A 56,706-nucleotide genomic window follows, 5' to 3' on the forward strand; every position below is an offset into this window, starting at 1 on the left:
GCGGGGGGGGGTTGGTTTTTGGGCTTGTTGGTGGTGACCCCCGCCCCAAGGGCCCCTAGGGTCCCGTAGGCCTTGTCGGGGGATCAGGCTGCCCAGCAAGATCCACCGGACAGGCCCTCACGCCTGCGTCCGTGCGTGACGGAGACGCCGGCCCGTTCGGCGGGCCGGCGTCTGTGCCGTCAGACGCCGGACGGGCTGAGCGGGGGGTGAGCCCCCACCGTTTCCTCGGGGCGCCGGGGCGCCGGGGCCGGGGCCCGGTGGGCAGGGTCCCGCACCTCGCCCACCAGCATCTCCAGCACGTCCTCCAGGGCGACCAGTCCGAGCACCCGGCCCGATGCGTCCGCGACCTGCGCCAGATGGGTGGCGGCGCGGCGCATCACGGTGAGGGCGTCGTCCAGCGGCAGCTCGGCCCGCAGCGTGGCCATGGGGCGCCAGACGTGCTGCGGTACGGCCCGGTCGCCGTCCTCCATGTCGAGGACGTCCTTGACGTGCAGATAGCCCATGAAGGGGCCGCTGCCCTCGCCGCACACCGGGAAGCGCGAGTAGCCCGTCCGTACGGTGAGCTCCTCGATCTGCCGGGCCGTCACCGACGGGGGCACGGTCACCAGGGCCGACCGGGTGATGAGGACGTCCGTCACCGGGCGGCTGCCCAGCTCCAGCGCGTCTTCGAGCAGATCCTGCTCCTCCCGCTCCAGCAGTCCCGCCTGGCCCGCGTCCTCGACCAGCTGGCCGAGCTGGTCGCTGGTGAAGACCGCCTCCACCTCGTCCTTGGGTTCGACGCGGAACAGCCTGAGCACCAGCCGGGCACAGGCGCCGAGCGACACCGTCACCGGACGGCACAGCCGGGCGAAACCGACCAGCGCGGGGCTGAGCCAGAGGGAGGTCTTCTCCGGTGCGGCCATCGCCAGGTTCTTCGGGAGCATCTCGCCGATGACGAGATGCAGGAAGACGACGACGGCGAGGGCGATGACGTAACCGAGCGGATGGATGAGGCTCTCGGGGACGTGCGCCGCGTGGAAGACCGGCTCCAGGAGATGCGCCACGGTCGGTTCCGCCACCGCGCCGAGGGTCAGCGAACAGACGGTGATGCCGAACTGCGCCGCGGCCATCATCTGCGGCAGGTTCTCCAGCCCGTGCAGCACTTGGCGGGCCCGCGAGGAGCCCGCGGCCGCGAGCGGTTCGATCTGGCTGCGGCGTACGGACACGAGCGCGAACTCCGCGCCGACGAAGAAGCCGTTGGCGAGCACGAGCAGCAACGCGAACAGCAGTTGGAGGACGCTCATCGCACGGCCTCCACGGCGGCCTGCACATCCGCGGTCCGCACGAGCCGGACCCGCTCGGCCCGGTACCGGTCCACCTGCCGTACGGAGAGCCGCCAGCCGGGCAGGTCGGCCCGGTCGCCGGGCGCCGGGATCCGGCCGAGGAGATCGGCGACCAGCCCGGCGACGGTCTCGTACGGCCCGTCGGGTACGTCGAGACCTATCCGCCGCAGGGTGAGGACGCGGCAGCTGCCGTCGGCCTCCCATGCCGGATTGCCGTCCTCGGGAGCCGCCGGGGCCAGCTCGGGCCTGCCGTCCCCTTCGGCGTCGTGCTCGTCGCGGACCTCGCCGACGAGCTCCTCGACGATGTCCTCCAGGGTGACGACGCCGGCCGTGCCGCCGTACTCGTCGACGACGACAGCTATCGGCTGTTCGCTGCGCAGCTGCTCCAGCAGCTGCCGTACGGGCAGGGTCTCGGGCACCAGCAGCGGCGGGACGGCGATGCGGCCGACCGGGGTACGCAGCCGCTGATGTGCCTGGACGGCCAGTGCGTCCTTCAGATGGACCATGCCGACGATCTCGTCGATGCGGTCCCGGTAGACGGGGAAGCGGGAGAGACCGGTGGCGCGGGTGAGGTTGAGAACGTCCGCGGCGGTCGCGTCGGACTGGAGCGCGCTCATCTTCACGCGCGGGGTCATCACATGCTGGGCGGTGAGATGACCGAGCGACAGGGTTCGTACGAACAGATCCGCCGTGTCCTGTTCGATCGCCCCGGCGCGGGCCGAGTGACGGGCGAGGGAGACCAGTTCACCGGGGGTGCGGGCGGATGCCAGCTCCTCCTTGGGCTCGACGCCGAGCGCCCGGACGAGCCGGTTGGCGACGGCGTTGAGCAGTGCGATCACGGGCCGGAAGACGGTCGAGAAGCGGTGCTGCGGGCCGGCCACGAACCGGGCGACCTGCAGCGGCCTGGAGACCGCCCAGTTCTTCGGGACGAGCTCGCCGACCACCATCTGCACGGCGGAGGCGAAGAGCATCCCGATCGCGACGGCGACGCCGGGGACGGCCGCGTCCGGTATCCCCGCCGCGGTGAGCGGTGGATCGAGCAGCTGTGCGAGCGCGGGCTCGGCGAGCATGCCGACGACGAGGGAGGTGATGGTGATGCCGAGCTGGGTGCCGGACAGCTGGAACGACAGCTCGCGCAGGGCTCGGACGACGCCCCTGGCACGACGGTCGCCCTCGGCGGCGGCACGCTCGGCGTCGGCGCGCTCCACGGTGACGAGGCCGAACTCGGCGGCCACGAAGAACCCGTTGGCGAGGATGAGAAGGAATGCCGCGCAGAGCAGCAGTAGCGGGATGATCATGCCGCCGCCTCCTGGGAGGGGGCGGCGCAGGTACTACCGGACGATCCGTCCATTGCTGGAGGGAGTCACTCCTCGGGTCGCAGTTGGCCTCACGGGCCACTGTGGCCACGCGGGTGTGAGGCGGAGGCGCACTCGGCGCCTCCGCCTCAAGAGTAATCACGAGCCTGCCCCGTGGGGCAGGGGCTCAGCCGTTGTCCGTGCCGGTTCCCCTGGATTCGGCGAGGGCGCGCAGGGCCCGTGCGTCACGGATCGCGTGCTGACGGGCGATTCCCGGCTGGATTCCGAGGACCGGGAGGCTGGTGCCGTCACTCAGATCGAGGAACACCCAGGGGTCACCCGGTCGGAGGTTGACACGGAGGATCTCCGCCCACTCCAGCCGGCGGGTGCGGGTGAGGTTGACGACGGTGACGCCCTGGTCGTCGGCGACGACCTTGGGACGGCTGAGCAGGGCCAGTACGCCGAAGAAGACCGACGCGGTGAAGACGAAGCTGATCCGCTCACCCGGGCCGAGCTTCTCCAGCGCGAGCGCGACGGCCGTGATGACGGCGAACATCACGGTGCCGACGGACAGCAGGACGGCCCGGGTACGGGTCGGCCTGAAGGTCACCGGCAGGGTGGGGAGCTCCTGTTGTTCCACAGTCATGATCCGTGCCGGTCCTCAGAGACGGCAGGCGTGGATCGCCGTGGTCAGGATCGCGCGGGCGCCCAGCTCGTAGAGGTCGTCCATGATCCGCTGCGCCTCCTTGGCGGGGACCATCGCGCGGACGGCGACCCAGCCCTCGTTGTGCAGCGGGGAGACGGTCGGCGATTCGAGGCCCGGGGTGAGGGCGACGGCCTGCTCCAGGTTCTCGACGCGGCAGTCGTAGTCCATCATCACGTAGCTGCGGGCCACGAGGACGCCCTGGAGGCGGCGCAGGAACTGCTGCACCTTGGGATCGTCCGCGTTGGCACCCGTGCGGCGGATGACGACGGCCTCGGAGGTGAGGATCGGCTCACCGATGACGCCGAGCCCGGCGTTGCGCAGGCTGGTGCCGGTCTCCACGACATCGGCGATGACCTGGGCGACGCCCAGCTCGATCGCGGTCTCGACGGCGCCGTCGAGGTGGACGACGGAGGCGTCGATGCCGTTGTCCGCGAGGTGCTTGGCGACGATGCCCTCGTACGAGGTGGCGATCGTCAGCCCGCCGAAGTCCTCGACGCCGGACGCGGTACCGGGCTTGGTGGCGTAGCGGAAGGTCGAGCGGGCGAAGCCGAGCTGGAGGATCTCCTCGGCGTTCGCGCCGGAGTCGAGGAGCAGATCGCGGCCGGTGATGCCGATGTCGAGGCGGCCCGAGCTGACATAGATCGCGATGTCGCGGGGGCGCAGATAGAAGAACTCGACCTCGTTCTCCGGGTCGACGAGCACAAGCTCCTTGGAGTCCTTGCGCTGGAGGTAGCCCGCCTCATGGAGCATCTCCCCCGCAGGTCCGGAGAGTGAACCCTTGTTGGGGACGGCGATGCGCAGCATGGGGCGGGCTTCCTTTGCTTGGAGAGTGGGAACCGTCTGAGCCATTTGCTCGGAGGAGTGCGTATCAGAGGTGGGCGTAGACGTCGTCGAGGGAAATCCCCCGGGCGACCATCATCACCTGGACGTGGTACAGCAGCTGCGAGATCTCCTCGGCTGCGGCTTCCTTGCCCTCGTACTCGGCGGCCATCCACACTTCGGCGGCCTCCTCGACGACCTTCTTGCCGATGGCATGGACACCCTTGTCCACCAGCTCGGCGGTGCGGGAGGTGGCGGGATCGCCGTTGGCGGCCTTGTGCTGGAGCTCGGCGAAGAGCTCCTCGAAAGTCTTCTTGGACATGGTGGTCCCACCCTACGCGGAAGTGCCCTCTCCTCAGCGCCAGGGTTCAGATACTGAACGCAGCGTCGCCGCGGTGGCCACGGCGGCGGTGACCGCCTCGTGTCCCTTGTCCTCGTTGGAGCCCTCCAGCCCGGCCCGGTCGAGCGCCTGCTCCTCGGTGTCGCAGGTCAGTACGCCGAAGCCGACGGGGACGCCCGTGTCGATGGAGACCTGGGTGAGGCCCTGGGTGACGCCCTGGCACACGTACTCGAAGTGGGGGGTTCCGCCACGGATCACGACACCCAGCGCGACGATCGCGTCATAGCCCCGGCCGGCCAGCACCTTGGCGACGACGGGGAGCTCGAAGCTGCCGGGGACCCGCAGCAGGGTCGGCTCGTCGATGCCCAGCTCGTGCAGGGCGCGCAGGGCGCCGTCGACGAGTCCGTCCATGATCTTCTCGTGCCACTGGGCCGCGATGACCGCCACGCGGAGGTCTCCGCAGTTGCGTACGGACAGTTCGGGTGCGCCCTTGCCGCTCACGTTTCTCCTCGTTCCGTTTCTTGCTGTCTTACTGGTTGCCGCAGGTCGACGCGGTGGCGGCGTCGAGCCAGGGCAGATCGTGTCCCATCCGGTCCCGCTTGGTCCGCAGATACCGCAGGTTGTGCTCGCCCGCCTGTACCGGCATGGCCTCGCGGCCCTCGACCTTCAGGCCGTGCCGCACCAGCGCGCTGATCTTGTCGGGGTTGTTGGTCATCAGCCGGAGGCTGCGTACGCCGAGGTCGACGAGGATCTGCGCGCCCGCGGCGTAGTCCCGGGCGTCGGCGGGCAGGCCGAGCTCCAGGTTGGCGTCCAGCGTGTCGCGGCCGCGTTCCTGCAGTTCGTAAGCCCGCAGCTTGGACAGCAGACCGATGCCGCGGCCCTCGTGGCCGCGGAGATAGACGACCACTCCGCGCCCGGCCTCGGTGATGCGCTCCATGGAGGCCTGCAGCTGGGGGCCGCAGTCGCAGCGCAGCGAGTGGAAGATGTCCCCGGTCAGGCACTCGGAGTGGACGCGGACGAGGACGTCCTCGCCGTCACCGATGTCGCCGTGGACGAGGGCGACATGCTCGACTCCGTCGACGGTGGAGCGGTAGCCGTACGCCGTGAAGGCGCCGTGCGCGGTGGGCAGACTGACCTCGGCCTCGCGGCGGACAGTCGGCTCGGAGCTGCGGCGGTAGGCGATCAGGTCTTCGATGGAGATGATCGTAAGGCCGTGCTTGCGGGCGAACGGGATCAACTCGGGCAGCCGCAGCATGACGCCGTCCTCGCCGGCGATCTCCACGATCGCTCCGGCGGGGCGCAGTCCCGCGAGCCGGGCGAGGTCGACGGCGGCCTCGGTGTGGCCGTTGCGTACGAGGACACCACCGGGCTTGGCGCGCAGCGGGAAGACATGGCCGGGGCGCACGAAGTCGGTCGGCTCGGCGGTGCCGCTCGCCAGCAGCTGCAGGGTCGTGGCCCGGTCGGCGGCGGAGATGCCGGTGGTCACGCCGTACACGGGGGCGGCGTCGACGGAGACGGTGAAGGCCGTGCTCATCGACTCGGTGTTGTGGTCGACCATCTGCGGCAGCTGAAGTCGCTCCAGCTCGTCGCTCTCCATGGGCGCGCAGATCAGCCCGCGGCACTCGCTCATCATGAAGGCGACGATCTCGGGCGTGGCCTTCTCGGCGGCGATGACGAGGTCGCCCTCGTTCTCACGGTCCTCGTCGTCGACGACCACGACGGGCCGGCCCGCGGCGATGTCACGGATGGCCTGCTCGACGGGGTCGAGGGCGAATCCCTCGGTGTCGTCGTTGTCCGTCGGGTACCAGGTGGGCAGAGCACTCATGCTGCCGCTCCTTCCAGAACGGGGGTGCGGGACCGGAGCCACCAGTCGCGCAGGCCCCACAGGACGAGCGCGCCGTAGATGACGTAGACGAAGCCGGAGAAGGCGAAGCCGTTGGCGAAGTTGAGCGGTACGCCGACCAGGTCGACGAGCAGCCAGGCGAACCAGAACTCGACCATGCCGCGCGCCTGGGCGTACATGGCGACCAGCGTGCCGACGAAGATGTACGCGTCGGGCCACGGGTCCCAGGACAGCGACGGGTACGCGGTGAACAGCCCGCCGACGGCGAGGGTGCCGAGGACGGCCGTGCCGGCCATCACCCCGCGCTCGCGCCAGGTGGCGAAGCGGACGGCGATCGAACCGTCCTGGGCCTGCTGCCGGCCGCGGGTCCACTGCCAGTAGCCCCATGCCGCGACGGCCATGACGACGACCTGCTTGCCGGCGCTGCCCGTCAGGTGGGACGTGGCGAACGCGGCGAAGAGGATGACGCCGGAGGCGAACTGGGCGGGCCAGGTCCATATCGAGCGCCGCCAGCCGAGTGCGAGCGCGGTCAGGCCGACGATGTTGCCGATCATGTCGGACCATTTGATGTGCTGGCCGAAGGCGGTGAAGGCCTCCGAGTTCAGCCAGTCCAGGGCGCTCACTTCGCGCTCTCCTTGGCGTCGGCGCCGAGCAGTCGCTCGACGTACTTGGCAATGACGTCGACCTCGAGGTTGACCGGGTCGCCGGGCTGCTTGATGCCGAGCGTGGTCAGCGCGAGGGTGGTGGGGATCAGGCTGATGGTGAAGTAGTCGGGGCCCGCGTCGACGACGGTGAGGCTCACTCCGTCGACGGTGATGGAGCCCTTCTCGACGACGTACCGCGTGAGGTCCGCGGGGAGCGAGATCTTGACGATCTCCCAGTTCTCGGACGGCTTGCGGTCGACGATGGTGCCGGTGCCGTCGACGTGTCCCTGGACGATGTGGCCGCCGAGCCGGCCGCCGACGGCCATCGGCCGCTCCAGGTTGACGCGGGAGCCGGCGGCGAGCGCACCGAGGCTGGAGCGGTTCAGTGTCTCGGCCATCACGTCGGCGGTGAACTCGCCGTCGGCGGTGTCCACGACGGTGAGGCACACGCCGTTGACGGCGATGGAGTCTCCGTGCTTCGCGCCGTCGGTGACGACAGGACCGCGCAGGCGGAAGCGGGAGGCGTCGCCGAGGTCCTCGACCGCGGTGACCTCACCCAGCTCTTCGACGATTCCGGTGAACACTCAAGCTCCCTTGGGGACGGTCGCGGTGATGCGAAGATCGGGGCCGATCCGGACGGTCTCGGTCACGTCGAGCCGCAACGCTTCGGTGATGGTGGTGATTCCGGCGTCGGCGAGGGCCGCGCGCCCCTCGCCGAGGAGTACGGGCGCGAGGTAGCCGACGACTCGATCGACGGCTCCCGCAGCGATGAAGGACCCGGCGAGGGCCGGTCCGCCTTCGAGGAGTACGGAGCGGACGCCTCGTTCGTACAGGGCGTCCAGCAGTGCGGTGACGGACAGACCACGGCCGTCCCTGGGCAGCCGCAGGACGTCCGGGAGGTCGCTCTCCGCGTCCTCGGCGACCGCGATCAGGGTCGGGGCGGCATCGTCGAGGACGCGGGCCCCGGGCTTCACGGCGGTGGCGTCGGTGTCGACGACGACGCGCAGTGGCTGTACGGCGCCGTCGACACCGCGCACGGCGAGGTGCGGGTCGTCGGCGCGGGCCGTGCCGGAGCCGACGATCACGGCATCGGCCTCGGCGCGCAGCCGGTGGACGTCGGCGCGGGACTCGGGGGAGCTGATCCAGCGGCTGGTGCCGTCCGCGGCGGCGATACGGCCGTCGAGGGTGGCGGCGTACTTCCACAGGACGTAGGGACGACCCAGGCGTACGGAGGTGAGCCAGGCGAGGTTGCCGGCTTCGGCCTCGTCGGCGAGGAGCCCGGACCCGACCTGGACGCCGGCCGCGCGCAGCGTGCCGGCACCGCCGGTGGCCTGCGGGTTCGGGTCGGCGACGGCGTACACGACCCGGACGATCCCGGCGTCGGCGAGCGCCTGCGCACAGGGGCCGGTGCGACCGGTGTGGTTGCAGGGTTCGAGGGTGACGTACGCGGTGCCGCCGCGGGCGCGCTCGCCCGCGTCACGGAGGGCGTGGATCTCGGCGTGCGGGCCGCCGGCGCGCTGGTGGAACCCCTCGCCAACGGGCTGTCCGGACGCGTCGGTGATGACGCACCCGACGACCGGGTTGGGGCTGGTGGAGCCGAGTCCGCGGGCGGCGAGCTCAATGGCTCGGCGCATCGCGTCTGCGTCGGCTGCGGTGGCCACCGGGTCCTCCTGCCTCTTCGGGCACGGACTCCGGGGCTGTCGATGACGACAGAGAAAGCGGAACAACACCTCACGGGAACGCCGGGCCCGACGGAACCGACCGTCCTCGAGGATCTCCCGCAAGGACGATCAGCCACAGACGGCCGACGGACCACGAGGGTCGCCCACCGCGCACTGCCTCCCATCCGGACTTTCACCGTCGGTCCAGGAATTTCACCTGGTCAACCGGCCGCTGGATGCGGACGGGTCGCGGACTGTAACCGCCGGTTCGGAATTACACCGACCCCGGAGTGCGCTGCTGCTGATACAGGGCCAGTGTGCCACGCCTGATTGCGGCCCATGCGAGCGAATCACTGTGTCCTGACTCACAACTGACGGCGACGAGGCCACCACTCCGGGAACTCGCCGCCCGGCAGCTCGCTCCGGACGGGCTCGGCGCCGGGGCCGTGTTCCACGTCCCGACGGTAGGCGAGGTCCCGGACGGCCCCGCCCGCCCGGAGGACGGGCAAGGCATCGCCGGGCAGAACGGGACTTCGAAGACGCGACCCGGCACCCCGCCGAGCGGTCCGGGCTCCCTCCAGGGCCGGGGCCACCCGCAGTCGATCCAAGCCTATTGACCCACTGGTCTAGTCCTTTTAGTCTCTGCGTACCTCACTGGATCCGGCCTGCCGGTGCGGGCGTTGTTGTGGCCCGACGCGGCTCAACGGGCGTCCGGTCGGCCCGTGGCGCGAAGCACCCGCAGCGGCGGAGCCGGGGCCACGGGGGACCGGGATGTCCCGGGAGGACCCCAGAGCGTGCCGGCCCGCGAGAACGCCCGGCGGCGGTTACCGGCCCTTGCCGCCGCCGGGTCCCCCGGCGGGCTGTCGGCCCGTACCGGACAGGGACCTCAGGCGCCCGGGGCGAAGAGCTCGGCCTGGGCCGCGTCGCGGGCGGCGAGGAGGGCACCTCGCAGCACCGCCTCGCCGCCCAGCGCCGCCGGACGGATCTCGGTGTGCAAGGGGGACAGCGTGGCGAGACGCGCCTCGACCCGGGTGGCGAGGGCCGCGCCGCCGGCGTGGCCGATCTCGCCGCCGAGGACCACGCACCCCGGGTCCAGTACGGCGGCCACGGCGGCGGCACCGACTGCCAGGCGGTCGGCGAGCACGTCCAGGAAGGGCGCGCCGCGCTGCTCCGGCTTCGCCGCTGCGGCGCGTACCGCCTCTTCGGCGGGGCCGTCGATGCCGTACCGGGCGGCGAGTTCACGGACCGCGACCGCCCCCGCCAGCGCGTGGAAGCCGGCGTCACAGCCAGTGGCGGACGGCAGGCCGCCGGTGCCCGGGACCGGAAGGAAACCGATCTCGCCGGCGCCGCCCGACGCCCCGCGGCGCAGCGTGCCGCCGAGGACGACCGCCGCGCCGACCCCCTGACCGAGCCAGAGCAGGACGAAGTCGTCCAGGTCGCGCGCGGCGCCGACGCGCTGTTCCGCGACGGCCGCCAGATTGGTCTCGTTCTCCACGAGCACGGTGGCGGGGAGACGCTCCTGCAGGGCGCCGACGAGCCTGCGGTGCCAGGCGGGCAGTCCGGAGGAGTCACGCAGCTCACCCGTGACGGGGTCGATCAGCCCCGGCGCACCGATGCCGACGCTGTGCAGCCGCGTCACGCCGGCCTCGCGCGCGGTGCGCTCCAGGAGTGCGACGGCCCGCTCCTCGGCCGGTTCGGTGCCGGTGTCGCTGCCGATCGGGAGGGTCGCCTCGGCAAGGGTCGTGCCGACGAGATCCGCGACGACGACCGAGACGCCCTGGGTGCGCACATCGAGCGCGGCCAGATGTGCACGGTCGGCGATGATCCCGTACAACCGGGCGTTCGGGCCGCGGCGCCGCGCACCCGCCTCACCGACGACATGGATCAGCCCCGACCCCTGCAGCCGCTCGACGAGGTCGGCGACAGTCGGCCGGGAGAGGCCGGTCAAGGTCTTCAGCTGACCTGCCGTCAACGGGCCCTCGTCCTGCAGGAGTCGCAGGGCGAGCCGGTCGTTGATGGCCCGGGCGGTACTCGGGGACGCGGGCATACCGGGTGCGGGCATACCGGGATCCTTCCAGATCGCCACCGCCCGACATGGCGGGGTCTATTTATCAGGCAGGGTTCCTGATAGTTTACGCGCCACGGCCCAGGGGAGGATGACAGGGATGTCGAGTGACGTGGTCTTCGACAAGGCGCGGCTGATCAGGGCGCGGTACGCCGTGGCGGCCGTCTTCTGTGTGCATGGCGCCGTGACCGGCAGCTTCGCCACCCGGATCCCCTGGATCCAGGACCATGCCGGGGTCGGGGCGGGCCAGCTCGGCCTGGCCCTCGCATTTCCCGCGATCGGCGCGTCCCTCGCGATGCCGCTCGCCGGGACGATCAGCCACCGCTTCGGCGCGCGCACGGCCCTGCGCGGACTGCTCGCCCTGTGGACGCTCGCCCTGATGCTGCCGGCGCTGTCCCCCAACGTGTACGCGCTGTGCGCGGCGCTCTTCGTGTTCGGCGCCACGGCCGGGATGTCCGACGTCGCCATGAACGCGCTCGGTGTCGAGGTGGAGAACCGCCTGGACCGCTCGATCATGTCCAGCCTGCACGGCATGTGGAGCGCGGGCGCCCTGATCGGCTCCGCCGGCGGCACACTCGCCGCGCATCTCGGCGGCGACGCCCGGCTCCACCACGCCCTCGCATCCGCCGTCCTCACGATCCTCGGCCTGCTGGCCTGCCACGGCGTACTGGACCTGCGCAGCACCCCGGACGAGGAGCCGCCGCCTCGGTTCGCGCTGCCGCCGCGCTCCGCGGTGATCATCGGCGCGATCGGCTTCTGCGGGGTGTTCGCGGAGGGGGCGAGCCTGGACTGGTCGGCGGTGTACCTGCGGGATGTGCTGGGTACCTCGGCGGGGCTCGCGGCCGCGTCCACCACCGCGTTCGCGCTGACCATGGCGGTCGCCCGCCTGGCGGGCGACCGGGTGGTGGACCGCTTCGGACCGGTGCGCACCGTCCGGGCCGGAGGAGTGCTGGCGACGGCCGGCGGGGTCCTGGTGGTCCTGGCGCCGCACCCCGTGGCCGCGATGGCGGGGTTCGGCTGCATCGGCCTCGGGATCGCCGTGGTCGTACCGCTGGCCTTCGCGGCGGCGGGGCGCAGCGGCACGAGCCCGAGCCAGTCGATCGCGGGCGTCGCGACGATCACGTACACCTCGGGGCTGATCGCGCCGTCGGCGATCGGCGGGATCGCGGATCTGACCTCGCTGACGGTGTCGTTCGGGCTGGTGACGGTGCTGGCGTTCGGGCTGGTGGTGGGGGCGGGGGTGCTGCGCGGCAGCGCGCGTGGGGTGGCGCCCGCCGCGTCCGGGGCGGCCACGCCGGCGCCGGCGCCGGACCTGCGGGCATGGGAGGACCCCCAGCGGGGCTCGAAATGAGCTCGTCCGGGGGCCTCGGCCCTTGATCGAGCCCTGGCGGGCGGCGCTGAGGCCGCCGACCACTGGCGCCTACACCTCTCCGGCGTTGCCAAGGCCGACTGGATCGGGCCGCCGAACTTCCATGCACCGAGCTTCGAGTGGTCGGCGATTCTGGTCGCCCTGCCCGTCGTGATCGCCCTGATCGCCGAGAACGCCGGACACGTCGAGGCCGTCGGCGAGATGACCGGCGACCCGCTGGACGACGACGACTCCGGCGGCGATGCCGGGGGCGGCGGTCAGCCGGTCGCCAAGTCGTAGGCGTAGTCGGGTGTGAAGGTGCCGGCCGCACCCCTGCAGCCGTCCGACTCCCCGGGCAGCTTGATCCACAGATAGGCATCGATCCGGGCCTCGCCGGTCTCGGTCGTCGGCGCCCTGCCGAGCGCCCGGCCCGCCGGGTCGCACCACTCTCCGGCTGCCGGGGCGCCGTTGGCGTTGCGGCTGGTGTCGATGACGGCACCCAGACGCGCTGGTCCGCCCAGCGCGGCGAGCACCTCCCGGGCGTACCGCGCCTCGTCGGCCGTGCTGTGGAAGTTGGAGACGTTGGTGAAGATCCCGTCCGACGCGGTCACGGCGCCCGCCGCGCGCAGCAGAGCCGCCTGCTGCGCGGCCGGGTGCCAGCCGGAGTGGCCCGCGTCGAAGTAGACCTTCGCCCGCGGGCCGGCGGCCTTCAGTGTGCGGCCGGCCCGGGCCAGCGCGGCGAAACGCGCGACCCGGTCACTGTCGGAAAGGCAGTCCGAGAGCGCGATCGAGTCGGGTTCGAGGACGACGATGACCGGCTCGTCGCCGAGCCCGGCCGCGAACTCCGCCATCCATCGGTCGTACGCGGCCAGATCCGGCGCCCCGCCCTGGGACGCGCCGCCGCAGTCGCGGCCGGGGATCGCATACGGCACGAGGACCGGCACGCGGCGCGCTGCCGCCGCCGACGACGTCACCGACCGCACCTCGTCCCTGATCTCACCGGGGTTGTGGGAGGTGAACCAGACCGCGGCCGGGTGGGCGGCGATCCGTGACTCGATGAGGGGGCGGCGTGGGTCGTCGCGGTTGGCCCGTATCCAGTCCAGGACCTGCGACTGCGGATGGCGGTACAGCCGGGCGCCGACGTCAGGCGTCTCCCCGCGCGGGGACGGCCGTGCCGACGGCCGGGGCGAAGGCTTCACCGACGCCTCGGGCGGTGCCGTGGACGTGGCCGGCGCGGCCGTCGACGGCCGCGCCGGCATCGTGGGGCTGGGCCGCGCGGGCAGCGGAACCGTCACGGGTGAGCTGCTCACCTCCGGCCGAGCCGTCCCCCGCTCGTCCGCATCGCCGGCCGCGGAGACCAGTCCGGTGACCGTGCCCACGGCCACCACGGCGGATGCCGCGACGGCCATGACGCCGTGGCGCGCGGCCCGGCGCCGCTCGACGCGTTCCGCCCGGCGCTGGGTACGTACGCCGCCTGACACCTCGTGTGCCCCCTCCCCCCGGCGGCCGACGTGACCGGTGCGTTCCCCCGTTCTGGGGAAGCCCCCGGCCGGGCGGCCCGTGTCCGAGCCTAGGGCTGGGACGCTGCCCCCATGGCGCAGATCGGAGAGTTCGCGGCCCGGAACGGCTCCTGCCCGCCTTCTGTCGACTCGGTGGTGGCGCGGATGCGCGCGTTCCGCTCCGCCTGGCCGGCGGCCGACGGGGTTGCGGTCTTCAACCGGGTGTATCTGGCGGTCACGGAGGAGCTCGCCGAGCGGATCGACCGTGGTGAGTTCCCCGACCGGCGGGCCGCGGCCACGCTGGACGTTCTCTTCGCCGAGCGCTATCTCTCGGCCGTCGGCTCGGTCGCCGTGGAGGGCCGCCCGCCGGCCTGCTGGCGTCCGCTGTTCCAGTACCGCCGCCATCCCGGGGTACGCCCGGTGCAGTTCGCGCTGGCCGGAATCAATGCGCACATCGGGCACGATCTCGCGCTGGCGGTCGTGGACACCTGTCGTACGCTCGACTGCGAACCACCGGACCTGGAGGGGGAGTTCGACCACGTGGGCGACATCCTCACGATGCTGGAGGAACGCATCCGCGAGGATCTGATGCCAGGGCCCGATCTGCTGGAGGTCGCCGATCCGCTCACCCATCTGCTCGGCTCATGGAGCCTGGAACGGGCCCGGGACGGCGCCTGGTCGGCGGCCCGGCTGCTGTGGCGGATCCGGGAACTTCCGGAACTCGCCGGTGAGTTCACCGAGCGGCTGGACACGGGTGTCGGGCTCGTCGGGCGCTGCCTGCTCACCCCCTGGCCCTGACGCGAAGGAGTGCACATGACGATCCGGCTCGGACTCGGTCTCCCGCAGATGAGGCAGTACGACATCGGCCGCGACATCCCCGCGGTGGCCTCGGCGGCCGAGGACATCGGCTACGAAAGCCTGTGGGCCTTCGAGCGGGTGCTCTTTCCCGAGCCCGCCACCCAGGGGCTGTACGGCGTTCCCGGCCTCCCCTGGCCCGATCAGTACCGCAGTGTCGCCGAACCGACGGTGTCGCTGACCCTGGCCGCCGCCGCGACCAGCCGGGCGAGGCTGGGCACGAGTGTGCTGATCGCGCCGCTGCACATCCCCTTCCAGCTGGCGCGTACGCTCGCCACGCTCGACGCGGCGAGCGGCGGGCGGGTCGTCGCCGGCTTCGGCACCGGCTGGTCCCTCGACGAGTACGCCGCGGCGTCCGTCGCCCCGTTCGACAAGCGCGGCGCGGTCCTCGACGAACTGCTGGACGTGTGCCAGGCGGTGTGGGGGCCGGACCCGGTCGCGTACGAGGGCGAGCTGACCACCGTGGCGCCCTCCGTCGTGGGCCCCAAACCGGCCCGGCCCATCCCCGTCCTGCTGCCCGCTTTCAGCCCGCGGGCCACGCGCCGGATGGTCGACCGGGCGGACGGCTGGATGCCGGTCGCGGCGGGCCCGCAGAAGCTTGCCGAGGACTGGCGGCGCGTTCAGGACGTCGCGGCCGAGCGCGGCCGCGAGCGCCCCCTGGAGGTCGTCGTGCGGGCCAACGCGGCGTACAGCGAGAAGCCGCTGGAAAGCGACGACCGGCAGCCGTTCCACGGCAGTGTGGACCAGATCGTCGAGGACCTGGCCGCTCATGTGGCACCCGGCCTCGGCGAGTTCCTCATCGAACTGCAGGGCACGACGCGGGACGCGGAGGAGCTGAAGGACGTCGCGGCGGCCGTGTACGAGGGCGTACGGGCCGCGGGAGTCTGAGGGACGAACGGAGCCGCCGCCGACCGGGGTCACCGGTCGGCGGCGGCTGGTGCGACCACCCGGGGCCGACCGGGTCGCGGTCGGCGGCGGGGGTTCGTTCACAGGGCCCTCAGCAGGGCACGCTCAGTCTTCCGGAAGCTCCACCGGAGCGATCTCGTCGAAGACGTCACCAGGGCCGGGGTTCGTCGAGTCGGTGGCACCGCCGAGGTGGTGCATCACGCCCCACACCGCGTTGAGCGCCGTCTGCACCGCGCCCTCGGCCCAGCCGGCCGTCCAGGAGATGTCGTCGCCCGCGAGGAAGATGCCGCGCTTGTCGGCGGGCAGCCGGTCCTGCATGAAGTGCGTGAACAGACGCCGCTGGTAGCGGTAGTGCCCCGGCAGGTTCGCCTTGAACGCGCCCATGAAGTACGGCTCGTTCTCCCAGGACACGGTCACCGGGTTGCCGATGATGTGCTTGCGGATGTCGACCTTCGGGTAGATCTCGCCGAGCGACTTGAGCATGACCTCCATGCGCTCGTTGGCGGACAGCGGCAGCCACTTGAGGCTGTCGTCGCACCACGTGTACGAGAGGCAGATGACGGCCGGCTTGTCGGGACCCTCGTCCAGGAGGTACGTGCCTCGGGTCATGCGGTCGGTGAGCGTCATCGACATGACGTCACGGCCCGTTTCTTCGTCCTTGTCCAGCCAGAACGGCCGGTCCACCGGCACGAACAGCTTGGACGACTCCATGTAGTGGGTGCGCTCCATCGCCGTCCAGTGGTCGATGGGGAACAGCGAGTCGTCGCAGGCGATCTTGGAAAGCAGCATCCAGGACTGCGCGGTGAAGATCGCGGCCTGGTAGGTACGGATGTCACCGGTGGCGTCCGTGACGGTGATGCGATTGCCGGCGGTGCGGTGCAGCCGGGTCACCGCCGGGCGCGGCTCACCCTCGTGCAGCTTCGCCAGCGACGTGCCCTGCGCCCAGTGCACGATCTTCTCGGGCTCGCGCTCCCACAGCCGCAGCGGCAGCTGCTGCGAGCCGCCCACGATGCCGCGGTGGTGGTCGTCGGCCTCGGTGTAGACGACGCGGAGGATCTCCAGGATGGAGTTGGGGAAGTCGGTGTCCCAGCCGCCGGTGCCGAAGCCGACCTGGCCGAAGATCTCGCGGTGCCGGAAGGACTTGAAGGCCTCGGAGTCGCAGAGGAAGCCGTAGAAGGTCTGGTTGTCGAGCTTCTCGACGAGCTTGGCCCAGATCTCGCGGACGCGCGGCACGTCGCGCTCACGCATGGCGCGGTTCATGTCCGAGAAGTCCGCGCCCTCCTCCAGACAGGCGTTCCACGCGTTCATCACGTCGCGGTAGACCTGCGGGAGGTCGTCGATGGTCTCCGCGTAGTGCGACTCGCCCTTGAGGTCCACGACCGTCGAAGGGGTCGACTCGGCCAGGGGGTTGGGGAACGCCTTGGTCTCCAGGCCCACCAGGTCGATGTAGTGCTGCAGCGCGGTCGACGACGGCGGGAAGCGCATGGCGCCCATCTCGGCGGTCAGCGACGCGTCGCAGCCGTCGAAGCCGACGGTGCGCAGCCGTCCGCCGATCTGGTCCGCCTCGTAGACGACCGGCTTGAGGCCCATCTTCATCAGCTCGTACGCGGCGATGATGCCCGACAGTCCGCCGCCGATCACGGCGACCTCGGTGCCGTGCCCGGTCGCGGGTATCTGGCCGAGGCCCGCCGGGTGGGCCAGGAAGTCGTCGTACGCGTACGGGAAGTCCGGCCCGAACATGGTGATGGGCGGCTGCGCGTCGGTGTGCGGGACGGCGGTGGGCACCGTGGACGTCATGGGGGGTGTTGCTCCTGGTCTGGCGGCGGGACAGCGGGACGAGAGGTCTTAGCGGGAGAGCGACGCGTACAGGCCGGGGCGGCGGTCGCGCAGATACGGATTGGCGGCGCGCGAGGCGGCCAGGAAGTCCGGGTCGGCGTCGCCGAGCACCAGCTCCTCGCCGTGTCCGGCGCGGGCCCTTGCGATGCCGTCGGGGCCGGCCAGGCAGCTGAGGCCGACGAAGTCGAACTCGCCCTCGGGGCCGGTCCGGTTGACGTACGCCACGTACATCTGGCTCTCGAAGGCACGCACCGGGACGAGCTTCTCGGCGACGAACTGGAAGGGGTGCATCTGTGCGGTCGGCACCACGAGCAGATCCGTGCCGGCGAGGGCGTGGGCGCGTACGTTCTCGGGGAACTCCACGTCGTAGCAGATCAGGATGCCGATCCGGAGACCGCCGAGCTCGGCCTGGACGACGGGCTCGTCACCCGGAGTGAACCACTCCTGCTCGAAGCAGCCGAAGAGATGGGTCTTGCGGTAGTTCGCGAGGCGGGCGCCGTCGGGGCCGATGAGCTGCGCCGCGTTGTAGACCCTGTCCTCTTCGGCGCCGGTGCCTCGCTCGGGGTAGCCGTAGAGGACGGCGACGCCATGGCGGCGGGCGATCTCGGCGACGGTCTGTGCGGAGGTGCCGTCGGCAGTCTCGGCGAGGCGGTGAATGCCGGAGCCGATCGCGTACCCGGTGAGGAACATCTCGGGGCAGACGAGGAGCCCCGCGCCCGAGGCCGCGGCGCGTGCGGCGTGGGTGTCGAGGATCTCGAGGTTCTTCGCGATGTCGCCGGGGGTCCCGGAGCTCTGGAGCAGGGCGGTACGCAGCGGCGGCATGGGCGACCTCGGAAAGGGTGGATGGGGGCGTCAGGGCGACGTCAAGAACGGTACGTTCCGGCGATCGGCCCGGACAAGGCGGGACCGTTGCGTTCCTCGTGTCGATCCATTGCGCGAATGCACCACTCTGCGGCGATTCGTTGCGTGCGCCTCCTGCCGGGGTCGCACGCCTCCCCCGCCGGACGGCGGAGGAGGGTCACGCCCGGGGCCGATGTTCCGGCGGGCGCCGGCCGGAACAGTGGTGGGTGCCAGGTCACCTGCCGAAAGGACCCATATGAATGGCCGTATGAAAGGCCGTATGAAAGGCCGTACCAGAGCCGCCGCACTCGCCGCGGCACTGCTGATCACCGCCGGTGCCACAGGCTCCGCCGTCGCCTCGGGGGATGGCGACGGAGGCGGCCCGCGCGAGGCGGCGGCGCTGACCGGAACCGCGAAGCTGTACCGGTCCGAACCGCACGACATCACCTTCACCTTCGACGCGCACCTCGCCGCCGAGGACGAGCGGGACCCGATGGCGGCCACCGGCACCTTCCGCTTCAGCCACCGGTTCCCGGACGGGAAGAGCGGCTGGGCGGAGGCGAAGGTCGACTGTCTGCTGACCGGCGGCAAGGTGGCGGTCGCCACCGGCGTGGTCACCGCGTCGGACCTGGACGACGTCGTGGGCAAGCGGGTCGGAGTGACGGTCCACGACCAGGGCAGGCACGACCGGCTGGGTTACAGCTGGGCGAGCGTGGGCACGCCCCGGGACCAGATCAAGGATCTGCCGAAGTGCGTGAGTTCCGCACCCTTCGAGAAGGTGAAGTCCGGCACCGGCGACTTCACGGTGCTGCCCTGGCAGCCGCCGCTCTAGAACGGCGAGATCCGCCGGACTGATCCGCCCGACAGGTCCTGGGTCCTGTCCGTGCCCAGGCCCTGATCAACCGGGCAGGCCCTGGGGCCTGCTACGCCGGCGAGCCCGAGGAGAACCGCCTCAGCAGCGGGGACAGCACCAGTACGGACTTGGTGCGCTCGACGTACGGCTCGCCGGCGATCCGCTCCAGCACGCGCTCGAAGTGGCGCATGTCGGAGGCGAAGACCTGGACGATCGCGTCCGCCTCGCCGGTGACGGTGGAGGCGGACGCGACTTCCGGATAGCGCTCGAGGCCGCGTTTGATGGTCTCGGGCGAGGTGTTGCTGCGTGCGTAGATCTCGATGAAGCCTTCGGTCTCCCAGCCCAGTGCGGCCGGGTCGACCCGGACCGTGAAGCCGGTGATGGCTCCCTCCGCCCGGAGCCTGTCCACGCGCCGCTTCACGGCGGGCGCGGACAGACCGACGAGCGAGCCGATGTCGGCGTAGGAACGACGAGCGTCCTCGGCGAGGGCGTGGACGATGCGTTCGTCGAGATCGTTCAGTCGCACAGGGGGTGGATCACTTCTCTGCTGTTGCCAGTCGGGAGCGGCGAAGGCCGTACAGGAAGTAGAACACGAGCCCGGCGACCATCCAGCCACCGAACCACAGCCAGGTGATGGCCGGGAGGCTCCACATCATGTACGCGCAGAAGGCGAAGCCGAGAATCGGGGTCACCGGGAAGAGCATGACCTTGAAGGTGCGGTTCATCTCGGGCCGCTTGTAGCGCAGGATCACCACGGCCACGTTCACCAGGGCGAAGGCGAAGAGCGTGCCGATGCTGGTGGCGTTGGCCAGTTCGCCCAGCGGGATGAAGGCAGCGAGGACGCCGCAGAAGAGCGAGACGATCACGGTGTTCGCGCGGGGTGCGCCGGTGCGCTCGTTCACCTTGGCGAACACCTTCGGCACGAGTCCGTCGCGGGACATCGCGAACAGGATGCGGGTCTGGCCGTACAGCACGGCGAAGACGACGCTGGCGATGGCGATGACCGCGCCCGCGGCGAGCACCACGCCCCAGAAGCTCTGGCCCGTGACGTCCTTCATGATCTGCGCGAGCGCCGCCTCGGTGCCCTCGAAGTCCTGCCACGGCATGGCGCCCACGGCGACCAGCGCGACGAGGCAGTAGAGCACGGTGACGATCAGCAGCGACAGCATGATCGCGGGCGGCAGGTCCTTCTTCGGGTTCTTGGCCTCTTCACCGGCGGTGGAGGCGGCGTCGAAGCCGATGTACGAGAAGAAGAGCGTGGCCGCGGCGGCGCTGATGCCGGTGACACCGAGCGGGGCGAGGGGGGCGTAGTTGCCGGCCTTGATGCCCATGAAGCCGATGCCGATGAAGAGCACCAGCGTCACGATCTTCACCATGACCATGATCGTGTTGACGCGGGCACTCTCCTTGGCGCCGCCCATCAGGAAGACCATGGCGAGCAGCACGACGACGAGTGCGGGGAGGTTGATGAAACCGCCCTCGCCCAGCGGTGCGGACACCGCGCTGGGGATGGTCACGCCGATCGTGCCGTCGAGCAGCTCGTTCAGGTACTCGCCCCAGCCGACGGCGACGGCCGCGACCGAGACGCCGTACTCCAGGACCAGGCACCAGCCGCAGACCCAGGCGATGAGCTCGCCCATGGTCGCGTACGAGTACGAGTACGAGGAGCCGGACACCGGGATGGATCCGGCGAGCTCGGCGTACGACAGCGCCGAGAACAGGGCGGTGAGGCCGGCGACGACGAACGAGATCGCGACGGCGGGGCCGGCGAGGGGGGTGGCCTCGCCGAGCACCACGAAGATGCCGGTGCCCAGGGTGGCACCGATGCTGATCATCGTCAGCTGCCACATCGAGAGCGAGCGGCGGAGACTGCCGCCCTCGCCCTGGCCGCCCTCGGCGACGAGCTGCTCGACCGGCTTGCGGCGCATGAGGCGGCTGCCGAGCCCGAGAGCCGGGCCGCCGGGGTCCTGCTGGGGAGTGACGGGTGGCGCTGCGCCGTGATCCAACACTGGGGAGGCTCCTTATCGCTGCCTATCGGGAGGCGGCGACCGAGGCGGCTCCCGTGCGGGGGCATGACTGAGCAGCCCTGAGCGGGGGGAATCGCCGAGCAGACGGTCCCCGCCACTCCACGTACAGCGAGGACCTTACGAGGTAGGCGTTCCCGACCGTAATGCATGAGCTTTGCGCACCCGCGCAAGATCATTGCGTGCTTGCGGCGCCGACAGAGGTTCGTTGCACAGCCGCGCAAAAGTGTTCAGATCTCACGCAGACGGTCGGCGATCTCACGAAGGAGCGACGGGTCGTGCGAGCCCCGGCGGGCGGGCGGCTCCGAGATCCGGACCAGGCCCGCCTCGACCAGGTCGACGAGCAGGACGCGTACGACGGTGAGCGGCAGATCGGCGTCGGCGGCGACCTCCGCGACCGGGCGCGTCCCGCGGCGGACCAGTTCCAGCAAGGAGCTGCGGGCATGGTCGAGCCGTGGCTCGGGCCGGTCCCATTCGGCGGCCGCGACCTGTGACATCAGGTCGATGTGATGCTCCGCGGCGGGACGGGTCCGGCCCCGGGTCACGGTGTACGGCCGCACCATCGACCCGGTTTCGTCCTCGTACCAGTGGTCGTTCACGGGCTATCTGTCGGCGGCCTCGGAGACCGAGCGCGCGGGGACGGCCATATGCCGGCCGACGCGCCTGACCAGGAGCGCCATCTCGTGGGCGAGCTGTCCGACGTCGGTTTCGATGTCGCTGAGCACCGCCAGCCGGCTGCCGTCGCCCGCGGGGGTGATGAAGAGATACGCGCCGTCGAGCATGACCATGGTCTGCCGGACCTTCCCGGCTGCGAATCGTGAACCGGCTTCCTTGGCGAGGCTGTGGAAGCCCGCGCAGACGGCGGACAGATGCTCGATGTCGCGCGCGGGCATGCCGCGGGAGGCGCAGGTGACCAGCCCGTCCGCGGTCAGCAGCACGGCCTGCCGGACGTGGTCCGTCCTGGCGAGCAGATCGTCGAGCAGCCAGCCGAGGTCGCCCGCGGAGGTCGTGCCCTCGGGGTGGTCGCGATCGTCGCGGCCGTCGTGATCGTTCCGCTCAGCCATCGTGGCCCGTCCCTTCGTCGTTCGTACCGGAGCGCTCGCCGGACTCCGGCGCGGCCTTCCGGCCCCGGTCGAGTCCGCGCTGGAACGCGCCGAAGATCGTCCTCATCTCGTCCGCGCTGACCTCCCGCTCCGGCGCGTCCTGGTCCGCGTCCGCTTCCGCGGGTCCGTCGCGCAGGGGGGCGGCGAGCGAGGCCTGGCGGACGCGTGTGGGCAACGTCCGCGGCCCGGAGCCGCCCGCCGGCTGAGCCGGCTGAGCCGGCTGAGCCGGCTCCGCACGCTCCACGTGCTCCCCGCGGCCGCTCTGCGGGCCGGCCCCGTCGCCGTCGCCGGCCTTGCGTACGCGCCTGGGCAGCGTACGGATGACGGCGCCGCCGGTCGGGGGCTCGGAGGTCGACGACCCGGAGGCGGACGACTCGGAGGCGGCGGTCCCGGAAGTGGCTCGCTCCTGTACGGGCGCCGCGGCCCGGACCGGCGCGATCCCCGCCGCGGCCCGGACCGGCGCGGCCTGCGGCGTGCTCTCCCGCGGGGAGCCGGGCTCGGGCTCGACCTGGGCGACGATCGCGTTCGGCAGGAGGACCACCGCCGTGGTGCCGCCGTACGGCGAGCGGGTGAGAGTGACGGTGATGCCGTGCCGCCCGGCGAGACGGCCGACGATGTACAGGCCCAGGCGCTCGTCCTGGACGGGGTCGAAGTCACCCGGCCTGGCGAGCGTCCGATGGGCCCGGGCGAGCTCCTCGGAGTCCATGCCGAGGCCGCGGTCGTCGATCTCCAGCACGAAGCCGTTGCGGGCGGCCCCCGTGCGCATGGTCACCTGGGTGTGCGGCGGGGAGAAGGCCGTCGCGTTCTCGACGAGTTCGGCGACGAGGTGGACCACATCGGCCACCGCCTCCGCGCCGACGCCCACCTCCGGCATCGGCGGCACGACGACCCGCGTGTAGTCCTCGATCTCGCCGACCGCGGCGGCGACGACGTCGACCAGCGGCACCGGCCTTCGCCAGCGCCGCCCCGGTGCGGCACCGGAGAGGATGATCAGGCCCTCGGCATGGCGTCGCATCCGGGTCGTCAGATGGTCGATCCGGAAGAGGTCCTCGAGGGTGTCCGGGTCGGTGGTGCGGCGCTCCAGCGTGTCGACCAGCTTCGACTGCCGGTGCACCAGCGCCTGGTTCCGCCGCGCGATGTTCAGCAGTACGGCGAAGATGCCCCGCCGCAGCGTCGCCTGCTTGACGGCGGCCTCGACGGCGGCGCGCCGCGCCGCGTTCAACGCCCGCCCGACCTGCGTGATCTCGTCCGGTTCGCGGTCGTCGTCGCCGAAGTCGAGCGGCGGGGCGGCGGCGGCCGCGTCGACGTCCTCGCCCGCACCCAGCCGCTCCATCACCTCGGGCAGCTGACGGGTCGCCAGGACGTCGGCCGCGTCACGCAGTTCCTCCAGCCGCCGGGCGATACGCCGGCCCGCGCTCACCGAGAGCCAGATGGACAGCCCGACGGCGACGAGACCGACGACGCCCACGACGGCGGCCTTGACCATCTCGCGGTAGGCGAAGGCCCGTCCGCGCTCCGCCGCGTTGCGCGCCGACTCGGTGCACAGCAGCATGTAGCGCTTGACCGCCCGGTCCGTCGTGGTCCGCCACGATTCGGCGGCCATGGCCTGGCCCGCACCTGCGGCACCGGCCCGCAGCAGGGCGTCCTCGCCGGAAGCCAGCGCCCGGTACTCGGCGCCGTGCCGGAAGTCCGTGAACAGCTTCTGGGAGTCGGCCGGGAGGTCGGGGACGTACGTCCGGTGGAAGACGCGCCGGTCCTCGATCGTGGCGGTGAGCGTGTCGTACTGGCTGTCGGTCAGGCTGCCCGCGGCGCGCGCCCCGGCGACGAGCGCGTCCTCCCGGGACACGAACTCCCGTACCCGCACCAGTTCCACCACGACCTGCGCCTCACGGGCGAGCTGCCCGGCCTGCAGGGCCGTGAGCGTGGACTGCACGTCGAAGGTCGGCTCCACGATCGCGGTGTACGCGTCGACGGCCCGGTTCCAGGTGATCGTCCGGTCGAGGACCTGGTCCCGCAGGCCTTCGAGCCGTGCGGCCGCGTCGGCCATGGCGTCCAGGGACTGCCGTTGCCGCGCGGAGAGATCGTCGCGCCGCTCCTGGTCGCCGAGCGCGTCCCGCATGGCCTCGACGGCCCGGTCCGTCGAGCGCTGCTGCTCCAGCAGCGCGGCGGCGTCGGCCGTACCGTCGGCCCGCTGCCCGGCTCCCAGATACGCGGCGGCGAGCCGGCGTTCGATCTGGATCTGCCCGACGGCCGTGTCGACCGGGGTGCCGAACGCCTCGTAGATGCCCTCGAGGCGGATCAGGGCCCGCAGATCTCCCGTCACGGACACCATGGCGAAGCTCCACAGCGTCACCAGGGCGATGATCGGCAGGACGGTGAGGGCCACGATCCGTCCACGGATCGTGGGACGGCGCAATCGCCGGCGCATGGACTCCCCAGAACGTTCGGGACAACTGACCAGCGGCGGTTACCGCCCGGTAGGCGGAGTCAAGCTACGCGACATGTCCTCCGTGGCGCAATGCTCCCGCCGGTAACGGCAGAGGCGAGGGCACTGCGCCTCCATTGACACTTCGTCAGGTCTGCTGCACGGTGCCGCGGAACTGCCGACAACGGGAGGGATGGGTATGGATCTGGACGTGCTGTACGAGATCGACGTCCCGCGGCCGTGGGACGGGCCGCATCCCCACGGGCAGCGCGCGGCGGAGCAGCGCGCCTACCGCGAGGCCGTCGAACAGATCAGGCTCGCCGACCGGGTCGGCTTTCCGCACCGTGTGGGCCGTCGAGCACCACTTCCGGGAGGGCCGTTCGCACTGTCCCGCCCCGGAGGTCCTCCTCGGCCATCTGGCAGCGCTCACCGAGCGGATCAGGCTCGGATTCGGAGTCACCCTCACTCCCTTCGGCTTCACCCCGCCCCAGCGGATCGCCGAGAAGGTCGCGACCGTCGACGTGCTCTCGGACGGCCGCGTCGAATGGGGCACGGGACGCTCCACGCCCATGGAGCAGACGGCGTTCGGTGTCGACCGCGAGCAGTCGCGCGCCGACTGGCGCGAGGCGATCGAGATCGTCACGGGCATGTGGCGCGAGGAGTACTTCTCGTACGCGTCGCCCCGTTTCACGTTCCCCCGGCGGATGGTCACTCCGAAGCCGGTGCAGGATCCGCATCCGCCGGTCTGGATGGCGGCGACCTCGCCGGGCTCGGCAGAGGTCGCGGGCGCGAGCGGGCTCGGGCTGCTGTCGTTCTCGATCATGCAGCCGCTGGAGGCGATGGCCCGCCAGATCGCCGCGTACCGGCAGGCCGGGCGTGCACCGTGCCCGGTCACGGATGTGACGACGGACCGGGTCAGCGCGTACACGCTGGTGCATGCCGCCGACCGGCCGGGCCCACGGGTGTGGGAGTCGGTGGCGTGGTGGTACGGCAATCTCGCCCGGTTCACCCTCGAATGGGAGCTGCCGCATCTCGACGACGCGCAGCGCGAGCAGGCCTTCCCCCTGCTGACGCCGATCCTGGAAGGGGCCGTTCCCGTACGGGAGTTCAGCGACGGCGACATGATCCTCATCGGGGACGCGGAGACGATCGTACGGAAGGCCAAGCGGTACGCGGACCTGGGTGTCGACCAGCTGATCTGCTACGTCCAGTGGGGGTATCTGGAGCACCGCGAGATCCTGCGGACGATCGAGATCCTGGGGAAGGAAGTCATTCCCGAGCTGGCGTCGTACGAGCCGGGGCGACCGGCGTCATGACCGGCAGCGCCGCACCCGGCACCTCACCCGACAGCCCATCCGACACCTCACCCGACATCTCCCCCGTCCCCGACTACGCAGCGCTGCACCGCCTCGACGACCGGGCCTTCGTCGTCCTCGGCGCGGGAAACGGCATCGGCCGGCAGACCGCGCACGCGCTGGCGGCCGTCGGCGCACGGGTGCTCTGCGTGGACGTCGACAAGGAGCGGGCGGAGGCGGTCGCGGCGGAGACGTCCGGCCTGGCCCACGTCTGCGACGTGACCGACCGGGCAGCTGTCGAGGCCCTGTTCGCAGGCGCCCGGCGGCAGTTGGGCGCGGTGCACGGCGTCGTCGACATCGTCGGCATGGCCCGCTATGCGCCTCTCGCGGAGCTGGACGACGCCGCCTGGGACTGGCATTTCACCATCGTGCTGCGGCACGCCCGGCTCGCGGTCCGGTACGGCGGCGAGGCCGTCGCCGCGTCCGGCGGCGGACCGCTGGTCTTCGTCGCCTCGGTGTCGGGACTGACGGGTGCGCCGCTGCACGCCGCGTACGGGGCGGCCAAGGCGGGCCTGGTGTCGCTGGTGCGGTCGGCCGCGGTGGAGCTCGGCCCGCGCGGGGTGCGGGTCAACGCCGTCGCGCCGGGGGTCGTCTGGACCCCGCGGGTGGCCGGGCTGCTCGGCGAGGAAGGCCGTCGGCGCAATGCCGCGAACGCCCCGCTCGGCCGGGTCGCCCGGACCTCCGACATCGCCTGTGCCCTGCACTTTCTCGCGTCGGACATGTCCGCGTACGTCACCGGCCAGACACTGGTGGTCGACGGCGGGGTAGCCGTGAAGTTCCCGTACCCGACGATCGGAGGCCGGACGTGACGCCGGACATGCCCTGGCTCGAACCCGGACCCTTTCTGCGCGGGGTGGCCTGGCGCGACGGTGAGCGCGCGGTGCGTGCCGATCCGGCCGACACGGCCCGGCTGCCGTGGGACACCTGCGAGCGGGCGGCGCTGCCCATCGGCGTACGGCTGGAGTTCACCGCGCCGGACGGGGCGCGGGCGGTCGAGGTGCGCTACCGCGCCGCGGTGCCGGGCCCGACGGATGCCCTGCGTGATCTCGCGCACTGCTTCGCCCTGTGGCAGGACGACCGGTGTGTCCACGAGTCGTTCACCGAGCCCGCCGAGGAGGCGACGGCCACGATCCGGCTGCCGGCCGGCACGGGCCCGTTCACGATCCATCCGCCCGAGTCCCAGTCGCCCGTGTTCCTGGGTCTTCGCGGGGTGGGCGGGACGGTGGCCCCCGCGCCGGTACGGCCCCGCTGGCTCGTCCACGGCGACTCCATCACGGAGGGCTGGTGGTCGACCCGCCCGGCCCACTCCTGGCCGGCCGCCGTCGGCCGGTGCCTCGGCCTGGACCCCGTCAACCTCGGCTACGCGGGTGCGGCACGCGGTGAACTCCCCACCGCACAGCAGCTCGCGGCCCTCCCCGGCGATCTGCTCACCCTCGCCTTCGGAACCAACTGCTGGTCCCGGATCCCGTACTCGGCTTCCCTGCTCTACGAGACGACGCGCGCGTTCGTCACTCTCGTACGCCAGGGCCACCCCGACACTCCGCTGCTGCTGCTCTCGCCCGTGCTGCGCCCGGACGCCGAGTCGACGCCCAACGCCCTCGGCGCCACGCTCGCCGAGCTGCGCACGGCCATGGAGGACGCGGCCCGGGACCTCGTCTCGGCGGGCGACAAGCAGCTTGCGCTCCTCCCGGGCGGCTCTCTGCTGGAACCCGAGCACCTTGCGGACGGTCTCCACCCGAACGACACGGGACACGCCCTGCTCGCGGCGGCGGTGGCGGACGCCCTGCGCACTGCGGGGTTCGCCGGCCCGGGGGTCTCTGCTGCCGCGTGACGCTTCCGGCCGCCCGGCGTGCGGGCGGGTGTTACGGGGCGGGGGTACGGGAACGGCCCCCGGGAAGATCCCGGAGGCCGTTGTCGTGGCGCTGACCTGTTGGCGCCGGCCAGTTGGCCGTGCCGGAAGACACAACCTAGTTCCAGCTGGCGTGCAGCGGCTTGCCCTCCGCGTAACCCGCGGCGCTCTGGATGCCGACGATCGCCTTCTCGGCGAACTCCTCCAGCGAGCCGGCGCCCGCGTACGTGCAGGAGGAACGGACGCCCGCGATGATCGAGTCGATCAGGTCCTCGACGCCCGGGCGGGCCGGGTCGAGGAACATCCGCGAGGTGGAGATGCCCTCCTCGAAGAGCGCCTTGCGGGCCCGGTCGTACGCCGACTCCTCGCTGGTGCGGTTCTGCACGGCGCGCGCGGAGGCCATGCCGAAGGACTCCTTGTACGGACGCCCGTCAGCGGTGTGCTGGAGGTCGCCCGGGGACTCGTACGTGCCCGCGAACCAGGAGCCGACCATCACGTTGGACGCACCGGCGGCGAGCGCCATGGCGACGTCGCGCGGGTGACGGACACCGCCGTCGGCCCACACGTGCTTGCCGTACTTCTTCGCCTCGGCGGCGCACTCCAGGACGGCCGAGAACTGCGGCCGGCCCACACCGGTCATCATGCGGGTGGTGCACATGGCGCCCGGGCCCACACCGACCTTGATGATGTCCGCGCCGGCCTCGATCAGGTCCTTGACGCCCTCGGCCGCCACGATGTTGCCCGCGACGATCGGGACCTTCGGGTCGAGACCGCGCACGGCCTTGATCGCGGAGATCATCGACTCCTGGTGGCCGTGGGCCGTGTCGATGACGAGCGTGTCCACCCCCGCGTCGAGCAGCTGCTTGGCCTTGGCCACGAAGTCGCCGTTGATGCCGACGGCGGCCGCGATGCGCAGCTTGCCGCCGGCGTCGGTGGCCGGGGTGTACAGGGTCGCGCGCAGCGCGCCCTTGCGGGTGAGGATGCCGACGAGCTTGCCGTCCCGGTCGACCGCGGGCGCGATCTTGCGGTTGGCGTTGTCGAGGGTCGTGAACGCCTCACGCGGGTCGATGTCGGCGTCGATCAGGAGCAGGTCCTTGGACATGACCTCGGACAGCTGCGTGAAGCGGTCCACACCGGACAGGTCGTGCTCGGTGACGACGCCGACCGGGCGCTGCTGCTCGTCGACGACGACGCCCGCGTTGTGCGCCCGCTTGGGCAGCAGGGACAGCGCGTCGGCGACGGTCTGGTGCGGGGTCAGGACGATCGGGGTGTCGAGCACGAGGTGACGCGTCTTGACCCAGGAGATGACGTCGGTGACGACCTCGATCGGGATGTCCTGCGGGATGACGACGAGCCCGCCGCGGCGGGCCACGGTCTCGGCCATCCGGCGGCCCGCGATCGCGGTCATGTTGGCGACGACCAGCGGGATGGTGGTTCCCGAGCCGTCCGGGGAGGCGAGGTCGACGCCTTGGCGGGAGCCGACGGCGGAGCGGCTCGGCACCATGAACACGTCGTCGTACGTCAGGTCGTACGGCGGCTTGAGGTCGTTGAGGAAACGCACGTGCAGAACATCCCAGTCGATCGGAGGTGACCCCCGGGCATTGCAGCCGGGGAAAACGCACGTACTTCATTGTCCCATGGCGCGGGGAACGAACCGTCAGGGCTGATCATCCAGGACCGGGCGACCGTCGTTCGTCGGATCCTCCAAGGGCGAGCAGCACGGCGAGCTGCTGCGGCATGCCGTCGACCGCCTGGGCGAAAACCTCCTGGGCGGTCTCCCACTCACGGGGCCGGGCCCTGGCGTACTCCTGCCAGCGGCAGACGAGGACGAGTGTGCCCTCCTCCCCCGGCAGATCGGTGAGGCAGTCGGCGAGCGCGTCCCAGTTCCGGCCGAACCAGGCGGGCAGTTCCAGGTCGGCGGCGCAGCGTTCCATGAAGGCCGTCTTGTCCCTGACGCCGTGGAGGTCGAGCACGGTCACGTTCCTGCCTGCGACGGCGCCGAAAAGCGCCGCAAGGGGACCGTTTCTCATGGGAGCACTTCCCTGAACGTCTCGTAGTGATCGTCTGTGTAGTAGATCTCCCCTTCCTGCCCCGTGACGATGCGGCGGGCACCGCGGTCGCTCTCGCCGGGGGTGCGCACCGTGTACTCGCGGTAGTAGCCGCGCTTCTGCTGCGGCAGGATCCGCTCGAAGTTGTTGAAGGTGGCGCCGTCCTTCTCGTAGGGGAACGGCCCGCCGCGCTCGATCAGACGCAGGGTCTCGCGGGCTTCGGGTGGCAGTTCCGCGACGCGGACGATCGCCAGGGCCGCGCCGGTGGGTGCCGGGCTCCGCGCGTCGGCGCCGGGGCCGGAGCCAGGGCGGGAGCCGGCGGAGCAGCCGGTCAGCAGCAGGCCCAGGATGGCCGACAGCGCCAGGAGAAGCCGAAGGGGCCGGAGGGACCGGAGAAGCCGAAGGGACCGGAGAAGCCGAAGGGACCGGAGAAGCCGGAGGGGCATGGCGCCGATGCTGTCACGCCCGCGGGGCGAAGACGGTGAAGATCGTGCTGCGCGGGTAGGGAATGCCCCGTGCAGCATAGTGACGAGACACAGCGCGCCGCCCGTCAGGAAGCCGCGAGGCTGACCGCCGAGAGCGTCCACGGAGTGGCCCTGACCTGGGTGGACAACGCAGGCCTCACCCGGGTCAAGGCCGTACCCGTCGGCCGCCTCGCGCCCGCCGCCACGCGCGGCGTCGGCATGTCCCCGGTCTTCGACGTGTACCTCGTGGACGATTCGATCACCACCAGCCGGCACATCGGGGGTCCGGACGGGGACCTGAGACTCGTACCGGACCTGGAACGGCTGACCCCCCTCGCGGGACAGCCCGGCTGGGCGTGGGCACCGGTCGACCGCTACGACCAGCAGGGGGAGCCGTACCGCGCCTGTCAGCGGCTGTTCGCCGGGCGGATGGCCCGGCGGGCCGCCGAGCGCGGCGTCGAGCTGCGGATGGGCTTCGAGACGGAGTGGATCGTGCAGCGGGACGGCGGGTACCCGTGGGCCGGGCCCGCGTACGGGATGGCCCGGGTGGTCGAGCTCTCCGACTACGTGAACGAGGTACTGCGCACGCTGGTCGCGCAGGGCGTCGAGGTGCTCCAGATCCACCCCGAGTACGCGGCCGGGCAGTTCGAGGTGTCGGTGGCGCCGTCGGACCCCGTGGGCGCGGCGGATCTCGCCGTGCTGGTCCGCGAGACGATCCGTGCGGTGACACTGCGGCACGGCCTCACGGCTCTGTTCGGCCCGGTCGTGGAGGCGGGCTCTGTCGGCAACGGCGGGCATCTGCATCTGAGCCTGTGGCGGGACGGGCGGAACCTGTGCCGGGGCGGCGAGGGCCCGTTCGCGATGACGGGTGAGAGCGAGTCCTTCCTGGCGGGCGTCCTGGACGCCCTCCCCGCCCTCCTCGCCATCGGGGCGCCGAGCCCGGCGAGCTATCTGCGCCTCGAACCGTCGCGCTGGGCCGGCGTCTTCCAGTGCTGGGGCCTGGAGAACCGCGAGGCCGCCCTCCGCTTCATCACCGGCGCCCCGGACGACCCGGACGGCGCGAACGTCGAAGTCAAATGCTTCGACGCGGCGGCCAATCCCTATCTGGTGACCGGCGCGGTGATCGCGGCGGGGCTGGCCGGCGTGGACGCCGGGGCGAAGCTGCCGGAGCCGGTGCAGGGCGACCCGGCGGTGCCGGCGACCGCGGCGCCGGACGGGCCGGCGCGGCTGCCCCGGACACTGGACGAGGCGCTGGAGCACTTCGTGCGCTCGAACGTCCTGCGTGGGGCGCTCGGCGAGGAGCTGTTCGAGGCGATCGTCGCCGTACGCCGGGCGGAGAGCAAGCTGTTCGACGGCAGGAGCCCGCAGGAGATCGCCGAGGCCACACGCGGGAGGTACTGAATGGACCTCGCGCTCGCGCCGCTCGTCGACCACCACTGCCACGGGGTCCTGCGCCACGCCCCGGATGCCGATGAGTTCGCCTCCTACCTGACGGAGTCGCACGCTCCGGCCGCGCCCGGCACCAGCTTCTTCGACACCCAGCTGGGATTCGCCGTACGCCGCTGGTGCCCGCCGCTGCTCGGCCTGGAGCCGCACTGCCCGCCCGACCGGTATCTGGAGCGCCGCCGGGAGCTGGGCGCCGACGAGGCGACGCGGAGGCTGTTGCGGGCGAGCGGCACGGGCACGTATCTCGTCGACACCGGGCTGGCGGGGGATCTGACGGGCCCCGCCGATCTCGCGGAGCTCGGCGGCGGCGAGGCGCACACGATCGTACGGCTGGAGGCGCTGGCCGAGCACACGGCGGACGCGGCCCACGGCCCCGGGATGTTCCTCGAGGTGTTCGATCATGCCGTCACCGCCGCGTCCCGCACCGCGGCGGGGTTCAAGTCGATCGCCGCGTACCGCTACGGCCTGGGACTCGACCCCGACCCGCCGACCGCGGCCGAGCTGCACTCCGCCGCCGCGCGCTGGCTGGACGGCCGCGCGCCGGGCGGGCGGCTCACCGACCCCGTCCTGCTGCGCCATCTGCTGTGGTCGGCGGTCGGCACGGGACTGCCCCTCCAGCTCCACACCGGCTTCGGCGACCCCGATCTGCGCCTCGACCGCTGTGATCCACTGCTCCTGACGGACTTCGTCCGGGCCGTCGCTCCGTACGGCTGCCCGCTGGTGCTCCTGCACGGATACCCGTACCACCGGCACGCCGCCTACCTCGCCCATGTGTTCACACATGTGTACGCGGATGTCGGCCTGGCCCTGTCCTACACGGGGGCTCGCGCCACGGAAGTCCTCGCCGAGGCGCTGGAGCTCACCCCCTTCGGCAAGCTGCTGTACTCCAGCGACGCCTTCGGACTCCCTGAGCTGTACGTCGTCGGGGCGCGCGTCTTCGAGGAGGGGCTGACCCGGCTTCTCGACGGCTGGACGGCGTCCGGCGCCTGGTCGGGGGTGGACGCCGAACGCGTGGCACAGCTCCTGGCCAGGGGAAACGCCGAGCGCCTGTACGGCCTGGACACTGCCGGGCCGACGGCCTCGCAGCCCTGACCCGCCCTGACCACGAGCCCCGCGCCCGGCGGGGTCCTTGCGAATCCGCGCACACGCCCTCCGGCCGGCCGGCGCACCCACCGCGGATGCCCTGCCGGGACCCGCGCGTCAGTCGTCCGGGTCGGCCCGCTCCAGAGCAGGTCGCGGCCCCGGGCGGGACTCGGTCAGGAGGTGGTCCGCCGCCGCGGTGTCCGTGACCAGGCTGGTCACGAGCCCCGACCGCAGCACCGCCCCGATCGCCTCCGCCTTGCGCTGGCCGCCCGCGATCGCCACGACCTCCGGGATCCGGCGCAGCCGGTCGGCCTCGACCGTGATGCAGCGCTCGCCGAGGTCACGGCCGACCCGGCGGCCGTCCGCGTCGAACAGATGCGCCGACATCTCCGCGGCGACGCCGAGCGAGGCGTAGTGGGCCCGCTCCTCGTCGGTGAGCATGTCGTGGACCGTCGAGATGCCCGGCTCCCAGGAGCCGATGGAGACACAGGCGACCGTCACCTTGTCGAAGTACTCGAAGGCGCGGGCGATGCCCGTCTGGTTGCGCAGCGCCGCCGCCGTCGCCGGGTCCGGCAGCAGCATCGGCGCGTAGATCGGGTGCGCCTCGCCGCCCGAGACCTGGGCGGCCCGCCGTACCGCCTCCACCGAGCCGCGCTCCGCGGTCCCGGCGTCGTACACCCCCGTGAGCTGGACGACCGTGCACGGCGGCAGCCGGTCGAGCGCCGCGGCCATGTGGATCGTCGAGCGGCCCCACGCGAGCCCGAGCACATCGCCCTCGTTCACGAGCTCACCGAGCAGATCCGCGGCGACCTCGCCCAGGTTCTCGGGGTCGGGGGACTCGTCCTCGCCCTCGGTCGGGGATTCGACGACGACCGCGTGCCGCAGGCCGTAGCGGGCGCGGAGCGCGTCGGAGCGCTCCGCGTCCAGCTCCGCGGGCACGCGGATCTCGATCCGTACGAGGTCGCGTTCGAGCGCTGTCTCCAGGACCCGGGCCACCTTGAAGCGGCTGACGCCGAACTCCTCCGCGATCTGGATCTTGGATTTGCCCTCGAGATAGAAGCGACGGGCCATGGCCGCCGCCTGCACCAGCTCCGCGGGTCCCATCCGCAGGGCCGACCGTCCCGCCGACATAGCAGACACCGCGATCTCCTCACTGCTGTTCACACTCCGGAACCGTCATCCTGTCAGATCCGGGGGTTATTGATCAGCCCAGTCGGGCCCCGTTCACGTAAGCGTGGCTCAGTGGTTGCATGCCCAGGGCGCCGAGGCGATCGTCCGGTCCGCCTGCTCGCGCAAGGAGCGGACCGCCTCGGCGGGGTCCTCGGCCCCGTACACCGCGGATCCCGCGACGAACACATCGGCGCCCGCCTCGGCACACTGCTCGATCGTGGACTCCGCGACTCCGCCGTCGACCTGGAGCCACAGCTCCAGACCGTGCTTGGTGATCAGCTCCCGCGTGCGGCGGATCTTCGGGAGCATGATGTCCAGGAACGCCTGACCGCCGAAGCCCGGCTCGACGGTCATGATCAGCAGCATGTCGAGCTCGGGGAGCAGGTCCTCGTACGGCTCGATGGGGGTGGCGGGCTTGAGCGCCATCGAGGCGCGCGCGCCCTTGGCCCGGATCTCGCGCGCGAGGCGCACGGGCGCCGAGGCCGCCTCCACGTGGAAGGTGACGGAACCGGCGCCCGCCTCCACGTACTGCGGAGCCCAGCGGTCCGGGTTCTCGATCATCAGATGGCAGTCCAGCGGGGTGTCCGTGGCGCGGCTGAGTGATTCGACGACCGGAACGCCCAGCGTCAGATTGGGCACGAAGTGGTTGTCCATGACATCGACGTGGAGCCAGTCGGCGCCTTCGACGGCCTTCGCCTCCTCGGCGAGACGGGCGAAGTCGGCGGACAGGATGCTGGGGTTGATCTGGGCCATGTGCCAAGACTGCCATGTTCCCGGGCGCTTCCCCGCCCCGGTACGGACCGAAGACGGCTGTCCTCTGCATCCATGCCTCCCGGTACCGCCGCACACCGCGCGATCCGGACATCGATCCGGACGTTCGGTCCCGGTTCGGTCGCGGACATCGATCCCGGACGTCGGTCGCGGACATCCGGACGACGCGGGCCCGGTGCGGCAGGCCCGCCGTGCCGGGCGTCGGCTCCCTGCGGTCTGCCCCTGCCTCCTCCTGCTGCTGCGACGCCGGTCAGGCAGTGCGCCGCAGCAGCGCCAGATACATCGCGTCCGTACCGTGCAGATGCGGCCACAGCTGTACGTCCGGCCCGTCGCCCAGCGCCGGTACGCCCGGCATCAGCGGGCGGGCGTCGATCCACTCGGCCTCGGCCGGCGCACCGCCGCGGCCCTTGAGGACGTCCTCCACGACCGCCCGGGTCTCGGCGAGATGCGGTGAGCACGTGGCGTATCCGACGACGCCGCCGACCCTGACCGCCCTGAGTGCCTCGCGCAGCAGTTCGCGCTGGAGCGGGGCGAAGCCGTCCAGGTCCTCGGGACGGCGGCGCCAGCGGGCCTCGGGGCGCCGGCGCAGCGCGCCGAGGCCGGAGCAGGGGACGTCGACGAGCACGCGGTCGAAGGAGCCGGGCTGCCACGGCGGGCGGGTGCCGTCTGCGGCGATGACCTGGTACGGACCCGGGTTCCCGGCCAGCGCCCGCTCCACCAGCCGGGCGCGGTGCGGCTGCTTCTCGGAGGCCAGCAGCGCTGCGCCGCGCCGGGCGGCCAGCGCACCCAGCAATGCCGCCTTGCCGCCCGGCCCCGCGCAGCCGTCGAGCCAGCGCGCGTCGGATCCCTCCAGCGGTGCGTCGGCCAGCGCGATCGCGACGAGCTGGCTGCCCTCGTCCTGGACGCCCGCACGTCCCTCGCGCACGGGCTCGAGCGCGCCGGGCTCACCGCCCTCGGCCAGACGCACGGCGTACGGGGACCAACGCCCCGGCAGCCCGGCCTCCTCGCCGAGCAGATCGAGCAGCTCGTCCGTCGTGGCCCGTCCGGGCCGGGCGACCAGCGTCACCTCGGGCCGCTCGTTGTCGGCCTCCAGCAGGTCCTCGATACCGGCTCGGCCGCCGCCCAGCGCGTCCCACAGCGCCGAGACGACCCACCGGGGATGCGAGTGGACAACGGCCAGATGTTCTTCCGCGTCGTCCTCGTACGGCGGAGCGACCCGCTCCAGCCAGCCGTCGAGGTCTTCCTGCGAGATCTTCCGCAGTACCGCGTTCACGAACTTCGCCCGGCCGTCCCCGAGCACCACGCGCGCCAGCTCCACGCTCGCCGAGACCGCCGCATGCGTCGGGATCCGCGTCCCCAGGAGTTGGTGGGCGCCGAGCGACAGCACGTCCAGCACCGGCGGGTCGACCTCGCGCAGCGGCCGGTCGATGCACGCGGCGATGATCGCGTCGTACGTGCCCTGGCGGCGCAGCGTCCCGTACACCAGCTCCGTCGCGAGCGCCGCGTCCCGGCTGTCGAAGTCACCCTGCTCACGGGCCTTCCGCAGCAGCGGGGGCAGGACGAGGTTGGCGTACGCGTCCCGCTCGTCGACGGCCCGCAGCGCGTCGAAGGCGAGGATCCGCACGGGGTCCTTCTTCGGGCGGCGGTACGGCTTGTGGGGACGGCGACGGCTCTGCTCGCTCAAAAGGTGCTCCGCGTTTCGAAAGGGTCGAACCCGTTCAGCCTACGTCGGCCGCCCGTGCCGGCGGCAACGCAGGCCCCCGTCCGTCTCCCACCGCCGCGCGGCCCCGTCGCCGCCGTCGTACAACGGCGCCCCGACAGGGGCCAGGGCCGGTCGGGTGGCTCAGACTGGATCAGCGAGCGGCGGTATGCGGCTTCGGATCCAAGGCGGAGGATGGGGGTCCCCCCGCCGAAGGCAGGGGGAGAGTCATGGCGGAGCCATGCCGACTGACGACAACGCAGGAGACGGAGTCGCAGGGCGTCGCGAGCCCAGCAAGATCCACCCGACAGCGCCTACGCGCCGAGCCGCTCCCCCGGGGCGATCCGCACCCCGCGCGCCCAGTCCGCGGCGCGCATCGGCTTCTTGCCCTGCGGCTGCACCCAGTGCAGCTCGACGGCGTGCGAGCCGGTGCCCGCGTACACGTTGTTCTTGCCCGCCGCGAGCTCACCGGGCGTCAGGTCCGTACGGTCCGGAACCAGCGAGACGTTGACCAGCTTCAGCCGCTCGCCCCGGAAGAGGGTCCAGGCGCCGGGCGCGGGCGTGCAGCCGCGCACCATGCGGTCGACGCGGAGCGCGGGCGCCTGCCAGTCCAGATGAGCGTCCTCGACGGTGATCTTCGGGGCGTGCGTGATGCCCTCGGCGGGCTGCGGTACGGCCTTCAGCGTGCCGTCCTCGATTCCGTCCATCGTCGCCACGAGCAGCCCGGCGCCCGCGAAGGCGAGCCGGGTGAGCAGGTCACCGCTGGTGTCGGTGGACCGTACGTGCTCGGTGATCACCCCGTAGACCGGTCCGGAGTCCAGGCCCTCCTCGATCTGGAAGGTGGAGGCGCCCGTCATCTCGTCGCCCGCGAGGATCGCGTGCTGGACGGGCGCGGCGCCCCGCCATGCGGGCAGCAGCGAGAAGTGCAGATTCACCCAGCCGTTCGCGGGGATGTCCAGAGCGCTCTTGGGCAGCAGGGCGCCGTACGCGACGACCGGGCAGCAGTCGGGTGCGATCTCGCGCAGCCGCGAAAGGAAGTCCTCGTCCCGTGGCTTGACGGGCCTGAGCACCTCGATCCCGGCCTCCTCCGCGCGCTGGGCGACCGGGCTGGCCACCAGCCGGCGGCCGCGGCCCGCGGGCGCGTCCGGCCGGGTGACGACGGCCGCGACCTCGTGCCGGTCCGAGGCGATCAGGGCGTCCAGGGCGGGTACGGCGACCTCGGGGGTGCCTGCGAAGACAAGTTTCACGGTGTTTACCTCGCTCTGTGGTGCCGGGGGCCGGGATTGACGCGCGACGCACCAGTCTATTTGCCGCCGCCGACAGGGGGCGCACGGACGGTTACACGCCCCGCGCATATGCCCCTGCGCCCGTGCACCGTGACCACAACGCCAGGTGGCGCGTTGGTCAAGAGAGATTGACCGAAACGGGCCGCCCCGGTGCGGCCCGACCCTTTTCAACGCCGGTTCGAGAGGCTTGTTCAATGGCCGACCACGCAACCCACGACGCCCAAGCCCGGGCGAGTCTGCATCTGTTGGTGCGGGACATCGAGCGGGTCCGCCGGCAGGTGGACGCTCTGCGCACGCTCACGGCCCAGTTGGGCAACGTCTACCGTCCACGTCGATCCGGCCCTTCCACGGGCTTCGTCGTCTACGGCAGGGCTCCGGCCCCGACCGTCCGCCTCGCGCAGGAACTGCGCGACAGTGTCGAGACGTTGGTGACCGCGGCGGTGGACTTCGACCGTTCGCTGGGCTTCTCGTGGGACGCGGTGGGCTCGGCACTGGGCGTCACGAAGCAGGCCGTGCACCGCCGTTACGGGTCACGGCGGGCGGCGCCGCAGCCCGTCGCCGCCCCGCCGGAGACCGAGCCGGGCACGACCCGCACGATGCCGGTCGCCCCCGCGGTGCCCGCCGCCCGCTCGATGCCGCCGCAGCCCACGGCGAGCGCCCACTCCCTCCGCGAGGAGGTCCGCCCGAGCGCCTTCCCCGGCCCGCGCAACGGCTGATCCCTCCGCCCCGGCCGCCCCGCCGTGCCCGCGGTACGCCGGGGCGGCTCCGTGTGCGGCCCCGTGCGCTGCCCTGCGGGCCCCTCCGACGGCAGTCGGCCCGGACCGCGACCGGCCCCGTATCCGCCGGACCGCAACCCGCCCCGCATCCGGGCGCCTCGGTACGCCGGGCGCCCCGAAGACGCCCTCACCGCGGAGGCGGCCCAACGTCGGCCGATGTCCGGAGGATCGCCCCGGAGAACGTCAGCCGATGTCCGGAGGATCGACCCGGATGCGGACCGGGTCGCCGCCGCCCCGGGCGAGCCGGGACACCTGCGCGGACTTCAGCGCGGCCGCCAGCGCCGCACCGCTCCCCGGGGGCACCCGCAGGAGCGCCCGCTCCCACGCCTCCCCCGGCCGGGGTCCCCCATGCGAAGCGGGGGGAGGGTCTCCCGGCCGACGCGGGCGGCCAGGACCGGCTGTAGGCGCCGATACCGGTACCGGTCCCAGCACCTCCGCATCGCGCGGCAGCTCCGCCGCCGCCAGGAACGCGGCCACCGCCTCCGGCCGCCCCGTCACCGCCGCCATCCGCGACACCGGCGGAAAGCCCAGCTCGGCGCGCTCGGCCAGCTCTCGCTGTGCGTGGCCGACCGGGTCCCAGCGCACCAACGCCTGCACCGGCCGGAGCGTGGGCTCGGCGACGACCACGACCGTGCCGCCGTCCGCCTGGCCGCGTACCAGCGAGGCGGCGTCCATCCAGCGCCGGAGCGCCTCCTCGCCCGCCCTGAGGTCGGGCCGCCCGAGCATGGCCCAGCCGTCCAGGAGCAGCGCCGCCGCGTACCCGCCCTCGGCGACCGGTTCCGCGCCGGGGGTGCTGACCACGAGCGCGGGCCGGCCGGACACGGTGTCCAGGACGTGGTCCCGCCCGGACGTCCGCACCGGCACGGCCGGGAACGCACGCCCCAGTTCCTCCGCGGTACGCCGTGCGCCCACCACCTGGGCGCGCAGCCGGACGCTGCCGCACTCCGCGCAGTGCCACCCCTTGGCGTCCTGCCCGCACCACCCGCACCGCAGTTCCCGCTCCCCCGGCGCCTCCAGCGGCCCGGCGCAGTGCCGGCAGCGCGCGGGCGTACGGCACCGCTCGCAGGCAAGCCTCGGCACGTACCCCCGCCGGGGCACCTGGACCAGCACCGGACCGGAGCGCAGACCGTCCCGGACGGTCTGCCAGGCCAGCGACGGGAGCCGGGCGGCCCGCGCCGCCTCGTCCCGGGCGAGCTCGCCGTCGCCGACCGTGCGGACCAGCGGCGCGGCACGGCGCACCTGGTCCCGGTCCGCGGCCAGCGGCTGCGCCCAGCCGGTCCCGACGAGCTGCGCGGCCTCCACGGTGCAGCTCGTGCTGCCCAGCAGGAACGCGCATCGGTCGTGTGCGGCGCGCAGCAGCAGCACTTCGCGCGCGTGCGGCAGCGGGGCGTGCGGCTCGCTGTGGCTGGCGTCGCCGTCGTCCCATATCGCCACCAGCCCGAGGTCCCGTACGGGAGCGAACATCGCGGCCCGGGTGCCGACCACCGCACGTACGGAACCACGCCGCACGGCCAGCCACTGCCGGTACCGCTTCTCGGGCCCGGCCTCGGCGGTCAGCACCGCGTGCCGTCCTTCGCCGAGGAGCGCGGTGAAGGCGGCGTCGACCCGGGCGACGGCCCGCCCGTCGGGCACGACGACGAGCGCGCCGCGCCCGGACGCCAGGGTCGCCGCCACGGCACGGGCCAGTTCCTCCGCCCAGTGCGGTCCGGGGAGAGCGGTCCACACGGCCCGTGGCGCACCCCCGCCCGCCAGCGCCTCCAGAAACGCGGGCCCCCGCCCGTACCGGCCCCAGCTCCCCGCTTCCGGCGCGGCGGGCGGCGGCAGCGGCTCCGGCGACGGCTTCGACTCGGCCCGCGCGCTCCTGGGCGGCACCGCCAGCTGCAGGACGTCGGCCAGACTGCCCGCGTACCGGTCGGCGACGGCGCGGGCCAGGGCCAGCAGCTCGGGGCTGAGCACCGGCTCGGGCGAGACGACGTCGGCGAGCGCGGCCAACGGCCCGGAGTAGTCCGACTCGGCCCGCCGCTCGACGACGAACCCGTCGATCAGCCGCCCGCCCTCACGCCGTCCGTCCCGCACCTGATGCGCCCCGGCCCCGAACCGCACCCGCACCCGCACGCCGGGCTGTGCGTCGGCGTCGAGCTCCTCGGGCACCGCGTAGTCGAAGTACTGATCGAGATGGAGCACGCCTTTGTTGACGACAACCCGTGCCACGGGCAGCTCCGCGGCAAGCGCGGCGCCCCGCCAGGTCCGGGGCTTCGCCCGGGGCACCTTCGCCTTCCGCACGGACTCCCGGATGAGCGCAAGCTGCTCCGGCGGACCGTCGCCGGGCCGATCGGAACGTTCGTTGTCGCTGCTCACAGCCACATTCCTACCAGAGGCCACTGACAGCGGCGGTCGACAGGAAGTTCCCGAGATCCAGTCGACGGCGGTCAGCGATTTCCGGATTCACCGCACGCCGAGGGGCGTACTCCACCGAAGTAACCGACGTCCTCGCACCGGGAGATCAGCAGCGTACGGCTCCGCCCGCCCGGCCCGCCGGGATTTTCTCCGGGCGGACGGGACCACACGCCCATGGGAGGGCTGGACGCACAACGGCCCCGGACCGATGCGGTCCGGGGCCGTCGAGCAGTACAGGCCGGATGGAGCGGCGCAGGCTCAGAGACCCGCCGCCGCACGCAGCGCGTCCACGCGGTCCGTGCGCTCCCAGGTGAAGTCGGGGAGCTCGCGGCCGAAGTGGCCGTAGGCCGCGGTCTGGGCGTAGATCGGGCGGAGCAGGTCGAGGTCGCGGATGATCGCGGCCGGGCGGAGGTCGAAGACCTCGGTGATCGCGTTCTCGATCTTCTCGGTGTCGACCGCGGCGGTGCCGAAGGTCTCCACGAAGAGGCCCACCGGCTCGGCCTTGCCGATCGCGTACGCGACCTGGACCTCGCAACGGGAGGCGAGGCCGGCGGCCACCACGTTCTTGGCGACCCAGCGCATCGCGTAGGCGGCGGAGCGGTCGACCTTGGACGGGTCCTTGCCGGAGAAGGCGCCGCCACCGTGGCGGGCCATGCCGCCGTAGGTGTCGATGATGATCTTGCGGCCGGTCAGCCCCGCGTCGCCCATCGGACCGCCGATCTCGAAGCGGCCGGTCGGGTTGACCAGCAGCCGGTAGCCATCGGTGTCCAGCTTGATGCCGTCCTCGACGAGCTGCTTCAGGACGTGCTCCACGACGAACTCACGGATGTCGGGCGCGAGCAGCGAGTCGAGGTCGATGTCGGAGGCGTGCTGCGAGGAGACCACGACGGTGTCGAGGCGGACGGCCTTGTCGCCGTCGTACTCGATGGTGACCTGGGTCTTTCCGTCCGGGCGCAGGTACGGGATGGTCCCGTTCTTGCGGACCTCGGACAGGCGGCGGGAGAGCCGGTGCGCCAGGTAGATCGGCAGCGGCATCAGCTCGGGGGTCTCGTCGCACGCGTACCCGAACATCAGGCCCTGGTCGCCCGCGCCCTGCTTGTCGAGCTCGTCGTCGTCGCCCTCCACACGGCTCTCGTACGCCGTGTCGACGCCCTGGGCGATGTCGGGGGACTGGGAGCCGATGGACACCGAGACGCCGCAGGAGGCGCCGTCGAAGCCCTTCTTCGAGGAGTCGTAGCCGATCTCGAGGATCTTGTTGCGCACCAGCGTGGGGATGTCGGCCCACGCCTTCGTCGTCACCTCGCCGGCCACGTGCACAAGACCGGTGGTGATCAAGGTCTCCACGGCGACACGGGAGGTGGGGTCCTCCCGCAGCAGTGCGTCGAGAATGGTGTCGCTGATCTGGTCAGCGATCTTGTCGGGGTGACCCTCGGTCACGGACTCCGAGGTGAACAGGCGACGGGACACAACGCTCCCTGGGGTTGCAGCGGCTGCTGGCTGATCATTGGCGGACCGGCCGGGGGGCTGCGCCCCGCGTCGTTCCGAGAGACAGTTTATCGGTCGCTTTCGGCCGTTGGACCACGCGTCTCGCTACGTGGGAGTCACACCGCCGCAGAAACCGCCTGAGACAGTACGGCGATCAGGCCCTCGCCCGCGGCCGAATGGGCAGTTTTCGGCGCATCCGGCGGCACCGCCGAGGCGAATGAGACATTGCTCCCGGTTTCACCCGCGTGGCCGCCGTCCGCCCCGCGCGCCCCAGTAGCGTTGGCATGTCACGCCAGGCGCGGTGCCACCAGATCCCACACCGTGTCCGCGAGCGCCTCCTTCGGCCCGTACGGCACCGGCGTCTCGCCGCCGTCCGCCGCCAGGACCACGGCTTCGTTCTCTTCGGAGCCGAACGTCTTGCGCTCCCCCACCTCGTTCACGACGAGCAGGTCACAGCCCTTGCGACGGAGCTTGTCGCGGCCGTTGGCGAGGACGTCGTCGGTCTCCGCGGCGAAGCCGACGATCACCTGTCCCGGGCGCGCCCGGTCGGCGGAAATCTCCGCGAGAATGTCTGGATTACGCACCAGCACGATGGGCGCGGGGCCCTCCCCGTCCTTCTTCTTGATCTTGCCTTCGGCGTAGACGGCGGGCCGGAAGTCCGCGACGGCGGCGGCCATCACCACGGCGTCGGCATCGGCGGCCGCCTTCAGCACCGCCTCGCGCAGCTGGACGGCGGTCCCCGCGTGCACGACGTCGACGCCCGCCGGGTCGGCCATGCCCGTGTTGGCCTCGATGAGGGTGACCCGGGCCCCGCGGGCGGCGGCGGTGCGGGCCAGGGCGTACCCCTGCTTGCCGGAGGAACGGTTGCCCAGGTAGCGGACGGGATCGAGCGGCTCGCGGGTGCCCCCCGCGCTGACCACGACATGGCGGCCGGCCAGGTCCGGGACGGCGACGCCGCGCGCCAGCACCCGGCGGCAGACCTCGAAGATCTCACCGGGTTCGGGGAGCCGGCCCTTGCCGGTGTCGACGCCGGTGAGCCGGCCGACGGCGGGCTCGATGACGACGGCGCCGCGGCCGCGCAGCGTCGCCACGTTCTCCTGCGTGGCCGGGTGCTCCCACATCTCGGTGTGCATCGCGGGCGCGAAGACCACGGGACAGCGGGCGGTGAGCAGAGTGTTCGTGAGGAGGTCGTCGGCGAGACCGTGGGCGGCCTTCGCGAGCATGTCGGCGGTGGCCGGGGCGACCACGACGAGGTCCGCCCCCTGGCCGATGCGGACGTGCGGCACTTCGTGGACGTCCGACCAGACCTCCGTCGAGACCGGGTGCCCCGAGAGCGCCGACCACGTCGCCGCCCCGACGAACTGGAGCGCGGACTCGGTGGGAACGACCCGAACGTCATGCCCGGACTCGGTCAGCCGGCGCAGCAGCTCGCACGCCTTGTAGGCGGCGATCCCGCCGCTGACTCCCAGAACGACCTTCGGCTTGTCCACTGCGTCTCCCCGCCCCCCACTGATGACGATACGTATCGCCTCTATGACACACCACAGGCCCGGCGGATGCGCCGCCGGGCCTGTGGTACTGCACTTTCCGGGGGCCGGCCCCGGACCCCGGCCGCGGAAAAGCCGGGCCGGTGCCGAGAAGCCGGGCCGGTTACTGAGCCGGGCCCTCGATGGCCTCGGAGGTCAGCAGACCCGCGTTGATCTCGCGCAGGGCGATCGAGAGCGGCTTCTCGTGGACGTGGGTGTCCACCAGCGGACCGACGTACTCCAGCAGGCCCTCACCGAGCTGCGAGTAGTACGCGTTGATCTGACGCGCGCGCTTGGCCGCGTAGATCACGAGGCTGTACTTCGAGTCAGTGGCCTCGAGGAGCTCGTCGATCGGCGGGTTGATGATGCCCTCGGGCGCGGTGATGGAAGAGGACACGCTCTAGCCTTCCGAAGAAACTTCTGGGAAATCAAACAAAGATCAAACAACTGCCATCAAGGCTAGCAGCTCACGGGCCACGTCCTCGACGGAGGTATTGACCAGGGTGGTGTCGAACTCCGACTCCGCGGCCAGTTCGATCTTCGCGGCTTCGAGTCGGCGCTCGATCACATCGGGGGCCTCGGTGCCGCGGCCGGTGAGCCGGCGGACCAGCTCGTCCCAGCTCGGCGGGGCGAGGAAGACCAGCTGCGAGTCCGGCATGGACTCCTTGACCTGCCGGGCACCCTGGAGATCGATCTCCAGCAGGACGGGCTCGCCCGCCTCCAGACGGTCGAGGACCGCCCGGCGGGGTGTGCCGTAGCGATTGCCCGCGAATTCTGCCCATTCCAGCAGCTCGCCGTTGGCGACTAGCTTGTCGAATTCCTCGTCGGTGACGAAGAAATACTGGACGCCGTGACGCTCGCCGGGGCGCGGCTTTCGTGTGGTGGCCGACACCGAGAGCCAGACCTCGGGGTGGACCTTGCGCATATGGGCGACGACCGTGCTCTTGCCCACCCCGGAGGGGCCGGAGAGCACGGTCAGCCGCGGACGTACCTCTGCTGCCATGCAGCGATTATCCAGGTTCTCGGGAGTGCCCGAGAACGTCAGGCGGCGCCGCCGCCGAACTCGCGCTCAAGAGAGGCGATCTGGTTGGAGCCGAGACCCCGCACGCGACGGCTCTCGGAGATGCCGAGCCGCTCCATGATCTGCTTGGCGCGGACCTTGCCCACGCCGGGGAGGGACTCGAGCAGGGCGGAGACCTTCATCTTGCCGATGACGTCGTTCTCCTGGCCCTGCTTGATGACCTCGTGGAGCGAGGCGCCGGAGTGCTTGAGTCGATTCTTGACCTCGGCCCGCTCCCGGCGAGCCGCGGCGGCCTTTTCGAGCGCGGCTGCGCGCTGTTCAGGGGTAAGGGGCGGAAGAGCCACGCCTACGTCACCTCGGATGTCGAACTGTCGGATACGGACCGGTGAGGAACCTAATCGCCCCACACCAGGCGAGCAACGAGCAACGCAATGACCGCTGCAACGCTGACTCTCGACGGAGACTAGCGGCCTGGACCGCTCCAGTCAGCGAGAACAGCGGAAAAGTCCTGGTCAGCATCGCTCGACCAGGATATTCCAGACATAACAACCAGGTTTCTGTCAAGAAACCGCCGGTGAGCGCCTCCGGTGATGCGCTCTCCCGCCCTGGTCACGTGCTCCGGCCACGCGCCGCCGGTCAGGCGTCCGCGATCGCCGCGCGCACCATTTCGGCGAAACGGGTCGCCGACTCGCGGAGCGCCGCCACGTCCGGACCGTGCCGCAGCACGCCACGGCTCACGCTCGGGACCACGTTCCTCACGGCCGCGCCGAAGACGCCCGGCAGGTCGGCCGGGGTCGCGCCCTGGGCTCCGATGCCGGGGGCGAGGAGGGGGCCGTTGATGTCCAGGTCGACGCCCGCGTCACCGAGCGTGGCCCCGACGACCGCGCCGACCGAGCCGAGCGGCGAGGCGCCCGCGTTCTCGTCGGCCATGTGGTTCAGCATGAGCTGGGCCAGCGAGACGCCGCCGGCCGCGGTCGAGCGCTGCACCTCGGCGCCCTCGGGGTTGGAGGTGAGGGCGAGGACGAAGACGCCACAGCCGTTCAGGACGGCCAGGTCCAGCGCCGGACGGAGCGAGCCGAAGCCGAGGTACGGCGAGACCGTCACCGCGTCCGAGAACAGCGGCGAGTCCTTGCGCAGATACGTCTCGGCGTACGCGCCCATGGTCGAGCCGATGTCCCCGCGCTTGGCGTCCATCAGCACCAGCGCGCCGGCGTCGCGGGCCTCCTCGACGGCCTTCTCCAGGACCGCGACGCCGCGCGAGCCGAAGCGCTCGAAGAACGCCGACTGCGGCTTGAGTACGGCCACCCGGTCGGCGAGCGCCTCGACGACCGTCCTCGTGAAGCGCTCCAGGCCTGCGATGTCGTCGTTCAGGCCCCACGCCGTCAGCAGCGAGGCGTGCGGGTCGATGCCCACGCAGAGGGGCCCGCGGGTGTCCATGGCGTGACGCAGGCGGGTGCCGAAGGGTTCCGGAGCGCTCATCGGGTGGCTGCCTTTCGGGTTTCGGCGCCGACGGCCTCGGCGAGGGTGGCGTACGGACTGGCGGCCAGGCGCGCGGCCAGGCCCTTGTGGATGCCGCGGGCGTAGGACGGCCCCTCGTAGATGAAGGCGCTGTAGCCCTGGACGAGGGTGGCTCCGGCGAGGATGCGCTGCCAGGCGTCCTCGGCGTTCTCGACGCCGCCGACACCGACGAGGGTGATGCGGTCGCCGACCCGGGCGTACAGGCGGCGCAGGACCTGCAGGGAGCGCTCCTTGACGGGGGCCCCGGACAGTCCGCCGGCCTCCCGGACCAGACCGGAATGGGATTTCAGGCCGAGGCCGTCGCGGGCGATGGTGGTGTTGGTGGCGATGATGCCGTCCAGGCCCAGTTCGACCGCCAGATCGGCCACGGCGTCGACGTCCTCGTCGGCCAGATCGGGTGCGATCTTGACGAGCAGCGGCACGCGGCGGCTGGTGACGGTGCGGTCGGCGGCTTCGCGTACGGCGCTGAGCAGCGGGCGCAGCGCCTCCGTGGCCTGAAGGTTCCGCAGGCCCGGGGTGTTCGGCGAGGAGACGTTGACGACGAGGTAGTCGGCGTGCCGAGCCAGCCGCTCGGTCGACGTCACGTAGTCGCCGACGGCCTCCTCCTCCGGTACGACCTTGGTCTTGCCGATGTTGACGCCGACGACCGTCCTGAGGATCTCCCGGCGGGCGGCGAGCCGGGCGGCGACCGCGGCGGAGCCCTCGTTGTTGAAACCCATGCGATTGATCAGCGCACGGTCCGGCACGAGGCGGAAGAGCCGCTTCTTGGGATTGCCGGGCTGGGCCTGCGCCGTGACCGTGCCGATCTCGACATGGTCGAAGCCGAGCATCGCCATGCCGTCGATGGCGACGGCGTTCTTGTCGAAGCCCGCCGCGAGGCCGAAGGGGCCGTGCATGCGCAGTCCGAGCGCCTCGGTGCGCAGCTCCTTGTAGCGGGGGGCCAGGGCCGCGGCGATGAACGTGCGCAGCACCGGGATGCGGACCGCGAGCCGGATCCAGCGGAAGGCCAGATGGTGGGCCTCCTCCGGATCCATCCGCTTGAAGACCAGGTTGAAGAAGAATTTGTACATCTCAGCGGTGTCCTCATGAGGAGGGGGACACCGTTTCCGGTGTCCCCCTCTCGGTTGCTAGTCGCGGGCCGCGGTCAGGTGTTCCGCGTGTTCCTGGAGCGAACGGACGCCCACACCACCGTGGTTGAGCGCGTCGATGCCCTGGACTGCGGCTGCCAGTGCCTGGACGGTCGTCAGGCACGGTACGGAACGGGCGACCGCCGCCGTACGGATGTCGTATCCGTCGAGCCGGCCACCGGTGCCGTACGGGGTGTTGACGATGAGGTCGACCTGGCCGTCGTGGATGAGCTGGACGATGGTCCTCTCGCCGTTCGGGCCCTCGCCCTCGGACTGCTTGCGTACGACGGTGGCGTTGATGCCGTTGCGCTTGAGCACCTCGGCCGTGCCGGACGTCGCGAGCAGCTCGAAGCCGTGCGCGACCAGCTCCCGCGCCGGGAAGATCATCGAGCGCTTGTCGCGGTTGGCGACGGAGATGAAGGCACGGCCCTTCGTCGGGAGCGGACCGTAGGCGCCGGCCTGCGACTTGGCGTACGCCGTGCCGAAGACCGAGTCGATGCCCATGACCTCGCCCGTGGAGCGCATCTCGGGGCCGAGGACGGTGTCGACGCCGCGGCCGTGGATGTCGCGGAACCGGCTCCACGGCATCACGGCCTCCTTGACGGAGATCGGGGCGTCCATCGGGAGCGTGCCGCCGTCGCCGTTCGCCGGGAGCAGACCCTCTGCGCGCAGCTCGGCGATGGTGGCGCCGAGCGAGATGCGGGCGGCGGCCTTCGCCAGCGGTACGGCCGTCGCCTTCGACGTGAAGGGGACGGTCCGGGAGGCGCGCGGGTTGGCCTCCAGGACGTACAGGATGTCGCCGGCCATCGCGAACTGGATGTTGATCAGACCGCGCACGCCGACGCCCTTGGCGATCGCCTCCGTGGAGGCGCGCAGCCGCTTGATGTCGAAGCCGCCGAGGGTGATCGGGGGCAGGGCGCAGGCGGAGTCACCGGAGTGGATACCGGCTTCCTCGATGTGCTCCATGACGCCGCCCAGGTAGAGCTCGGTGCCGTCGTAGAGCGCGTCGACGTCGATCTCGATCGCGTCGTCGAGGAAGCGGTCGACCAGGACCGGCCGGTCGGGGCTGATCTCGGTGGACTCGGCGATGTACGACTGGAGGCGGGTCTCGTCGTACACGATCTCCATGCCGCGGCCGCCGAGCACGTACGACGGGCGGACCAGCACCGGGTAGCCGATCTCGTCGGCGATGGCCTTGGCCCCGGCGAAGGTGGTGGCGGTGCCGTGCTTGGGCGCGGGGAGCCCGGCCTCGGCGAGGACGCGGCCGAAGGCGCCGCGGTCCTCGGCTGCGTGGATCGCCTCCGGGGAGGTGCCGACGACCGGGACGCCGTTGTCCTTGAGTGCCTGCGACAGGCCGAGCGGGGTCTGGCCGCCGAGCTGCACGACGACACCGGCGACCGGGCCGGCGAGGGTCTCGGCGTGGACGATCTCCAGCACGTCCTCGAGCGTGAGCGGCTCGAAGTACAGGCGGTCGGAGGTGTCGTAGTCCGTCGAGACAGTCTCGGGGTTGCAGTTGACCATCACGGTCTCGTAGCCCGCGTCGCTGAGCGCGAAGGAGGCGTGGACGCAGGAGTAGTCGAACTCGATGCCCTGGCCGATCCGGTTCGGGCCCGAACCCAGGATGATGACCGCGGGCTTCTCGCGCGGCGCGACCTCGCTCTCCTCGTCGTAGGACGAGTAGAAGTACGGGGTGTTCGCGGCGAATTCGGCGGCGCAGGTGTCGACCGTCTTGTAGACCGGGCGGACGCCGAGGGCGTGCCGGACCTCACGGACGACGTCCTCGCGCAGGCCCCGGATCGCGGCGATCTGGGCGTCGGAGAAGCCGTGCCGCTTGGCGGCGGCGAGCAGCTCGGGGTCGAGCTTCTCGGCGGCGGCGAGCTCGTCCGCGATCTCCTTGATGAGGAAGAGCTGGTCCACGAACCACGGGTCGATCTTCGTGGCGTCGAAGACCTCCTCCTGGGTGGCGCCGGCGCGGATGGCCTGCATGACGGTGTTGATACGGCCGTCGGTCGGGCGGACCGATGCGCGCAGCAGCTCGTCCTTGTCACCGACCGGGCCGGTGAAGTCGAACTGCGAGCCCTTCTTCTCCAGGGAGCGCAGGGCCTTCTGCAGCGCCTCGGTGAAGTTGCGGCCGATGGCCATGGCCTCGCCCACCGACTTCATGGTGGTGGTGAGCGTGGCGTCGGCGGACGGGAACTTCTCGAAGGCGAAGCGCGGGGCCTTCACGACCACGTAGTCGAGCGTCGGCTCGAAGGAAGCCGGCGTCTTCTCGGTGATGTCGTTGGGGATCTCGTCCAGCGTGTAGCCGACGGCGAGCTTCGCGGCGATCTTGGCGATCGGGAAGCCGGTGGCCTTCGACGCCAGCGCGGAGGACCGGGACACCCGCGGGTTCATCTCGATGACGATGATGCGGCCGTCCTCGGGATCGACCGCGAACTGGATGTTGCAGCCGCCGGTGTCGACGCCGACCTCGCGGATGATCGCGATGCCGATGTCGCGCAGCCGCTGGTACTCGCGGTCGGTCAGCGTCATCGCCGGGGCGACGGTGATCGAGTCACCGGTGTGCACGCCCATCGGGTCGAAGTTCTCGATGGAACAGACGACCACGACGTTGTCGTGCTTGTCGCGCATCAGCTCCAGCTCGTACTCCTTCCAGCCGAGGATGGACTCCTCCAGGAGCACCTCGGTGGTGGGAGACAGGGTCAGGCCCTGGCCGGCGATACGGCGCAGCTCGTCCTCGTCGTGGGCGAAGCCGGAGCCGGCGCCGCCCATGGTGAAGGAGGGGCGGACGACGACGGGGTAGCCGCCCAGCGTCTCGACGCCCTTGAGGACGTCGTCCATGGAGTGGCAGATGACCGAGCGGGCGGACTCGCCGTGGCCGATCTTGCGGTTGACGGCCTCGACGACCTCCTTGAACAGGTCGCGGTCCTCGCCCTTGTTGATGGCCTCCACATTGGCGCCGATGAGCTCGACGCCGTACTTCTCCAGCACACCCTGCTCGTGCATGGAGATCGCGGTGTTGAGCGCGGTCTGGCCGCCGAGGGTGGGCAGGAGGGCGTCGGGGCGCTCCTTGGCGATGATCTTCTCGACGAACTCGGGGGTGATCGGCTCGACGTACGTGGCGTCGGCGATCTCCGGGTCGGTCATGATCGTCGCCGGGTTGGAGTTCACCAGGATGACGCGCAGGCCCTCGGACTTGAGGACCCGGCAGGCCTGGGTTCCGGAGTAGTCGAACTCGGCGGCCTGGCCGATGACGATCGGGCCGGAGCCGATGACCAGGACGGACTGGATATCGGTGCGCTTAGGCACGCTGGCCCTCCATCAGGGATACGAAGCGGTCGAACAGGTACGCGGCGTCGTGCGGGCCCGCGGCAGCTTCGGGGTGGTACTGGACGCTGAAGGCCGGCTGGTCGAGCAGCTGGAGGCCCTCCACCACGTTGTCGTTGAGGCAGACGTGGGAGACCTCGGCGCGGCCGTAGGGGGTCTCGGAGACCTTGTCGAGCGGGGCGTCGACGGCGAAACCGTGGTTGTGCGCGGTGACCTCGACCTTGCCGGTCGTACGGTCCTGCACGGGCTGGTTGATGCCCCGGTGGCCGTACTTGAGCTTGTACGTGCCGAAGCCGAGCGCCCGGCCGAGGATCTGGTTGCCGAAGCAGATGCCGAAGAGCGGCGTCTTGCGCTCCAGGACGGCCTGCATGACGGCGACGGGGTGGTCGGCGGTGGCCGGGTCGCCCGGACCGTTGGAGAAGAACACCCCGTCCGGGTCGACCGCGAAGACGTCCTCGGCGGTCGCGGTGGCGGGCAGGACGTGCACCTCGATGCCGCGCTCGGCCATCCGGTGCGGGGTCATGCCCTTGATGCCGAGGTCGACCGCGGCGACGGTGAACTTCTTCTCACCGATGGCCGGGACGACGTACGTCTCCTTGGTGGCGACCTCGGCGGACAGGTTCGCGCCCTTCATCTCGGGCGACTGGCGCACCTCGGCGAGCATCGTGCCCTCGTCGGGCAGCGCGTTGCCGGAGAAGATGCCGACGCGCATGGCGCCGCGCTCGCGCAGATGACGGGTCAGGGCGCGGGTGTCGATGCCGCTGATGCCGACGACGCCCTGGTGGGCCAGTTCCTCGTCCAGGGAGCGCTTGGCGCGCCAGTTGGAGGGAATGCGGGCGGGGTCTCGGACGACGTATCCGGACACCCAGATGCGCTGCGACTCGGGGTCCTCGTCGTTGACGCCGGTGTTGCCGACGTGCGGGGCGGTCATCACGACGACCTGGCGGTGGTACGACGGGTCGGTGAGGGTCTCCTGGTAGCCGGTCATGCCGGTGGAGAACACGGCCTCGCCGAAGGTCACCCCCACGGCCCCGTAGGCGCGGCCGCGGAAGGTGCGGCCGTCCTCCAGGACGAGTACGGCGGGAAGCCCCCTCTTGACTGGGGTTCCCTGGCTGGAGGTCGTCATCGTGCGGCGCCTTCCGTCGTGTTGAAGTGGTTCTTCGAGTGGACTGCGTTGACGGCTTCGACCCAGGCGGTGTGCTCGGCCGCGTGGTCGGAGCGGAAACCGGAGTCGATCTGCTGGTCGCCGTGCGCCCAGGTGACGATCAGCAGTCCGCCCTCGGCGAGGACCTTTCCGGCGATTCCCTTGTCGAGGCGGGCCTCGCGCAGGGCCGCCGCCGGGATGAAGAAGTCGGTGGCCCCGGGGCGTACGACGTCGATTCCGGCGTCGGTGAGCGTCAGTTCGACGCGGCTGCGGGTGCCGAGGCCGCGGGCGACGATCCGGTCGAGCCACTGCCCGGCGGTCGTCGAACCGTGGTAGCGGCCGGTCAGCCTCAGCCTGGGCTCGCCTGCGGACTCCGGCGCGGCCGGCAGCTCGGGCAGCCCCGACTGGAGCTCACCGCGCCACTTCCAGCCCTGGCGCATCAGCCAGTAGACGAGGGCGATGAAGAGCAGCAGCCCGGCGACCCAGCCGAGGCGGGCGGCCCAGTCGGTCACCTCCGCCGACTTCCGCTCGACCTCTTCGGCTGCCAGATTGATCAGTGGTGTCACGCCAGCTTCCCGTCCATCAGCGTCGCCCGGCCCCGCAGGAAGGTGTGGGTGACGCGCCCCGGCAGCTCGCGGCCCTCGTAGGGGGTGTTGCGGCTGCGGGAGGCGAAGCCCGCGGGGTCCACAGTTCCACGGTATGCCGGATCGAGCAGGGTGAGGTTGGCGGGCTCACCTGCCGAGACGGCGCGGCCGTGGCCCTCGGCCTGTCCGATCCTGGCGGGCGCGAAGGACATGCGGTCGGCGACGCCTTCCCAGGTCAGCAGCCCGGTCTCGACCATCGTCTGCTGGACGACGGACAGCGCGGTCTCGAGGCCGACCATGCCCATGGCGGCCGCGGCCCACTCGCAGTCCTTGTCCTCGTGCGGGTGCGGGGCGTGGTCGGTGGCGACGATGTCGATCGTGCCGTCGGCGAGCGCCTCGCGCAGGGCCATGACGTCGCGCTCGGTGCGCAGCGGCGGGTTGACCTTGTAGACGGGGTTGTACGTGCGGACCAGCTCGTCGGTGAGGAGGAGGTGGTGCGGGGTGACCTCTGCGGTGACGTCGATGCCGCGGGCCTTGGCCCAGCGGACGATCTCGACCGAGCCGGCGGTCGACAGGTGGCAGATGTGGACGCGGGAGCCGACGTGCTCGGCGAGGAGCACGTCGCGGGCGATGATCGACTCCTCGGCGACGGCGGGCCAGCCGCCGAGACCCAGCTCGGCGGAGACGATTCCCTCGTTCATCTGGGCGCCCTCGGTGAGCCGCGGCTCCTGCGCGTGCTGCGCGACGACGCCGCCGAAGGCCTTCACGTACTCCAGCGCCCGGCGCATGATCACGGCGTCGTCGACGCACTTGCCGTCGTCGGAGAAGACGGTGACCCCGGCGGCGGAGTCGTGCATGGCGCCCAGCTCGGCGAGCTTCTTGCCCTCCAGGCCGACGGTGACGGCGCCGATCGGCTGGACGTCGCAGTAGCCGTGCTCCTTGCCGAGCCGCCAGACCTGCTCGACGACGCCGGCGGTGTCGGCGACCGGGAAGGTGTTGGCCATGGCGAACACGGCCGTGTAGCCGCCGCTCGCGGCCGCGCGGGTACCCGTGAGGACGGTCTCGGAGTCCTCGCGGCCGGGCTCACGCAGGTGCGTGTGCAGGTCGACCAGGCCGGGCAGCAGGACCTTGCCCTCGGCCTCCACGACGGTGGCGTCGCCCGCCTCCAGGACCGTACCGACCTGATCGATGGTCTCGCCGTCGATCAGTACGTCCTGCGCCTCGCCGCCCAGCACCTTCGCGCCACGGATAAGGATCTTGCTCATGGGTTACTTCTCCTCGGCATCAGAGGTGCGCGCGGCGCTTCCCTCAAGGGTGGTGGGCGACGGGCGGGAGGTGGTGACGGCGGGCTCGTTGCCGCCCAGAAGCAGATAGAGCACGGCCATCCGGGTCGACACCCCGTTGGCGACCTGCTCGACGGCCGTGCAGCGGTCGGAGTCGGCCACCTCGGCGGTGATCTCCATGCCGCGGTTCATCGGGCCGGGGTGCATCACGATGGCGTGCTCCGGCATCCGGGCCATCCGGTCGCCGTCCAGGCCGTAGCGGCGCGAGTACTCGCGCTCGGTCGGGAAGAAGGCGGCGTTCATCCGCTCGCGCTGCACACGCAGCATCATCACGGCGTCGGACTTCGGCAGCACGTCGTCGAGGTCGTACGAGACGTCGCACGGCCAGGTGTCGACGCCGACCGGCACCAGGGTGGGCGGGGCCACGAGGGTGACGTGCGCGCCGAGCGTGGTGAGCAGGTGGACGTTGGAGCGGGCGACGCGGCTGTGCAGGACGTCACCGACGATCGTGATGCGGCGGCCTTCCAGGTCGCGCCCTATGCCGGCATCCCGGCCGACCAGGCGGCGGCGCATGGTGAAGGCGTCCAGCAGCGCCTGGGTGGGGTGCTCATGGGTGCCGTCGCCGGCGTTGACGACGGCACCGTCGATCCAGCCGGAGTTCGCGAGCCGGTACGGGGCGCCGGAGGCGTGGTGGCGGATGACGACGGCGTCGGCGCCCATCGCCTCCAGGGTGAGCGCGGTGTCCTTCAGGGACTCGCCCTTGGAGACCGACGAGCCCTTGGCCGAGAAGTTGATGACGTCGGCGGACAGGCGCTTGGCGGCGGCCTCGAAGGAGATCCGGGTCCGGGTCGAGTCCTCGAAGAAGAGGTTGACGACGGTACGGCCGCGCAGGGTGGGCAGCTTCTTGATCGGCCGGTCGGCGACCCGGGCCATCTCCTCGGCGGTGTCGAGGATGAGGACGGCGTCGTCGCGGGTGAGGTCGGCGGCCGAGATGAGGTGACGCTTCATCTGGGTGTGCTCCGGAGTGTGGAGGTGTGCGGGCATGCGGGCGCGCAGGCGAGCCCGTAGGGCGGGTGGGGCCGTACGGGGGTGCTACTGCTCGCCGGCCGGGGCGGTCTCCCTCCCCCGGCCCTCGGCCGGGGGAGCCCCCATCTCGCGTCGCTCGCCGAGCAGCACGCTGTCGCGGCCGTCCTCCTCGGCGAGCTGGACCTTGACCGTCTCCCGCAGCGACGTCGGGAGGTTCTTGCCTACGTAGTCGGCACGGATGGGCAGTTCGCGGTGGCCTCGGTCGACGAGGACTGCGAGCTGGACGGCGCGCGGGCGCCCGATGTCGTTCATCGCGTCGAGGGCGGCGCGGATGGTACGGCCGGAGAAGAGCACGTCGTCGACGAGTACGACCAGACGGCCGTCGATGCCGTCGGCCGGGATGTCCGTGCGGGCGAGCGCACGGGCGGGCCGGAGCCGCAGGTCGTCGCGGTACATGGTGATGTCGAGCGAGCCGACCGGGATCGTGCGGCCGGTGATTTCCTCGAGCTTGTCGCCGAGCCGGCGGGCAAGACAGACACCGCGCGTCGGGATGCCGAGGAGAACCACGTCGTCGGCGCCCTTGGCGCGCTCGACGATTTCGTGGGCGATGCGGGTCAGTACCCGCGCGATGTCCGGGCCCTCGAGAACAGGGCGCGCGACATCAGGGCTGTTCGTGTCCATACGAAACGGACCTCCTTCTCCGCCTCACGGGACGGACCTTAAAGGACGTCGGATTTGCGCCGTCCACGGTACCAGGGTCCGGCGCGACCGCAGGTCACCCCCCTCGGAAGTGTCGTACGGACCATTCGGCTTGACGCAGCCAAGTAACGCTGCGTAACCTCACAGTGAGTGACCAGCCGCGCGGCGGAGCCGCACGTTGATACAGCGTCCGGGGAGCTATATGTCCAGCGAATACGCAAAACAGCTCGGGGCCAAGCTCCGCGCCATCCGTACCCAGCAGGGGCTCTCGCTCCACGGGGTGGAGGAGAAGTCCCAGGGCCGCTGGAAGGCCGTCGTCGTCGGTTCCTATGAGCGTGGGGACCGTGCCGTGACCGTGCAGCGTCTCGCCGAGCTGGCGGACTTCTACGGTGTGCCGGTGCAGGAGCTCCTCCCGGGCACCACTCCCGGCGGGGCCGCGGAGCCGCCGCCGAAGCTCGTTCTGGACCTGGAGCGCCTCGCCCACGTCCCCGCGGAGAAGGCCGGCCCGCTGCAGCGTTACGCGGCGACGATCCAGAGCCAGCGCGGTGACTACAACGGCAAGGTGCTCTCGATCCGCCAGGACGACCTGCGCACGCTCGCCGTCATCTACGACCAGTCTCCCTCGGTGCTCACCGAGCAGCTGATCAGCTGGGGCGTTCTGGACGCGGACGCGCGCCGCGCGGTCGCCCACGAAGAGGGCTGACGCCGCACTAGCAGAAACGTGCCGCCGGGCCGGGGGGAGCAGTACTTCCCCCGGCCCGGCGGCCTTTCAGCACGTCCGGCGAGTGACGACGGCACCTGGGCCCACCGGAGGTGCGGGGGCGTGACGTCCCTGCCGCAGACGCGGCGGCGCGACGTCGCTGCCGCAGACGCGGGGGCGCGACGTCCCCACCTGAGGTGTGGGCGGCGCTGGACCCCCACCGTGGCCGAGATGGCCGAGGCCACCGAGGCCAGTGCGGCCTGTCATGCCGGCGCGGCACGGGGTGCAGTGGAGGTGCGGGCGGCTGGCCCGTACACGCCCCCACCGCTCGGCGCACGCAGAGACGCCGAAGGCCCGCAGCGCATTCGCTGCGGGCCTTCGTGGCTCGGCCACCGGGCTCAGGCGTCCCGGCGCAGGCTCGGCTTGAGGTCCTTGAAACGGCCCAGCAGGCCGTTCACGAAGGACGGCGAGTCGTCCGTGGAGAACTCCTTGGCGAGCTGCACCGCCTCGTCGATCACCACCGCGTCCGGGGTCTCGT

General features: G+C 71.7%; 53 protein-coding genes, 1 pseudogene and 1 riboswitch (1 of these 55 only partly in view). Of the genes and pseudogenes, 12 read left to right on the forward strand and 42 right to left on the reverse strand.

Features of this window, described 5'->3' with window-relative positions:
• Window positions 1-179: 179 nt before the first annotated feature.
• The 11 genes from AC0699_RS00260 to AC0699_RS00310 form a co-directional block, all read right to left on the reverse strand.
• A complete protein-coding gene (locus AC0699_RS00260) occupies window positions 180-1,283 on the reverse strand; it encodes a hemolysin family protein (protein WP_478653789.1) in 1,104 nt (367 codons plus the stop codon).
• Window positions 1,280-2,620, reverse strand: a complete 1,341-nt coding sequence (locus AC0699_RS00265; protein WP_478653791.1) for a hemolysin family protein — start codon at window positions 2,618-2,620, stop codon at window positions 1,280-1,282. The genes AC0699_RS00260 and AC0699_RS00265 overlap by 4 nt, the downstream gene beginning before the upstream one ends.
• A 184-nt stretch (window positions 2,621-2,804) precedes the next feature.
• A complete protein-coding gene (locus AC0699_RS00270; RefSeq protein WP_478653794.1) occupies window positions 2,805-3,263 on the reverse strand; it encodes a PH domain-containing protein in 459 nt (152 codons plus the stop codon).
• 15 nt (window positions 3,264-3,278) lie between these two features.
• Window positions 3,279-4,127, reverse strand: coding sequence for an ATP phosphoribosyltransferase (gene hisG / locus AC0699_RS00275; protein ID WP_478653796.1), 849 nt, complete (start codon window positions 4,125-4,127; stop codon window positions 3,279-3,281).
• A gap of 64 nt (window positions 4,128-4,191) precedes the next feature.
• Window positions 4,192-4,464 (reverse strand): phosphoribosyl-ATP diphosphatase, encoded by a 273-nt coding sequence (locus tag AC0699_RS00280; protein WP_093658196.1) that lies wholly within the window; start codon window positions 4,462-4,464, stop codon window positions 4,192-4,194.
• A 33-nt stretch (window positions 4,465-4,497) separates the two neighbouring features.
• Window positions 4,498-4,983 (reverse strand): 6,7-dimethyl-8-ribityllumazine synthase, encoded by a 486-nt coding sequence (gene ribH, locus AC0699_RS00285; protein WP_469771736.1) that lies wholly within the window; start codon window positions 4,981-4,983, stop codon window positions 4,498-4,500.
• Window positions 4,984-5,011: 28 nt separating this feature from the next.
• The gene (locus AC0699_RS00290; RefSeq protein WP_469771737.1) at window positions 5,012-6,307 is read right to left on the reverse strand and encodes a bifunctional 3,4-dihydroxy-2-butanone-4-phosphate synthase/GTP cyclohydrolase II; all 1,296 of its coding nucleotides are present in this window, start codon (window positions 6,305-6,307) and stop codon (window positions 5,012-5,014) included.
• Window positions 6,304-6,939 (reverse strand): nicotinamide mononucleotide transporter family protein, encoded by a 636-nt coding sequence (locus AC0699_RS00295; protein ID WP_478654579.1) that lies wholly within the window; start codon window positions 6,937-6,939, stop codon window positions 6,304-6,306. The genes AC0699_RS00290 and AC0699_RS00295 overlap by 4 nt, the downstream gene beginning before the upstream one ends.
• Before the next feature lie 5 nt (window positions 6,940-6,944).
• Window positions 6,945-7,553, reverse strand: coding sequence for a riboflavin synthase (locus AC0699_RS00300; RefSeq protein ID WP_469771738.1), 609 nt, complete (start codon window positions 7,551-7,553; stop codon window positions 6,945-6,947).
• Complete coding sequence (ribD, locus tag AC0699_RS00305; RefSeq protein WP_478653799.1) at window positions 7,554-8,630, reverse strand: bifunctional diaminohydroxyphosphoribosylaminopyrimidine deaminase/5-amino-6-(5-phosphoribosylamino)uracil reductase RibD; 1,077 nt, start codon at window positions 8,628-8,630, stop codon at window positions 7,554-7,556.
• A gap of 167 nt (window positions 8,631-8,797) precedes the next feature.
• Window positions 8,798-8,928: riboswitch (FMN riboswitch) on the reverse strand.
• 588 nt (window positions 8,929-9,516) lie between these two features.
• Window positions 9,517-10,677: an ROK family transcriptional regulator gene (locus tag AC0699_RS00310; RefSeq protein WP_478654581.1), complete on the reverse strand. Its 1,161-nt coding sequence runs from the start codon at window positions 10,675-10,677 to the stop codon at window positions 9,517-9,519.
• Window positions 10,678-10,786: 109 nt separating this feature from the next.
• On the opposite strand from AC0699_RS00310, the gene AC0699_RS00315 reads away from it, so the two are divergent.
• Both AC0699_RS00315 and AC0699_RS00320 read left to right on the forward strand, forming a co-directional pair.
• Window positions 10,787-12,046: an MFS transporter gene (locus tag AC0699_RS00315; RefSeq protein ID WP_478653801.1), complete on the forward strand. Its 1,260-nt coding sequence runs from the start codon at window positions 10,787-10,789 to the stop codon at window positions 12,044-12,046.
• Between the two features lie 36 nt (window positions 12,047-12,082).
• Window positions 12,083-12,289 (forward strand): annotated as a pseudogene (locus AC0699_RS00320) (solute carrier family 23 protein); the annotation flags it as partial.
• A 32-nt stretch (window positions 12,290-12,321) separates the two neighbouring features.
• Here the strand turns inward: AC0699_RS00320 and AC0699_RS00325 are convergent.
• On the reverse strand, window positions 12,322-13,452 hold the full coding sequence (locus AC0699_RS00325) for a glycoside hydrolase family 6 protein (protein WP_478654584.1): 1,131 nt from the start codon (window positions 13,450-13,452) through the stop codon (window positions 12,322-12,324).
• Window positions 13,453-13,635: 183 nt separating this feature from the next.
• On the opposite strand from AC0699_RS00325, the gene AC0699_RS00330 reads away from it, so the two are divergent.
• Window positions 13,636-14,340, forward strand: a complete 705-nt coding sequence (locus AC0699_RS00330; RefSeq protein ID WP_478653803.1) for a DUF5995 family protein — start codon at window positions 13,636-13,638, stop codon at window positions 14,338-14,340.
• Window positions 14,341-14,355: 15 nt separating this feature from the next.
• Window positions 14,356-15,285: an LLM class F420-dependent oxidoreductase gene (locus AC0699_RS00335; RefSeq protein ID WP_478653806.1), complete on the forward strand. Its 930-nt coding sequence runs from the start codon at window positions 14,356-14,358 to the stop codon at window positions 15,283-15,285.
• Between the two features lie 123 nt (window positions 15,286-15,408).
• On the opposite strand, the gene AC0699_RS00340 is transcribed toward AC0699_RS00335, so the two are convergent.
• Both AC0699_RS00340 and AC0699_RS00345 read right to left on the reverse strand, forming a co-directional pair.
• Window positions 15,409-17,100 (reverse strand): flavin monoamine oxidase family protein, encoded by a 1,692-nt coding sequence (locus AC0699_RS00340; RefSeq protein ID WP_478653809.1) that lies wholly within the window; start codon window positions 17,098-17,100, stop codon window positions 15,409-15,411.
• A gap of 48 nt (window positions 17,101-17,148) precedes the next feature.
• Window positions 17,149-17,961, reverse strand: a complete 813-nt coding sequence (locus tag AC0699_RS00345; protein ID WP_478653811.1) for a carbon-nitrogen hydrolase family protein — start codon at window positions 17,959-17,961, stop codon at window positions 17,149-17,151.
• A 298-nt stretch (window positions 17,962-18,259) separates the two neighbouring features.
• Here AC0699_RS00345 and AC0699_RS00350 point away from each other — a divergent pair, with 298 nt between their 5' ends.
• Window positions 18,260-18,811, forward strand: coding sequence for a Repetin (locus tag AC0699_RS00350; protein ID WP_478653814.1), 552 nt, complete (start codon window positions 18,260-18,262; stop codon window positions 18,809-18,811).
• A gap of 91 nt (window positions 18,812-18,902) precedes the next feature.
• On the opposite strand, the gene AC0699_RS00355 is transcribed toward AC0699_RS00350, so the two are convergent.
• The 6 genes from AC0699_RS00355 to AC0699_RS00380 all read right to left on the reverse strand — a co-directional run bounded on the left by AC0699_RS00355 (window position 18,903) and on the right by AC0699_RS00380 (window position 24,727).
• On the reverse strand, window positions 18,903-19,358 hold the full coding sequence (locus AC0699_RS00355) for an Lrp/AsnC family transcriptional regulator (RefSeq protein WP_453668491.1): 456 nt from the start codon (window positions 19,356-19,358) through the stop codon (window positions 18,903-18,905).
• A 10-nt stretch (window positions 19,359-19,368) separates the two neighbouring features.
• Window positions 19,369-20,841, reverse strand: a complete 1,473-nt coding sequence (locus tag AC0699_RS00360; protein WP_478653817.1) for an amino acid permease — start codon at window positions 20,839-20,841, stop codon at window positions 19,369-19,371.
• A gap of 245 nt (window positions 20,842-21,086) precedes the next feature.
• Window positions 21,087-21,455, reverse strand: coding sequence for a DUF742 domain-containing protein (locus AC0699_RS00365; protein ID WP_478653820.1), 369 nt, complete (start codon window positions 21,453-21,455; stop codon window positions 21,087-21,089).
• Between the two features lie 3 nt (window positions 21,456-21,458).
• The gene (locus AC0699_RS00370; RefSeq protein ID WP_478653823.1) at window positions 21,459-21,920 is read right to left on the reverse strand and encodes a roadblock/LC7 domain-containing protein; all 462 of its coding nucleotides are present in this window, start codon (window positions 21,918-21,920) and stop codon (window positions 21,459-21,461) included.
• A complete protein-coding gene (locus AC0699_RS00375; protein WP_478653826.1) occupies window positions 21,913-24,345 on the reverse strand; it encodes a sensor histidine kinase in 2,433 nt (810 codons plus the stop codon). Before AC0699_RS00375 ends, AC0699_RS00370 begins: the two co-directional genes overlap by 8 nt.
• A gap of 187 nt (window positions 24,346-24,532) precedes the next feature.
• The gene (locus tag AC0699_RS00380; RefSeq protein ID WP_478653828.1) at window positions 24,533-24,727 is read right to left on the reverse strand and encodes a hypothetical protein; all 195 of its coding nucleotides are present in this window, start codon (window positions 24,725-24,727) and stop codon (window positions 24,533-24,535) included.
• 1 nt (window position 24,728) lies between these two features.
• Between AC0699_RS00380 and AC0699_RS00385 the strand changes: the two genes are divergently transcribed.
• Genes AC0699_RS00385 through AC0699_RS00395 form a run of 3 tightly spaced genes read left to right on the forward strand, consistent with a single transcriptional unit; the run spans window position 24,729 to window position 27,570 of the window.
• The gene (locus tag AC0699_RS00385; protein ID WP_478653831.1) at window positions 24,729-25,700 is read left to right on the forward strand and encodes an LLM class flavin-dependent oxidoreductase; all 972 of its coding nucleotides are present in this window, start codon (window positions 24,729-24,731) and stop codon (window positions 25,698-25,700) included.
• Window positions 25,697-26,548, forward strand: a complete 852-nt coding sequence (locus AC0699_RS00390; RefSeq protein WP_478653834.1) for an SDR family NAD(P)-dependent oxidoreductase — start codon at window positions 25,697-25,699, stop codon at window positions 26,546-26,548. The genes AC0699_RS00385 and AC0699_RS00390 overlap by 4 nt, the downstream gene beginning before the upstream one ends.
• An 8-nt stretch (window positions 26,549-26,556) precedes the next feature.
• On the forward strand, window positions 26,557-27,570 hold the full coding sequence (locus AC0699_RS00395; RefSeq protein WP_478654587.1) for a GDSL-type esterase/lipase family protein: 1,014 nt from the start codon (window positions 26,557-26,559) through the stop codon (window positions 27,568-27,570).
• A gap of 136 nt (window positions 27,571-27,706) precedes the next feature.
• Here AC0699_RS00395 and AC0699_RS00400 read toward each other — a convergent pair whose 3' ends face one another.
• The 3 genes from AC0699_RS00400 to AC0699_RS00410 form a co-directional block, all read right to left on the reverse strand.
• Complete coding sequence (locus AC0699_RS00400; RefSeq protein WP_478653836.1) at window positions 27,707-29,149, reverse strand: GuaB1 family IMP dehydrogenase-related protein; 1,443 nt, start codon at window positions 29,147-29,149, stop codon at window positions 27,707-27,709.
• Window positions 29,150-29,255: 106 nt separating this feature from the next.
• A complete protein-coding gene (locus AC0699_RS00405) occupies window positions 29,256-29,618 on the reverse strand; it encodes a barstar family protein (protein ID WP_478653839.1) in 363 nt (120 codons plus the stop codon).
• The gene (locus tag AC0699_RS00410; protein WP_478653841.1) at window positions 29,615-30,082 is read right to left on the reverse strand and encodes a guanyl-specific ribonuclease; all 468 of its coding nucleotides are present in this window, start codon (window positions 30,080-30,082) and stop codon (window positions 29,615-29,617) included. Before AC0699_RS00410 ends, AC0699_RS00405 begins: the two co-directional genes overlap by 4 nt.
• A 69-nt stretch (window positions 30,083-30,151) precedes the next feature.
• Between AC0699_RS00410 and AC0699_RS00415 the strand changes: the two genes are divergently transcribed.
• Both AC0699_RS00415 and AC0699_RS00420 read left to right on the forward strand, forming a co-directional pair.
• Complete coding sequence (locus tag AC0699_RS00415) at window positions 30,152-31,501, forward strand: type I glutamate--ammonia ligase (protein ID WP_478653844.1); 1,350 nt, start codon at window positions 30,152-30,154, stop codon at window positions 31,499-31,501.
• A complete protein-coding gene (locus AC0699_RS00420; RefSeq protein WP_478653846.1) occupies window positions 31,502-32,638 on the forward strand; it encodes an amidohydrolase family protein in 1,137 nt (378 codons plus the stop codon).
• A 108-nt stretch (window positions 32,639-32,746) separates the two neighbouring features.
• Here AC0699_RS00420 and AC0699_RS00425 read toward each other — a convergent pair whose 3' ends face one another.
• The 4 genes from AC0699_RS00425 to fmt form a co-directional block, all read right to left on the reverse strand.
• Window positions 32,747-33,793, reverse strand: a complete 1,047-nt coding sequence (locus tag AC0699_RS00425) for a sugar-binding transcriptional regulator (RefSeq protein ID WP_469767948.1) — start codon at window positions 33,791-33,793, stop codon at window positions 32,747-32,749.
• Between the two features lie 75 nt (window positions 33,794-33,868).
• Complete coding sequence (rpe, locus tag AC0699_RS00430) at window positions 33,869-34,552, reverse strand: ribulose-phosphate 3-epimerase (protein WP_478653849.1); 684 nt, start codon at window positions 34,550-34,552, stop codon at window positions 33,869-33,871.
• Window positions 34,553-34,820: 268 nt separating this feature from the next.
• A complete protein-coding gene (locus tag AC0699_RS00435; RefSeq protein WP_478653852.1) occupies window positions 34,821-36,254 on the reverse strand; it encodes an RsmB/NOP family class I SAM-dependent RNA methyltransferase in 1,434 nt (477 codons plus the stop codon).
• Between the two features lie 329 nt (window positions 36,255-36,583).
• A complete protein-coding gene (gene fmt, locus AC0699_RS00440; RefSeq protein ID WP_478653855.1) occupies window positions 36,584-37,516 on the reverse strand; it encodes a methionyl-tRNA formyltransferase in 933 nt (310 codons plus the stop codon).
• A gap of 233 nt (window positions 37,517-37,749) precedes the next feature.
• Here fmt and AC0699_RS00445 point away from each other — a divergent pair, with 233 nt between their 5' ends.
• Window positions 37,750-38,271 (forward strand): hypothetical protein, encoded by a 522-nt coding sequence (locus AC0699_RS00445; RefSeq protein ID WP_478653858.1) that lies wholly within the window; start codon window positions 37,750-37,752, stop codon window positions 38,269-38,271.
• 243 nt (window positions 38,272-38,514) lie between these two features.
• Here the strand turns inward: AC0699_RS00445 and AC0699_RS00450 are convergent, their stop codons facing one another.
• From AC0699_RS00450 to pyrR, 14 genes are all read right to left on the reverse strand, one after another.
• Window positions 38,515-40,689 (reverse strand): primosomal protein N', encoded by a 2,175-nt coding sequence (locus AC0699_RS00450; RefSeq protein ID WP_478653861.1) that lies wholly within the window; start codon window positions 40,687-40,689, stop codon window positions 38,515-38,517.
• Between the two features lie 297 nt (window positions 40,690-40,986).
• Entirely contained in the window at window positions 40,987-42,195 is a 1,209-nt protein-coding gene (gene metK, locus AC0699_RS00455; protein WP_478653863.1) for a methionine adenosyltransferase, read from the reverse strand.
• A 305-nt stretch (window positions 42,196-42,500) separates the two neighbouring features.
• Window positions 42,501-43,703: a bifunctional phosphopantothenoylcysteine decarboxylase/phosphopantothenate--cysteine ligase CoaBC gene (gene coaBC, locus AC0699_RS00460; RefSeq protein WP_478653865.1), complete on the reverse strand. Its 1,203-nt coding sequence runs from the start codon at window positions 43,701-43,703 to the stop codon at window positions 42,501-42,503.
• Between the two features lie 160 nt (window positions 43,704-43,863).
• Window positions 43,864-44,136: a DNA-directed RNA polymerase subunit omega gene (rpoZ, locus tag AC0699_RS00465; RefSeq protein ID WP_005319902.1), complete on the reverse strand. Its 273-nt coding sequence runs from the start codon at window positions 44,134-44,136 to the stop codon at window positions 43,864-43,866.
• 42 nt (window positions 44,137-44,178) lie between these two features.
• A complete protein-coding gene (gene gmk, locus AC0699_RS00470) occupies window positions 44,179-44,742 on the reverse strand; it encodes a guanylate kinase (protein WP_453664909.1) in 564 nt (187 codons plus the stop codon).
• A gap of 38 nt (window positions 44,743-44,780) precedes the next feature.
• On the reverse strand, window positions 44,781-45,104 hold the full coding sequence (locus AC0699_RS00475; protein ID WP_005319887.1) for an integration host factor: 324 nt from the start codon (window positions 45,102-45,104) through the stop codon (window positions 44,781-44,783).
• Window positions 45,105-45,396: 292 nt separating this feature from the next.
• The gene (gene pyrF / locus AC0699_RS00480; protein WP_478653868.1) at window positions 45,397-46,239 is read right to left on the reverse strand and encodes an orotidine-5'-phosphate decarboxylase; all 843 of its coding nucleotides are present in this window, start codon (window positions 46,237-46,239) and stop codon (window positions 45,397-45,399) included.
• Complete coding sequence (locus tag AC0699_RS00485; protein WP_478653870.1) at window positions 46,236-47,348, reverse strand: quinone-dependent dihydroorotate dehydrogenase; 1,113 nt, start codon at window positions 47,346-47,348, stop codon at window positions 46,236-46,238. The genes pyrF and AC0699_RS00485 overlap by 4 nt, the downstream gene beginning before the upstream one ends.
• Window positions 47,349-47,405: 57 nt before the next feature.
• A complete protein-coding gene (carB, locus tag AC0699_RS00490) occupies window positions 47,406-50,714 on the reverse strand; it encodes a carbamoyl-phosphate synthase large subunit (RefSeq protein ID WP_478653872.1) in 3,309 nt (1,102 codons plus the stop codon).
• Window positions 50,707-51,858, reverse strand: coding sequence for a glutamine-hydrolyzing carbamoyl-phosphate synthase small subunit (gene carA / locus AC0699_RS00495; protein ID WP_478653875.1), 1,152 nt, complete (start codon window positions 51,856-51,858; stop codon window positions 50,707-50,709). The genes carB and carA overlap by 8 nt, the downstream gene beginning before the upstream one ends.
• Entirely contained in the window at window positions 51,855-52,442 is a 588-nt protein-coding gene (locus tag AC0699_RS00500; RefSeq protein WP_478653878.1) for a PH-like domain-containing protein, read from the reverse strand. The genes carA and AC0699_RS00500 overlap by 4 nt, the downstream gene beginning before the upstream one ends.
• Entirely contained in the window at window positions 52,439-53,725 is a 1,287-nt protein-coding gene (locus AC0699_RS00505) for a dihydroorotase (protein ID WP_478653881.1), read from the reverse strand. The genes AC0699_RS00500 and AC0699_RS00505 overlap by 4 nt, the downstream gene beginning before the upstream one ends.
• 3 nt (window positions 53,726-53,728) lie before the next feature.
• The gene (locus AC0699_RS00510; protein ID WP_478653884.1) at window positions 53,729-54,751 is read right to left on the reverse strand and encodes an aspartate carbamoyltransferase catalytic subunit; all 1,023 of its coding nucleotides are present in this window, start codon (window positions 54,749-54,751) and stop codon (window positions 53,729-53,731) included.
• A gap of 84 nt (window positions 54,752-54,835) precedes the next feature.
• On the reverse strand, window positions 54,836-55,450 hold the full coding sequence (gene pyrR / locus AC0699_RS00515) for a bifunctional pyr operon transcriptional regulator/uracil phosphoribosyltransferase PyrR (protein ID WP_478653887.1): 615 nt from the start codon (window positions 55,448-55,450) through the stop codon (window positions 54,836-54,838).
• Window positions 55,451-55,670: 220 nt separating this feature from the next.
• On the opposite strand from pyrR, the gene bldD reads away from it, so the two are divergent.
• A complete protein-coding gene (gene bldD, locus AC0699_RS00520; protein WP_017945577.1) occupies window positions 55,671-56,171 on the forward strand; it encodes a transcriptional regulator BldD in 501 nt (166 codons plus the stop codon).
• A gap of 395 nt (window positions 56,172-56,566) precedes the next feature.
• Here bldD and nusB read toward each other — a convergent pair whose 3' ends face one another.
• Window positions 56,567-56,706, reverse strand: the 3' end of a protein-coding gene (nusB, locus tag AC0699_RS00525; RefSeq protein WP_469767932.1) for a transcription antitermination factor NusB. The gene runs 292 nt beyond the window's last position; only the last 140 of its 432 coding nucleotides appear in the window; its start codon lies off the right edge, out of view; its stop codon occupies window positions 56,567-56,569.

The organism is Streptomyces sp. NPDC043870, assembly GCF_056435785.1.

What these genes read in the sequence shown, in the direction of transcription:
- AC0699_RS00260 (WP_478653789.1), bottom strand. Translation starts at nt 1,283, where the DNA reads ATGAGCGTCCTCCAACTGCTGTTCGCGTTGCTGCTCGTGCTCGCCAAC.
- AC0699_RS00265 (WP_478653791.1), bottom strand. Translation starts at nt 2,620, where the DNA reads ATGATCATCCCGCTACTGCTGCTCTGCGCGGCATTCCTTCTCATCCTC.
- AC0699_RS00270 (WP_478653794.1), bottom strand. Translation starts at nt 3,263, where the DNA reads ATGACTGTGGAACAACAGGAGCTCCCCACCCTGCCGGTGACCTTCAGG.
- hisG (WP_478653796.1), bottom strand. Translation starts at nt 4,127, where the DNA reads ATGCTGCGCATCGCCGTCCCCAACAAGGGTTCACTCTCCGGACCTGCG.
- AC0699_RS00280 (WP_093658196.1), bottom strand. Translation starts at nt 4,464, where the DNA reads ATGTCCAAGAAGACTTTCGAGGAGCTCTTCGCCGAGCTCCAGCACAAG.
- AC0699_RS00290 (WP_469771737.1), bottom strand. Translation starts at nt 6,307, where the DNA reads ATGAGTGCTCTGCCCACCTGGTACCCGACGGACAACGACGACACCGAG.
- AC0699_RS00310 (WP_478654581.1), bottom strand. Translation starts at nt 10,677, where the DNA reads ATGCCCGCGTCCCCGAGTACCGCCCGGGCCATCAACGACCGGCTCGCC.
- AC0699_RS00315 (WP_478653801.1), top strand. Translation starts at nt 10,787, where the DNA reads ATGACAGGGATGTCGAGTGACGTGGTCTTCGACAAGGCGCGGCTGATC.
- AC0699_RS00325 (WP_478654584.1), bottom strand. Translation starts at nt 13,452, where the DNA reads ATGGCCGTCGCGGCATCCGCCGTGGTGGCCGTGGGCACGGTCACCGGA.
- AC0699_RS00330 (WP_478653803.1), top strand. Translation starts at nt 13,636, where the DNA reads ATGGCGCAGATCGGAGAGTTCGCGGCCCGGAACGGCTCCTGCCCGCCT.
- AC0699_RS00335 (WP_478653806.1), top strand. Translation starts at nt 14,356, where the DNA reads ATGACGATCCGGCTCGGACTCGGTCTCCCGCAGATGAGGCAGTACGAC.
- AC0699_RS00340 (WP_478653809.1), bottom strand. Translation starts at nt 17,100, where the DNA reads ATGACGTCCACGGTGCCCACCGCCGTCCCGCACACCGACGCGCAGCCG.
- AC0699_RS00345 (WP_478653811.1), bottom strand. Translation starts at nt 17,961, where the DNA reads ATGCCGCCGCTGCGTACCGCCCTGCTCCAGAGCTCCGGGACCCCCGGC.
- AC0699_RS00350 (WP_478653814.1), top strand. Translation starts at nt 18,260, where the DNA reads ATGAAAGGCCGTACCAGAGCCGCCGCACTCGCCGCGGCACTGCTGATC.
- AC0699_RS00370 (WP_478653823.1), bottom strand. Translation starts at nt 21,920, where the DNA reads ATGGCTGAGCGGAACGATCACGACGGCCGCGACGATCGCGACCACCCC.
- AC0699_RS00390 (WP_478653834.1), top strand. Translation starts at nt 25,697, where the DNA reads ATGACCGGCAGCGCCGCACCCGGCACCTCACCCGACAGCCCATCCGAC.
- AC0699_RS00395 (WP_478654587.1), top strand. Translation starts at nt 26,557, where the DNA reads ATGCCCTGGCTCGAACCCGGACCCTTTCTGCGCGGGGTGGCCTGGCGC.
- AC0699_RS00405 (WP_478653839.1), bottom strand. Translation starts at nt 29,618, where the DNA reads ATGAGAAACGGTCCCCTTGCGGCGCTTTTCGGCGCCGTCGCAGGCAGG.
- AC0699_RS00410 (WP_478653841.1), bottom strand. Translation starts at nt 30,082, where the DNA reads ATGCCCCTCCGGCTTCTCCGGTCCCTTCGGCTTCTCCGGTCCCTTCGG.
- AC0699_RS00420 (WP_478653846.1), top strand. Translation starts at nt 31,502, where the DNA reads ATGGACCTCGCGCTCGCGCCGCTCGTCGACCACCACTGCCACGGGGTC.
- rpe (WP_478653849.1), bottom strand. Translation starts at nt 34,552, where the DNA reads ATGGCCCAGATCAACCCCAGCATCCTGTCCGCCGACTTCGCCCGTCTC.
- AC0699_RS00445 (WP_478653858.1), top strand. Translation starts at nt 37,750, where the DNA reads ATGGCCGACCACGCAACCCACGACGCCCAAGCCCGGGCGAGTCTGCAT.
- gmk (WP_453664909.1), bottom strand. Translation starts at nt 44,742, where the DNA reads ATGGCAGCAGAGGTACGTCCGCGGCTGACCGTGCTCTCCGGCCCCTCC.
- pyrF (WP_478653868.1), bottom strand. Translation starts at nt 46,239, where the DNA reads ATGAGCGCTCCGGAACCCTTCGGCACCCGCCTGCGTCACGCCATGGAC.
- AC0699_RS00485 (WP_478653870.1), bottom strand. Translation starts at nt 47,348, where the DNA reads ATGTACAAATTCTTCTTCAACCTGGTCTTCAAGCGGATGGATCCGGAG.
- carA (WP_478653875.1), bottom strand. Translation starts at nt 51,858, where the DNA reads ATGACGACCTCCAGCCAGGGAACCCCAGTCAAGAGGGGGCTTCCCGCC.
- AC0699_RS00505 (WP_478653881.1), bottom strand. Translation starts at nt 53,725, where the DNA reads ATGAGCAAGATCCTTATCCGTGGCGCGAAGGTGCTGGGCGGCGAGGCG.
- AC0699_RS00510 (WP_478653884.1), bottom strand. Translation starts at nt 54,751, where the DNA reads ATGAAGCGTCACCTCATCTCGGCCGCCGACCTCACCCGCGACGACGCC.
- pyrR (WP_478653887.1), bottom strand. Translation starts at nt 55,450, where the DNA reads ATGGACACGAACAGCCCTGATGTCGCGCGCCCTGTTCTCGAGGGCCCG.
- bldD (WP_017945577.1), top strand. Translation starts at nt 55,671, where the DNA reads ATGTCCAGCGAATACGCAAAACAGCTCGGGGCCAAGCTCCGCGCCATC.